Annotated in this window: 58 protein-coding genes and 3 pseudogenes; 16 read left to right on the top strand and 45 right to left on the bottom strand. The window is 39.8% G+C overall.

Translation table 11 applies throughout. The annotated features are described in order from the left end of the window. Positions 1 to 18: 18 nt before the first annotated feature. The 8 genes from F9856_RS05245 to F9856_RS05210 form a co-directional block, all read right to left on the bottom strand. On the bottom strand, positions 19 to 972 hold the full coding sequence (locus tag F9856_RS05245; protein WP_012775589.1) for an ABC transporter permease: 954 nt from the start codon (positions 970 to 972) through the stop codon (positions 19 to 21). Between the two features lies 1 nt (position 973). Continuing rightward, a complete protein-coding gene (locus F9856_RS05240; protein ID WP_024379615.1) occupies positions 974 to 2,035 on the bottom strand; it encodes an ABC transporter permease in 1,062 nt (353 codons plus the stop codon). Continuing rightward, on the bottom strand, positions 2,028 to 3,563 hold the full coding sequence (locus F9856_RS05235; protein ID WP_002935272.1) for an ABC transporter ATP-binding protein: 1,536 nt from the start codon (positions 3,561 to 3,563) through the stop codon (positions 2,028 to 2,030). The genes F9856_RS05240 and F9856_RS05235 overlap by 8 nt, the downstream gene beginning before the upstream one ends. A 194-nt stretch (positions 3,564 to 3,757) precedes the next feature. After that, on the bottom strand, positions 3,758 to 4,825 hold the full coding sequence (locus F9856_RS05230) for a BMP family lipoprotein (RefSeq protein ID WP_192370165.1): 1,068 nt from the start codon (positions 4,823 to 4,825) through the stop codon (positions 3,758 to 3,760). 80 nt (positions 4,826 to 4,905) lie between these two features. After that, the gene (locus F9856_RS05225) at positions 4,906 to 5,295 is read right to left on the bottom strand and encodes a cytidine deaminase (protein ID WP_002940839.1); all 390 of its coding nucleotides are present in this window, start codon (positions 5,293 to 5,295) and stop codon (positions 4,906 to 4,908) included. Further along, positions 5,282 to 5,944 (bottom strand): deoxyribose-phosphate aldolase, encoded by a 663-nt coding sequence (gene deoC / locus F9856_RS05220; protein ID WP_002935276.1) that lies wholly within the window; start codon positions 5,942 to 5,944, stop codon positions 5,282 to 5,284. Before deoC ends, F9856_RS05225 begins: the two co-directional genes overlap by 14 nt. A 15-nt stretch (positions 5,945 to 5,959) precedes the next feature. Continuing rightward, positions 5,960 to 7,237, bottom strand: coding sequence for a pyrimidine-nucleoside phosphorylase (locus tag F9856_RS05215; protein WP_002940851.1), 1,278 nt, complete (start codon positions 7,235 to 7,237; stop codon positions 5,960 to 5,962). Beyond that, positions 7,234 to 7,824, bottom strand: coding sequence for a class I SAM-dependent methyltransferase (locus tag F9856_RS05210; RefSeq protein WP_024377687.1), 591 nt, complete (start codon positions 7,822 to 7,824; stop codon positions 7,234 to 7,236). Before F9856_RS05210 ends, F9856_RS05215 begins: the two co-directional genes overlap by 4 nt. 108 nt (positions 7,825 to 7,932) lie before the next feature. On the opposite strand from F9856_RS05210, the gene coaA reads away from it, so the two are divergent. Together coaA and rpsT are read left to right on the top strand one after the other, a co-directional pair. Then, positions 7,933 to 8,853, top strand: coding sequence for a type I pantothenate kinase (gene coaA, locus F9856_RS05205; protein WP_002940857.1), 921 nt, complete (start codon positions 7,933 to 7,935; stop codon positions 8,851 to 8,853). Positions 8,854 to 8,911: 58 nt separating this feature from the next. Continuing rightward, positions 8,912 to 9,160 (top strand): 30S ribosomal protein S20, encoded by a 249-nt coding sequence (gene rpsT / locus F9856_RS05200; protein WP_012027069.1) that lies wholly within the window; start codon positions 8,912 to 8,914, stop codon positions 9,158 to 9,160. A 226-nt stretch (positions 9,161 to 9,386) separates the two neighbouring features. Here rpsT and F9856_RS05195 read toward each other — a convergent pair whose 3' ends face one another. The 23 genes and pseudogenes from F9856_RS05195 to F9856_RS05085 all read right to left on the bottom strand — a co-directional run bounded on the left by F9856_RS05195 (position 9,387) and on the right by F9856_RS05085 (position 29,576). Next, complete coding sequence (locus F9856_RS05195) at positions 9,387 to 10,616, bottom strand: transglutaminase domain-containing protein (protein ID WP_202105965.1); 1,230 nt, start codon at positions 10,614 to 10,616, stop codon at positions 9,387 to 9,389. Positions 10,617 to 10,716: 100 nt separating this feature from the next. Beyond that, positions 10,717 to 12,096, bottom strand: coding sequence for a sensor histidine kinase (locus F9856_RS05190; RefSeq protein ID WP_033875427.1), 1,380 nt, complete (start codon positions 12,094 to 12,096; stop codon positions 10,717 to 10,719). Beyond that, positions 12,089 to 12,760, bottom strand: coding sequence for a response regulator transcription factor (locus F9856_RS05185; protein ID WP_002940863.1), 672 nt, complete (start codon positions 12,758 to 12,760; stop codon positions 12,089 to 12,091). The genes F9856_RS05190 and F9856_RS05185 overlap by 8 nt, the downstream gene beginning before the upstream one ends. Positions 12,761 to 12,905: 145 nt before the next feature. Then, positions 12,906 to 13,460 carry a hypothetical protein gene (locus F9856_RS12150; protein WP_236659551.1) on the bottom strand — a complete coding sequence of 185 codons (555 nt, stop codon included), beginning with the start codon at positions 13,458 to 13,460 and terminating at the stop codon, positions 12,906 to 12,908. A gap of 149 nt (positions 13,461 to 13,609) precedes the next feature. Then, entirely contained in the window at positions 13,610 to 14,266 is a 657-nt protein-coding gene (gene phoU / locus F9856_RS05175; protein ID WP_002940865.1) for a phosphate signaling complex protein PhoU, read from the bottom strand. 28 nt (positions 14,267 to 14,294) lie between these two features. Further along, positions 14,295 to 15,053, bottom strand: a complete 759-nt coding sequence (pstB, locus tag F9856_RS05170) for a phosphate ABC transporter ATP-binding protein PstB (RefSeq protein ID WP_002937614.1) — start codon at positions 15,051 to 15,053, stop codon at positions 14,295 to 14,297. Between the two features lie 11 nt (positions 15,054 to 15,064). Beyond that, a complete protein-coding gene (pstB, locus tag F9856_RS05165; protein ID WP_002940866.1) occupies positions 15,065 to 15,868 on the bottom strand; it encodes a phosphate ABC transporter ATP-binding protein PstB in 804 nt (267 codons plus the stop codon). 24 nt (positions 15,869 to 15,892) lie between these two features. Further along, entirely contained in the window at positions 15,893 to 16,780 is an 888-nt protein-coding gene (gene pstA / locus F9856_RS05160) for a phosphate ABC transporter permease PstA (protein ID WP_202105964.1), read from the bottom strand. Beyond that, positions 16,770 to 17,687, bottom strand: a complete 918-nt coding sequence (pstC, locus tag F9856_RS05155; protein WP_002937619.1) for a phosphate ABC transporter permease subunit PstC — start codon at positions 17,685 to 17,687, stop codon at positions 16,770 to 16,772. The genes pstA and pstC overlap by 11 nt, the downstream gene beginning before the upstream one ends. Positions 17,688 to 17,689: 2 nt before the next feature. Then, positions 17,690 to 18,559, bottom strand: coding sequence for a phosphate ABC transporter substrate-binding protein PstS family protein (locus tag F9856_RS05150; RefSeq protein WP_202105963.1), 870 nt, complete (start codon positions 18,557 to 18,559; stop codon positions 17,690 to 17,692). Between the two features lie 137 nt (positions 18,560 to 18,696). Then, a complete protein-coding gene (locus F9856_RS05145; protein ID WP_202105962.1) occupies positions 18,697 to 19,998 on the bottom strand; it encodes an RsmF rRNA methyltransferase first C-terminal domain-containing protein in 1,302 nt (433 codons plus the stop codon). Next, positions 19,998 to 20,756 (bottom strand): inositol monophosphatase family protein, encoded by a 759-nt coding sequence (locus tag F9856_RS05140; RefSeq protein ID WP_002940870.1) that lies wholly within the window; start codon positions 20,754 to 20,756, stop codon positions 19,998 to 20,000. Before F9856_RS05140 ends, F9856_RS05145 begins: the two co-directional genes overlap by 1 nt. Next, positions 20,746 to 21,024, bottom strand: coding sequence for a UPF0223 family protein (locus tag F9856_RS05135; RefSeq protein ID WP_024379624.1), 279 nt, complete (start codon positions 21,022 to 21,024; stop codon positions 20,746 to 20,748). Before F9856_RS05135 ends, F9856_RS05140 begins: the two co-directional genes overlap by 11 nt. A gap of 14 nt (positions 21,025 to 21,038) precedes the next feature. Next, positions 21,039 to 21,440: a Spx/MgsR family RNA polymerase-binding regulatory protein gene (locus tag F9856_RS05130; RefSeq protein ID WP_009909989.1), complete on the bottom strand. Its 402-nt coding sequence runs from the start codon at positions 21,438 to 21,440 to the stop codon at positions 21,039 to 21,041. 73 nt (positions 21,441 to 21,513) lie between these two features. Further along, positions 21,514 to 22,252 (bottom strand): annotated as a pseudogene (locus tag F9856_RS12140) (potassium channel family protein). After that, positions 22,245 to 23,168: a bifunctional riboflavin kinase/FAD synthetase gene (locus F9856_RS05120; RefSeq protein WP_202105961.1), complete on the bottom strand. Its 924-nt coding sequence runs from the start codon at positions 23,166 to 23,168 to the stop codon at positions 22,245 to 22,247. The pseudogene F9856_RS12140 and the gene F9856_RS05120 overlap by 8 nt, the downstream one beginning before the upstream one ends. Before the next feature lie 19 nt (positions 23,169 to 23,187). Further along, positions 23,188 to 24,078 (bottom strand): tRNA pseudouridine(55) synthase TruB, encoded by an 891-nt coding sequence (gene truB / locus F9856_RS05115; protein ID WP_202105969.1) that lies wholly within the window; start codon positions 24,076 to 24,078, stop codon positions 23,188 to 23,190. A gap of 52 nt (positions 24,079 to 24,130) precedes the next feature. Beyond that, positions 24,131 to 24,451, bottom strand: a complete 321-nt coding sequence (locus F9856_RS05110) for a hypothetical protein (RefSeq protein WP_236659549.1) — start codon at positions 24,449 to 24,451, stop codon at positions 24,131 to 24,133. 21 nt (positions 24,452 to 24,472) lie between these two features. Next, a pseudogene (locus F9856_RS05105) lies at positions 24,473 to 24,796 on the bottom strand (PAS domain-containing protein); the annotation flags it as partial. 10 nt (positions 24,797 to 24,806) lie between these two features. Next, positions 24,807 to 27,539 carry an AAA domain-containing protein gene (locus F9856_RS05100; RefSeq protein WP_202105960.1) on the bottom strand — a complete coding sequence of 911 codons (2,733 nt, stop codon included), beginning with the start codon at positions 27,537 to 27,539 and terminating at the stop codon, positions 24,807 to 24,809. Between the two features lie 25 nt (positions 27,540 to 27,564). Continuing rightward, positions 27,565 to 28,824 (bottom strand): DUF2130 domain-containing protein, encoded by a 1,260-nt coding sequence (locus F9856_RS05095; RefSeq protein ID WP_202105959.1) that lies wholly within the window; start codon positions 28,822 to 28,824, stop codon positions 27,565 to 27,567. Between the two features lie 6 nt (positions 28,825 to 28,830). Then, complete coding sequence (locus tag F9856_RS05090; RefSeq protein ID WP_044777021.1) at positions 28,831 to 29,088, bottom strand: hypothetical protein; 258 nt, start codon at positions 29,086 to 29,088, stop codon at positions 28,831 to 28,833. A 17-nt stretch (positions 29,089 to 29,105) separates the two neighbouring features. Beyond that, positions 29,106 to 29,576, bottom strand: coding sequence for an SRPBCC domain-containing protein (locus F9856_RS05085; RefSeq protein ID WP_202105958.1), 471 nt, complete (start codon positions 29,574 to 29,576; stop codon positions 29,106 to 29,108). Between the two features lie 193 nt (positions 29,577 to 29,769). Here F9856_RS05085 and F9856_RS05080 point away from each other — a divergent pair, with 193 nt between their 5' ends. From F9856_RS05080 to F9856_RS05070, 3 genes are all read left to right on the top strand, one after another. Further along, complete coding sequence (locus tag F9856_RS05080; RefSeq protein ID WP_202105957.1) at positions 29,770 to 30,585, top strand: Cof-type HAD-IIB family hydrolase; 816 nt, start codon at positions 29,770 to 29,772, stop codon at positions 30,583 to 30,585. Positions 30,586 to 30,594: 9 nt separating this feature from the next. Next, positions 30,595 to 31,815: a peptidase T gene (gene pepT, locus F9856_RS05075; RefSeq protein WP_202105956.1), complete on the top strand. Its 1,221-nt coding sequence runs from the start codon at positions 30,595 to 30,597 to the stop codon at positions 31,813 to 31,815. A gap of 130 nt (positions 31,816 to 31,945) precedes the next feature. Then, the gene (locus F9856_RS05070) at positions 31,946 to 32,344 is read left to right on the top strand and encodes a DUF5684 domain-containing protein (protein ID WP_002940890.1); all 399 of its coding nucleotides are present in this window, start codon (positions 31,946 to 31,948) and stop codon (positions 32,342 to 32,344) included. Between the two features lie 35 nt (positions 32,345 to 32,379). Here the strand turns inward: F9856_RS05070 and F9856_RS05065 are convergent, their stop codons facing one another. After that, positions 32,380 to 33,294, bottom strand: coding sequence for an AEC family transporter (locus F9856_RS05065; RefSeq protein WP_172034414.1), 915 nt, complete (start codon positions 33,292 to 33,294; stop codon positions 32,380 to 32,382). A gap of 130 nt (positions 33,295 to 33,424) precedes the next feature. Here F9856_RS05065 and F9856_RS05060 point away from each other — a divergent pair, with 130 nt between their 5' ends. The 4 genes from F9856_RS05060 to F9856_RS05045 are packed head-to-tail and all read left to right on the top strand — an operon-like array spanning position 33,425 to position 36,282. Beyond that, a complete protein-coding gene (locus tag F9856_RS05060; RefSeq protein ID WP_044760760.1) occupies positions 33,425 to 33,742 on the top strand; it encodes a PadR family transcriptional regulator in 318 nt (105 codons plus the stop codon). Continuing rightward, entirely contained in the window at positions 33,739 to 34,851 is a 1,113-nt protein-coding gene (locus tag F9856_RS05055) for a DUF4097 family beta strand repeat-containing protein (RefSeq protein WP_202105955.1), read from the top strand. Before F9856_RS05060 ends, F9856_RS05055 begins: the two co-directional genes overlap by 4 nt. An 11-nt stretch (positions 34,852 to 34,862) precedes the next feature. Then, a complete protein-coding gene (locus F9856_RS05050; protein WP_099778433.1) occupies positions 34,863 to 35,441 on the top strand; it encodes a DUF1700 domain-containing protein in 579 nt (192 codons plus the stop codon). Further along, positions 35,428 to 36,282, top strand: coding sequence for a DUF4097 family beta strand repeat-containing protein (locus F9856_RS05045; protein WP_202105954.1), 855 nt, complete (start codon positions 35,428 to 35,430; stop codon positions 36,280 to 36,282). Before F9856_RS05050 ends, F9856_RS05045 begins: the two co-directional genes overlap by 14 nt. Before the next feature lie 35 nt (positions 36,283 to 36,317). Here the strand turns inward: F9856_RS05045 and F9856_RS05040 are convergent, their stop codons facing one another. Both F9856_RS05040 and F9856_RS05035 read right to left on the bottom strand, forming a co-directional pair. Then, positions 36,318 to 36,677: a DUF1304 domain-containing protein gene (locus tag F9856_RS05040; protein WP_202105953.1), complete on the bottom strand. Its 360-nt coding sequence runs from the start codon at positions 36,675 to 36,677 to the stop codon at positions 36,318 to 36,320. Between the two features lie 19 nt (positions 36,678 to 36,696). Continuing rightward, positions 36,697 to 37,122: a MarR family winged helix-turn-helix transcriptional regulator gene (locus tag F9856_RS05035; RefSeq protein ID WP_202105952.1), complete on the bottom strand. Its 426-nt coding sequence runs from the start codon at positions 37,120 to 37,122 to the stop codon at positions 36,697 to 36,699. Positions 37,123 to 37,283: 161 nt separating this feature from the next. On the opposite strand from F9856_RS05035, the gene F9856_RS05030 reads away from it, so the two are divergent. Genes F9856_RS05030 through F9856_RS05020 form a run of 3 tightly spaced genes read left to right on the top strand, consistent with a single transcriptional unit; the run spans position 37,284 to position 39,748 of the window. Then, positions 37,284 to 38,042, top strand: coding sequence for a threonine/serine exporter family protein (locus tag F9856_RS05030; protein ID WP_202105951.1), 759 nt, complete (start codon positions 37,284 to 37,286; stop codon positions 38,040 to 38,042). A 3-nt stretch (positions 38,043 to 38,045) separates the two neighbouring features. Further along, positions 38,046 to 38,498, top strand: a complete 453-nt coding sequence (locus F9856_RS05025) for a threonine/serine exporter family protein (protein WP_024400719.1) — start codon at positions 38,046 to 38,048, stop codon at positions 38,496 to 38,498. A 56-nt stretch (positions 38,499 to 38,554) separates the two neighbouring features. Then, a complete protein-coding gene (locus F9856_RS05020) occupies positions 38,555 to 39,748 on the top strand; it encodes a cation diffusion facilitator family transporter (RefSeq protein WP_202105950.1) in 1,194 nt (397 codons plus the stop codon). A 180-nt stretch (positions 39,749 to 39,928) separates the two neighbouring features. On the opposite strand, the gene F9856_RS05015 is transcribed toward F9856_RS05020, so the two are convergent. The 6 genes from F9856_RS05015 to F9856_RS04990 form a co-directional block, all read right to left on the bottom strand. Then, a complete protein-coding gene (locus tag F9856_RS05015) occupies positions 39,929 to 40,759 on the bottom strand; it encodes an amino acid ABC transporter substrate-binding protein (protein WP_202105967.1) in 831 nt (276 codons plus the stop codon). A 26-nt stretch (positions 40,760 to 40,785) separates the two neighbouring features. Next, positions 40,786 to 41,418 (bottom strand): amino acid ABC transporter ATP-binding protein, encoded by a 633-nt coding sequence (locus F9856_RS05010; RefSeq protein WP_009909533.1) that lies wholly within the window; start codon positions 41,416 to 41,418, stop codon positions 40,786 to 40,788. A gap of 9 nt (positions 41,419 to 41,427) precedes the next feature. After that, complete coding sequence (locus F9856_RS05005) at positions 41,428 to 42,069, bottom strand: amino acid ABC transporter permease (RefSeq protein ID WP_002940990.1); 642 nt, start codon at positions 42,067 to 42,069, stop codon at positions 41,428 to 41,430. 147 nt (positions 42,070 to 42,216) lie between these two features. Further along, entirely contained in the window at positions 42,217 to 44,028 is a 1,812-nt protein-coding gene (gene glmS / locus F9856_RS05000; RefSeq protein WP_202105949.1) for a glutamine--fructose-6-phosphate transaminase (isomerizing), read from the bottom strand. 294 nt (positions 44,029 to 44,322) lie between these two features. Then, positions 44,323 to 44,865 (bottom strand): signal peptidase I, encoded by a 543-nt coding sequence (lepB, locus tag F9856_RS04995; RefSeq protein ID WP_024401810.1) that lies wholly within the window; start codon positions 44,863 to 44,865, stop codon positions 44,323 to 44,325. Between the two features lie 42 nt (positions 44,866 to 44,907). Further along, positions 44,908 to 45,525, bottom strand: a complete 618-nt coding sequence (locus F9856_RS04990) for a GDSL-type esterase/lipase family protein (RefSeq protein WP_024387274.1) — start codon at positions 45,523 to 45,525, stop codon at positions 44,908 to 44,910. A gap of 84 nt (positions 45,526 to 45,609) precedes the next feature. Between F9856_RS04990 and F9856_RS04985 the strand changes: the two genes are divergently transcribed. Beyond that, positions 45,610 to 46,719, top strand: coding sequence for an NAD(P)/FAD-dependent oxidoreductase (locus F9856_RS04985; RefSeq protein WP_202105948.1), 1,110 nt, complete (start codon positions 45,610 to 45,612; stop codon positions 46,717 to 46,719). A 214-nt stretch (positions 46,720 to 46,933) separates the two neighbouring features. Here the strand turns inward: F9856_RS04985 and tnpA are convergent. The 4 genes and pseudogenes from tnpA to F9856_RS04965 form a co-directional block, all read right to left on the bottom strand. Beyond that, a pseudogene (gene tnpA / locus F9856_RS04980) lies at positions 46,934 to 47,465 on the bottom strand (IS200/IS605 family transposase). A 183-nt stretch (positions 47,466 to 47,648) separates the two neighbouring features. Continuing rightward, positions 47,649 to 49,154 carry a pyruvate kinase gene (gene pyk / locus F9856_RS04975; RefSeq protein WP_029185239.1) on the bottom strand — a complete coding sequence of 502 codons (1,506 nt, stop codon included), beginning with the start codon at positions 49,152 to 49,154 and terminating at the stop codon, positions 47,649 to 47,651. Positions 49,155 to 49,220: 66 nt separating this feature from the next. Then, on the bottom strand, positions 49,221 to 50,231 hold the full coding sequence (gene pfkA / locus F9856_RS04970) for a 6-phosphofructokinase (protein ID WP_002940961.1): 1,011 nt from the start codon (positions 50,229 to 50,231) through the stop codon (positions 49,221 to 49,223). 84 nt (positions 50,232 to 50,315) lie between these two features. After that, entirely contained in the window at positions 50,316 to 53,426 is a 3,111-nt protein-coding gene (locus tag F9856_RS04965) for a DNA polymerase III subunit alpha (protein ID WP_202105947.1), read from the bottom strand. Between the two features lie 153 nt (positions 53,427 to 53,579). Between F9856_RS04965 and F9856_RS04960 the strand changes: the two genes are divergently transcribed. Genes F9856_RS04960 through F9856_RS04950 form a run of 3 tightly spaced genes read left to right on the top strand, consistent with a single transcriptional unit; the run spans position 53,580 to position 55,453 of the window. Then, complete coding sequence (locus F9856_RS04960; protein ID WP_044767252.1) at positions 53,580 to 53,954, top strand: GntR family transcriptional regulator; 375 nt, start codon at positions 53,580 to 53,582, stop codon at positions 53,952 to 53,954. Then, the gene (locus F9856_RS04955) at positions 53,947 to 54,654 is read left to right on the top strand and encodes an ABC transporter ATP-binding protein (protein ID WP_202105946.1); all 708 of its coding nucleotides are present in this window, start codon (positions 53,947 to 53,949) and stop codon (positions 54,652 to 54,654) included. Before F9856_RS04960 ends, F9856_RS04955 begins: the two co-directional genes overlap by 8 nt. A gap of 16 nt (positions 54,655 to 54,670) precedes the next feature. Next, a complete protein-coding gene (locus F9856_RS04950; protein ID WP_172043206.1) occupies positions 54,671 to 55,453 on the top strand; it encodes an ABC transporter permease in 783 nt (260 codons plus the stop codon). Positions 55,454 to 55,500: 47 nt separating this feature from the next. On the opposite strand, the gene add is transcribed toward F9856_RS04950, so the two are convergent. Further along, positions 55,501 to 56,508 (bottom strand): adenosine deaminase, encoded by a 1,008-nt coding sequence (gene add, locus F9856_RS04945; protein ID WP_202105966.1) that lies wholly within the window; start codon positions 56,506 to 56,508, stop codon positions 55,501 to 55,503. Between the last annotated feature and the right edge of the window lie 120 nt (positions 56,509 to 56,628).

Raw genomic sequence — 56,628 nt, 5'->3', positions numbered from 1 at the left:
AAGGTCCACTGGACCTTTTTATTTAGATTTGATATAGTTGATACCGTCTGCTTTAGGAGCGACTGCTTTACCAAAGAAAGCAGACAGAGCAATAACAGTAATCAAATATGGTGCAATTTGAAGATAAACCGTTGGAATATCTTTCAATCCTGGTAATTGTCCACCCACTACTGCCAAACTTTGCGAAAGACCGAAGAATAGACTGGCGAGCATAGCGCCAATTGGATTCCACTTACCGAAAATTACAGCTGCTAGAGCGATGAAACCTGAACCTACGATTGTTGTTGCAGAGAAGTTGATATTCACTGATTGAGCACTTACAGCTCCACCAACACCACCAAGGAAACCAGCAATCAACACACCTGCATAACGCATAGCGTAGACATTGATTCCCAAAGTATCCGCTGCCTGCGGATGTTCACCTACTGAACGAAGGCGCAAACCGAACTTGGTTTTATAAAGGATGAACCAAGCAAGAAATGCTGTTGCAATAGCTACATAACCCATCAAGCTTGTATTTTTGAAGAAAATTTCACCAATGATTGGAATATCTGCCAAGATAGGGAATGAAAATTTACCAAATGATTCAGTAATACTATCAGTTTGACCCTTATTATAGATAACCTTGACTAGGAAAACTCCCAATGCTGGAGCCAAAAGGTTCAACACCGTACCTGATACAACGTGGTCTGCACGGAAATTAATCGTCGCCATCGCATGAATAGCTGCAAAGACAACACCAGCAAGACCTCCTACAATAACAGCTAATAATGGAGTAGCATTACCAAATGTCCCTGCAAATTCGATATTGAAAACAACACCAGCAAAGGCACCGATAACCATGATTCCTTCTAGACCAACGTTTACAATACCACCGCGTTCAGAGAAAACTCCTCCAAGACTGGTAAAGATTAAGGGTGCTGAATAAATCAACATTTGCGAAATGAGTAAGGCAAGAATTGAAACATTCATCTTATTTCGCTCCTTTCGCTTTATTTCTAGATTTTAATAATTGTTCAAAAATAAATTTCACACCGATAAAGAAAATGATTGATGCCGTAACAACGTTGATCAATTCAGGTGGAATCTGTGCACGTACCATACCTGGGGCACCGACAGAAAGAACACCGAATAGAAAGGCAGCCAATGGAATACCTAACGGTGAATTAGAAGCTAAAAGCGCTACTGACATACCATTAAAACCAATATCCAAGTTACCGCTTTGGATATAAACGTTTTGGAAAGTACCCAAACCTTGGATAGCTCCCCCAAGACCCGCAAGAGCACCTGAAATAACCATAGATAGAATAATCGTACGTTTCGCAGACATACCCGCATAATCCGATGCTGTTGGGTTAAGCCCCACTGAGCGAATCTCAAAACCAAGAGTCGTTTTGGTCAATAGGAACCAAATCACAAAAACTGCAATAATGGCAAAGAAAATACCAATATTCATACGTGAGTTATCTGTCAATGCACGGAGCCACTCTGTTTGGTAAGAGGCATTTGCTGACACGTTAACTGTCGAGTCTGTATTCTTCATCAAACTATCTGCAAATACATCACGAATGATATAGTTACATGAATAGAGTAAGATGTAGTTCATCATAATCGTAACGATAACTTCACTTGTTCCCAAATAGGCACGTAGAATACCTGGAATAGCTCCAGCAATACCGCCTGCCAACATGGCAATTAAGACTGTTCCCAAAATCAAAACTGGACGTGGTAAGTCAGGATTTGCCAAGGCAAACCATCCAGCAAAAACCCAACCAACATAGGCCTGACCAGATAAACCAACGTTGAAGAAACCTGCACGACTAGCTACTGCGAAACCGAGAGCAGTGAAAACAAGTGGTGCCATTGCACGGAAAATTTCACCAATTGATTTGATATTACCAAAAGCTGAATAGAATAACTCTTCATAGCCCCAAATTGGATCGTAGCCAAAAACAAGCATGACAATCGCTCCAAGTAGGATACCGCTGACCACAGCCATTAAGGGAAGGGCCAAATTCTTATATTTATTAAGCATGTTCTTCTCCCTTCTCAATATGTCCACCTGCCATCAAGACACCTAACTCTTGTTTATTGGTCTTAGCAGGTTCAACAATACCATGGATGACACCATCATGGATAACAGCAATTCTATCTGATACATCCAAAATTTCATCCAATTCGAAGCTGACAACAAGAACAGCCTTACCCTTATCACGTTCTGCAATGAGACGTTTACGAATATACTCAATAGCACCAACGTCCAAACCGCGTGTTGGTTGGCTAACAATGAAAAGGTCTGGGTTGCGATCGATTTCACGCGCGATGATAGCTTTTTGCTGGTTACCGCCTGAAAGAGCCTTGATTGGGACGAGTTCACTCGCCCCACGAACGTCAAATTCTTCCATTAACGCGCGTGCTTTTTCATTAATGATATTATAGTTCAAGATACCATTTTTTGAAATCGGTTCTTTATAGTAAGTTTGAAGCGCAAAGTTCTCAGCAACAGTCATCGGAAGAACGAGTCCATCGCGATGACGATCTTCGGGAACGTGGCTTACTTGCATTTCTGTAATTTTACGTGGAGTTTTACCAACTACTTCCTCACCTTTGATAGTGATTGAGCCAGATTTTACCTTACGTAAACCAGTGATTGCCTGAATCAACTCACTTTGACCGTTTCCGTCGATACCGGCAATACCAACAACCTCACCTGCTCGAACATCAAGCGATAAGCCCTTAACTGCTGGAATACCACGGTTTTCATTGACAACCAAATCCTTAATTGACAAAATGACTTCTTTAGGACTCGCTTCAACTTTCTCTGTTTTAAAGGAAACGGAACGTCCAACCATCCACTCAGCCAAATCTTGGTTTGTTGCTCCTTCAACGGCAACTGTTTCGATTGATTTACCTCGACGAATAACTGTTACACTATCGGCAACTGCACGAATTTCATCCAATTTGTGCGTAATCAAAATAATAGATTTACCTTCTTCAACCAAGGCTTTCATAATTTTCAAGAGCTCTGCAATTTCCGCAGGGGTCAATACAGCTGTCGGCTCATCAAAAATTAAAAGGTCTGCTCCACGGTAAAGTGTTTTAAGGATTTCTACACGTTGTTGTGCACCCACAGAAATATCTGCAACCTTTGCAGTTGGATCAACTTCAAGACCATATTTAGCAGAAAGTTCTTTAATTTCTGCGATAGCTTTTTTAAGGTCAATCACGCCACCTTTGGTGGTTTCAGAACCAAGAATGATGTTCTCAGCAACTGTGAAAGCATCAACCAACATAAAATGTTGGTGCACCATACCAATCCCCAATTGGGCTGCTTTGGATGGAGAGTCAATCTTCACGGATTGACCGTTGATAACAATTTCACCGCTTGTAGGTTCCAACAAGCCAGCAAGCATGTTCATCAGAGTAGATTTACCCGCACCATTCTCACCAAGAAGGGCATGGATTTCACCACGTCTGACATTCAAATTGATGTGGTCATTTGCTACAAATTCACCAAATATCTTAGTGATATTGCGCATTTCAATGACATAATCCTTAGTCATAATCTATTATCCTTTCTGACTATAGCCTTCTGAAAATTCTTCAGTACCACTTTAGTACCTTAAAATTCTTCATCAACTATACCATTTTTGTCAGTAAAACCTACCATAGCTGATAGGCTTTACTGAGAAAAATCTCAGCCCGAAAACGGCGACCCCGTCGGGTCGCCGAATCGGAATTGTCGAAAAGAAATTCATTAAGGTTTTTCAGGAACTTCTACTTTGCCATCCAAGATAGCTTGCTTAGCATCTGCAACTGCTTTAGAAGCATCTTCTGAAAGGTTAGTTTCTGCCAATTCAACACCTTTATCTTTCAATGAGAATCGAAGTACTTGACCACCAGGGAATTCACCTGCGACAGCTTTAGTTGCAATATCTTTAACTGAAGTACCAACTTGTTTCAAAGTTGAAGCCAATACAAAGTTAGAAGACTTACCATCTTTAGAAGTATATTCACCTTCTGCTGATTGGTCACGGTCAACACCGATTACCCAAACTTTATCTGCTTCATTACGAGTTTCATTTTCTGCTTTAGCAGCAGCAAATACACCGTTACCAGTACCACCAGAAGCGTGGAAGATAACATCTGCACCTGCAGCATATTGAGCAGCTGCAAGAGTTTGACCTTTAGCAGCATCACCAAATGAACCAGCATAGTCAACTGTAATCTTGATGTCTTTGTTTACAGACTTAGCACCCGCAACGAAACCAGCTTCAAAGCGATCGATGATAACACCTTCCATACCACCGATGAAACCTACGTGGTTTGTCTTAGTTGACTTAGCTGCAGCAACACCAGCAAGATATGATGCTTCATGGTCTGCGAAACCTACGCTGACTACGTTGTCTTGATCTGGAACAACACTATCCACGATTACATAGTGTGTGTCAGGATTATTTGGTGCAACCTCAGCAATCGCACTCTCCAAGGCAAAACCAATACCGAACACAAGATTGTAACCACCAGCAACAGCTGAATCAAGGTTTGTGATATAATCTGATTCACTAGCTGATTGGAAGTAATCGTAGCCATTACCTTTAGAAAGACCAGCTGCATTACCCCATTCTTGAAGACCTTCCCATGCAGATTGGTTGAATGAACGGTCATCAACACCACCAATGTCAGTAACGATAGCAGCTTTCACAGATGTGTCCGCTGATGAAGATGCTTCTGAGCTACTGCTTTTTGAAGCACGGTTACCACATGCAGCCAAAGATACAGCCGCAACAGCTGCTAGACCAAGTCCAACAAGTTTCTTGTTCATTTCTGAACCCTCCTAAAAATCTTTTTGCAACTATATTGTTGCAGAGTAATATTGCTACAGTCAAATGACTGTCATACAGACTAGGTTAAGTCTGTAAAGGAATATGGAAGTAATTCCCCGACTGTCATCTCGACTGTCGATTTATCTTTAGCGACCAAGGTCACTTTTAAATCCTTATCAAAAAATTCTGCCATAACTTGGCGACAAGCTCCACAAGGAGATATTGGCTTTTCTGTTTCGCCATAAATAATGATCTCAGAAAAATCTTTCACACCTTCAGAAATGGCCTTGAAAATAGCTGTCCTTTCAGCGCAATTGGTCAAACCAAAGCTTGCATTTTCAATGTTTACACCCGTAAATATTTCCCCTGTCTTAGCTACAAGAACTGCACTAACTGGAAATTTTGAGTACGGTACGTATGCTTTTTGACTGTTTTTTACAGCCAATTCAATTAAATCAATAGTCTCCATCCGCCTGTGCTCCATTCATGATTGCCACGCCTGATGACGCACCAATACGAGACGCTCCTGCTTCGATAAAGGCAATGGCATCTTCATACGAACGTGCACCACCTGAAGCCTTCACTCCCATGTCAGGACCTACTGTTTTTCTCATTAAGGCAACATCCGCTACTGTAGCACCGCCTGTAGAAAATCCTGTAGAGGTTTTAACATAGTCCGCACCAGCTTCTTGAGATAATTGACAAGCTTTCACTTTCTCATCATCAGTAAGGAGGCATGCTTCGATGATAACTTTGACTAGTTTATCACCACTTGCTGCTACAACAGCTTTAATATCCTCCAAAACCAAATCGTAATTTCCAGTTTTCAGAGCACCGATATTGATAACCATGTCAATCTCATCTGCTCCATTTGAAATTGCATCTTTTGTTTCGAATGCTTTTACAGCAGGTGTGTTTGCTCCGAGAGGGAAACCAATAACCGTACAAACTTTTACATCACTATCTTTCAAGCTTTCAGCTGCTAAAGCAACCCAAGTTGGGTTAACACAGACACTTGCAAAATCATATTCTTTTGCTTCTGCCAAAATCTTTTCAACCTGCTCTTGTGTTGTCTCAGGTTTCAAGATTGTATGGTCAATATATTTATTCAATTTCATAGTTTTCTCCGTATATTAAGAAATAATCTCTATGATTTCTTTCGTTTTTACACTTTCTTTATCTATTTTAACATTTTTTTGGAAATTTGTAAGCATGTTTTCCGAAATATTTTCATTGGCATAAATCGTTGCGATTTGTTCACCCTTAGAAACAGCTTCCCCTACTTTCTTATGGAAGACAATACCTGTTTCATAATCTAAATCGTCTGTCTTGACTGCGCGACCTGCACCAAGTTTCATTGCAAAGAGACCGAATTCCAACGCAGGAAGCCCTACAAGGTATCCATCCTCCTCCGCAAGAACTGGAACTTGCTGTGTAACCTGAACTGGACGATATAAATCTTCTAAGTCACCACCTTGAGCAAGGACCATCTCTTCAAATTTCTTCAAAGCTGCACCATTGTCAATATGTTGGCGTACTTCTTCAATGCTTTTCTCAACATTTGCAAGCCCCAACATAATTTGGGCTAGTTCACAGATAAATTCGGTAACATCTTCTCGACCTTTACCCTGTAAAATTTCAATAGCTTCTAAAATTTCCAAACGATTTCCAATCGAAGTTCCAACTGGTTGAGACATGTCAGTCAAAACAGCAACTGTCTTACGCCCAACCGCCTTGCCAAGATCCACCATGGTTTGAGCTAGAACCCGTGCTTCTTCAACGGTCTTCATGAAGGCACCTTCTCCCACTGTTACATCTAGAAGAATCGCATCCGCACCTGCGGCAATTTTCTTAGACATTACCGAGCTTGCAATCAGTGGAATAATGTCAACGGTTGCTGTCACATCTCGAAGGGCATAGAGCAATTTATCAGCTTTGACAAGATTGTCTGACTGTCCGATAACTGCAACACCAGTATCTTGAACTTGCTTGATGAAATCTTCTTGACTAACTTCAATCTGGTATCCTTTGATTGACTCTAACTTATCCAAGGTTCCGCCAGTATGACCAAGTCCACGACCGCTCATCTTTGCAACTGGAATATCAAAACTTGCTACCAATGGCGCTAAGATGAGTGTGACCTTATCTCCGACACCACCTGTAGAATGCTTATCTACTTTGATGCCTGGAATTGCAGACAAATCAATCTGTTCACCCGTTGCAACCATAGACATTGTCAAATCAGAAATCTCACGTGTTGACATCCCTTTGAAATAAATCGCCATCGCCAAGGCTGACATTTGATAATCCGGTACTGTCCCAGCTACATATCCATCAATCAACCATTTGATTTCTTCAGACGATAGTTCTAAGCCATCACGCTTTTTTTGAATTAAATCAACTGCTCTCATTCTCTCACACTTTCAAGGATGTAGTAACCCTTGTCTTTCTTTATTATCTGGCAGTTGCCGAACACCTCTTCCATCTTAGCCTTGGCACTCGGTGCACCTTGTTTCTTTTGAACGACAATGGTCAAGGTTCCGTTTGCCTCTAAGCGTTGAAAAGCGCCAGCAATTACTTCATGTACAACCGATTTTCCGGCCCGAATAGGTGGATTTGAAACAATATGATTGAATGTTTCGTCCACGTTTTCGTAGATATTGGATTGATAAATTTTAGCGGTAACACCATTCCTCTCAGCATTTTTTGTAGCTAAATCCAAAGCTCTGCTATTAATATCAATCAGTGTTGTCTTGGTGCTGAACACCTTAGCAAGTGTCAAACCAATTGGTCCATAACCACAACCAACATCCAACACCGATGCTCCTTTTTCAAAATGAAGGGTTTTTAAAAGCACTTGACTACCATAATCAACCATCTTCTTGCTAAAAACACCTGCATCTGTCATGAAAGACATTGGGGTGTCTAGTAAGTTTACGTGGATTTCATGAATATCATGTGCTACTGTAGGATTTTTTTCGTAATACATATTGGACATGTACTTATTATAACATTTCCTAAAAACGTTTTCAAGAGTTTTTCTTACATGAAAAATATGATAAAATGAAATCGATATTGAAACGCTTACCTATAGGAAGAATTATGTATGAAAAACGAATTTTTAAATTTTGAACAAATTGACCGAGCCACTTGGCAACAACTACACCGTAAGACTACCATTCCACTTAGTCAAAGCGAACTAAATTCTATTAAAAGTTTTAACGACCGCATTCAATTACATGAGGTTTCTGACATCTATCTTCCTTTGGTTAATCTTATCCATATCTATCGGAAAGCACGCAAAGACCTCAATTTTACGAAGAGTTTATTTCTACAAAAGACTATCAAGCCACAACCATTTATCATTGGTGTTTCTGGAAGTGTTGCTGTCGGCAAATCAACAACTAGTAGATTGTTGCAAATTCTTATTGCTCGGACTTTTAAACACGCCAAGGTTGAATTAGTGACAACAGATGGTTTTCTCCATCCAAATGCGGTCTTAGAAGAACGGCAACTGTTAAATAAAAAAGGTTTTCCTGAATCCTATGACATGGAGAAATTGATTGATTTCCTTGATAAGATAAAAAACGGCTACGACTGCCAAATTCCTGTCTATTCACATGAAATCTATGATATTGTCCCCAACAAAACTCAGGATATTAAGTCTCCAGATTTCTTGATTGTTGAAGGAATCAATGTATTTCAAAATCCACAAAACCAGCGCCTCTATGTCAGTGACTATTTTGACCTATCTATATACGTTGACGCTGATGTGGAGCATATTGAAACCTGGTACTTGGAGCGATTCCAAAAATTATTGACATTGGCAAAAAATGACCCTAACAACTATTACCATCGTTTTACCCAGATGACGTACCCTGAGATTCTATCTATTGCCCAGAATACTTGGAAAAATATTAATCTAGCTAACTTAGAAAAATTCATTGAACCAACCAGAAACCGTGCTGATATTATTCTTCATAAGGCCGAAAACCATGAGATTGATAAAATTTATCTAAAAAAATAAATTTCACTTGTCAAAAATACTCTTTTCAGATATAATGGTATAGTTAGTACAAGAAAGGGTGGAGGTGAAACCATTGGCAAACATTAAGTCAGCTATCAAACGCGCTGAATTGAACGTTAAACAAAACGAGAAAAACTCAGCACAAAAATCAGCTATGCGTACTGCAATCAAAGCATTTGAAGCTAACCCATCTGAAGAGCTTTTCCGTGCTGCTAGTTCAGCAATCGATAAAGCAGAAACTAAAGGTTTGATTCACAAAAACAAAGCAAGCCGCGATAAAGCACGTCTTGCATCAAAACTTGCTTAATTAAAAGAGAAACCTTTGGGTTTCCTTTTTTTTATTTTTCCCCTCGATGAGTAACATCCTTAACTCGTCAACCACAAAGCCCTCACTAAGATTATACACCTAGTGAGGGCTTTATGTTTGTTTTCATTATTCTGTGGGTGAGGGCGGAGCCACCATGGATGTCTTTCCCGCTCCCTATTTTTTATTATTAGGGAAGAACACGCTCCTAGAGATTCAAACTAATTCGTTAGAACCAATCTGCCAGTTCAAATGTATAGGTTTTGTCATTATAATAGTACTGATACTCTCCTACATCGCCCAAAGCCTGAAAAATAGCATTATTTTCAGTAGAGGCCAATGTAATCATTTGTTGCATTGCTTCTGCTGTTCCGAATTGCAAGACTACTTTATCCGTACCTTGTAGTCGCTGGTCAATGATGGACTGTAAAATTGCAGCTTCATCAAAGCTTGTGAAATAAACTCCCTTTTGAACATAGTAATTCAATGAATTATCTGTGCACTTTGGATAGGTCAATACTCTAGGTTCGTAATATTGTTCTTCTCCCCAGTAGTCGAGTAGGTCGCTATCAGCAATTCTACTTCTCTCTAATATTTCATCAGGGACACATAGATAATCGTATGAAATATCTGTATGCGCTTCTCCACTTATAGCTTGATCAAAAACTGGATCTCCCCAAGTCGTATCAACACCATAGTATTGTCCATTTATCTTGACTAGATTCCAAGCATGCCCAAACTCACCGTTTTGCCCATTTTTTGCAATCCCTGTAACATAGATACAATCAATGCCTGCTTTTTTACATAGATATTGGAAGGTGCGACTATAGCCAGCACAAACGGATTTCTTATCTAATAGCACACTGGTAATTCCTTGACTTCTCCACGTGACAGATTTGGTCTGCAGGGCTTCAAGGTCGTAATCCGTTTGCTTTATAATCACCTCGTAAAAATATTTAACCTTCTCATAGTCCGCCCCTTTTGGTGTCTGAGCAAGTATCTTATTCACTTCATCTTCTATTTTATTTTGTGTCGGAGATAAATCACTCGGATACACCGGCTCTTCTAAATCCAATATATCAATTCCACCAGCCATTGCTGCTTCATCTGTTAGCCAGTAAAATTCTGGATAATCATGGGCGACAGAAAAATATACGCGCGAATATATTTCATCATTAACAGAATCAATATCGATCACTTGCATCCGCTTGCTGAGTCCATTAACAAATTGGAGATAGACACGACGTTCCTTATCAGTATCCAATTGTTGGTAGTAGAAATTTCCTTGAACCTCTTCTTTTAATGCTGTTAATTCTGCTTCTAGTTGCTTTTTTTCTTTAGAAAATTCAATTTTAACTGCTTCCAAACGTTCACTCAGCTCTTGTCCTCCTCCTGAACAAGCAGAAAGGACTGTCGCCGATATTAATATGGTTAAAACGCCACGAGAAACTTTCCTCATATTTACCTCCATTCTTGTTTAAGTATAACATAATTAGGAGGCTTCTGACGAACTACACAAAAAAATTAGACTAGAATTTTCCTAGCCTAATAATATTGTTTTATTTAGGTAATCCTACCTCAAAAATAGTTCCTTTCGGTTGGTTATCTCTAACAGAAATTTTCCCACCTAGTGTCTTGATAATTTGCTGAGCCAGCGATAATCCTAGACCGAAACCACCTTTTTGACGCGTTCTAGCCTTATCAACTCGATAAAAGCGATCAAAGATTTTCTTCTTATCGGCATCGCTGATTCCCAAACCATTGTCGGCAACTGTGAAGTAGACAGATTTATCCTTGATATTAGCTGTAATTTGAATTCTGCCATCATCATCGGTATACTTCATGGCATTGTCAAATAAAATGGTAAGCAACTGTTTAATCAAGACCTTGTCTGTTCGAATCGGCTGATGAATCAAATTATTAACTGTTAGTGTTTTTCCATTTTCTTCGGCAATCATAAGGTAATTAGCAAAGATTTCATCAAAATAGTTGGGTTGGACATCGATCATATCAACTTTTAAGCCATCATCACGACGAGCCAAATTGAGCAGGTTCGTTGTCAATAATCGCATATTTCGAACTTCTTCCAAACTAGATCCGATGCTTTCACTACTCTCTAAAATCGTCGCTTCGGGATGGCGAAACAGGCTCTCCAAGCGATTTTGGAGAACAGCCAACGGCGTACGCAACTCATGACTAGCATTTTCAACAAAGTCTTTTTGCTTTTGATAGCTAATTAGAATCGGACGTATACTAAGATTTGATAGGTAAATACTGGCCAAGATAGAAATGAGCCAAGCTGATACCATAACAATAGCAACTGTCGATTCATAGGTCTCAATGGAGGATTTTATTTGGCTGACATTCACTAAAATTGTCGCATATTTTATATCATAGGACGAATAATAACCTAGTTCATCTGTAGCCAGCTCAATCGTCACATAGCGATAATCTTCAGACATACCGAAGCTTGATTCAACCGTTGCTTCCTTAATTCCGCCCAATTTTTCCTTATCTAACGGTAGGTCGGCCAAACCAGTAAAAGTATCTGGATTGACCATTTCTCCACTTTTACTATAGAGTAAGACATGAGTATTGATACCTAATTTCAGCTGTTCTACATCTCTAGTATTTTTTTGATTTTTAGGAACAGGCATGCTATCTGAGCTAGAGCTCGTCGTTTCTTCACTAGTTGGGCTATCTTGAAGTATAAAGACAGAGTTAGGCTCATAGGTTCTTGCGATTGCAAAACCAACAGCCATCGCTGGCTCTTCCTTAATCCGTTTCAAGGTATTATCTGAATTTTGATACATAGTTGAACGCATTAATTGAAAAATGATAGCTGTCATCAAACCAAAAATCAGGGTAAATACTGCAAAATAACGGATAAAGAAGGAAAATTTATCCGTGTACATTAATTTTTTTAATCGCTTAGGCATTTTTTAGAATGTATCCGACACTACGCAGGGTTTGAAGATTTTCCCCGAAGGTCGTTCCTTTCAACTTTTTCCTAATTTTAGAAACATATACTTCTACTACTGAAATAGTAGTGTCACTGTCAAATCCCCAAATACGGTCAAAAATTTGAGTTTTTGGCAAGATAACATTTTGATTTTGCAAGAAGTAGACTAGTAGATCGAATTCTTTTCCTAGCAATTCAACTTCTTCGCCATTTACAGTTGTAGAGTTTGTCGATAAGTCAACGGTCACGTCCCCATAAGTCAGTGTGTTTTCATTAAACTTGCCCGATCGTTTTAATAGAGCTTGAATTCGCATCTTCAATTCTTCTAAATAAAACGGTTTTGTCAAGTAGTCATCAGCTCCCAATTCAAAACCATGGCCTTTATCCTCTAGACTTTCCTTGGCTGTTGTAATCAGAACAGGTGTCGTAACACCTTTTTCACGTAACTCTTTCAAAACTTGGAAGCCGTCTTTTTCAGGTAACATTAAATCTAATAAAATTAAGTCGTACACACCAGTTTCCGCTTCATAGATTCCTTCTTCTCCATCAAAAACTTGCATAACATCCGCAAAATCATCTAGGAAGTCAAAAACTGAATTGGATAGGCTTAAATCGTCTTCTACTAACAAAATCTTAATCATGTCTATCTCCTTAACCTAATATCTAAAAGACAATTCAAAGACACAAGTAAAAACTTGGTCTTTGAACATATTTTTTCACTTTAATAAGTTGCCTCTGCATTTCTGTCAGAGTTTAATTCATTATACCACTTATCTCAAATTTTTCCTATTGGTTTGAAGTGCTAGAACTACCTGAAATTTGGGATTTTATTTCTTGATTCTTCTCTTTTAAAGCATTTACTTCATCAGAAGAAGTACTCGAGTTTGACTGAGTTGCTCCACTTGTTGCATCATGAGGGGAGGTACCTTGTCCAGGTGGCATGCCTTGGGTATTGCCATTTTGACCAGGTGGCATACCACGCATCTCACCGTTTCGACCAGATGGCATTCCTTGGGTTGTTTCGCCTGTTGCATCTGGTGGAGTCATACCTTGACTATTCCCATTCTGTCCTGGAGGCAGGCCTTGAGTGTCTCCATTTTGACCAGGTGGCATGCCTTGCATACCACCATTAGAGGCGGGCGGCATTTGATTACCTGCGATTGAATTAGCTTGTCCGTTCGTTGCTCCATTCTGAGCTAATGCAGCTTGGCTTTGTGTCGATACAGCTGTTGAAGATTTTGAAATGCTCATACCTCCAGCAAAACCTACAGTTGCTGCCGTAATAGCAACCGCTGCCAAAACTGTTTTCGACTGTGACTTTAATTGATTGATCATTGACATAAAATTCCTCTTTTCAATAAAATTTTATCATAGCGAGTCTTTACTCACCTGATGACACGAACAGTATAGAATGAGAAACTTAAACCAAGCTAAAGATTCATTGCATTTTCCTTAAAGCAAACTAAAAGAAGTCCTTTCGGACTTCCATCTTACAATTCGGTAATGTCGCCTGTTCGTAGGTAAACAACCCACTCACAGATATTTTTAGCATAGTCACCAACACGTTCCAAGTAAGTCAACACTTGGAAATAGTCACGACCAGCAACCAAGGATTCTGGATTCTTCTTGATTTCTTCTGTTGTTAATTCTTGGATGGCTGAATAAAAGTCATTGACGATTTCGTCACGAGCCGCTACTTCATAAGCGACCTCAACATCAGAGTTTGCTAGATATAGTTCGAGCGTTTCCTCAACAAGTTTGCGAACTTCTTTCCCCATTTTCTTGACTTCTTCCTCGACTACAGGAATGCGAACTTCGCCCTTCATCCGAATAGCAGCTTTTGCAATAGACACAGCATGATCCCCCATACGCTCCAAGTCGCTGGTTGCTTTTAAAACAGTGATAACACTCCGTAAATCTGTAGAAACTGGTTGTTGAAGGGCGATGATTTCAAGTGATTTTTTCTCCAATTTTACTTCGAAAGCATTAATTTTCTTGTCTGCTTCAATCACTTCTTTAGCCAACTCACGATCATGTGTTGTAAAGGCACGAACGGCATTGTTGATTTGTGCCAACACTTCGTTCCCCATGGCGTAAAATTGGTTATGAAGTTTTCCTAATTCCTCTTCAAATTGAGCTCTTAACATGTGAACCTCTTTCTTTTTCTTATAGGCCTTAGCCGAACTTACCTGTAATGTAGTCTTCTGTTTCTTTATTGGCAGGATTCAAGAACATTTCTTTTGTCAGATTGTATTCTATCAAATCGCCATCAAGGAAGAAACCTGTTCGATCTGAAATACGTGATGCCTGTTGCATAGAACGTGTTACTAGCACCATTGTATACTTATCTTTCAGACCATAAAGTGTGTCCTCAATTTTACCAGCTGAGATTGGGTCAAGGGCTGAAGTTGGCTCATCCAACAAAATAATTTTTGGGCTTGTTGCCAATACGCGGGCCACACATACACGTTGCTGCTGACCACCTGAAAGTCCAACTGCTGAGTCATGCAAGCGATCTTTGACCTCGTTCCAAATAGATGCACCAATCAAAGAACGCTCAACTGCTTCGTCCAAGACCTGCTTGTCCTTGATACCGTTAATACGTAAACCATAAACGACATTCTCATAGATAGACATCGGGAATGGGTTTGGTTGTTGGAATACCATACCGATTTCCTTACGAAGATCAACAGTATCCGTACGAGGACTGTATATGTTCTTTCCGTTGTAATCAATCGCACCTGTCAATGTTACCTCTGGGTTTAAATCTCCCATACGATTAATAGAACGCAAGAGGGTTGACTTACCAGAACCAGATGGTCCAATCAAAGCAGTAATTTCATTTGGATAGAAATCGATTGACACATTATTCAAGGCTTTTTTCTTGTTATAGTAAACAGACAAATCTTTTACTTGTAAAATAGGTGATGTCATTTGTTCCCTTTCTATCCAAAATGTCCTGAAACGTAGTCACTAGTTGACTTGAGTTTTGCATTCTGGAAGACGTTTGCTGTCTTATCATATTCAATCAAGTCACCCAGATAGAAGAAAGCTGTGTAATCACTTGCACGAGCTGCTTGTTGCATATTGTGCGTAACAATGATAATGGTGTAGTCCTTCTTCAATTCAAACATAGTTTCTTCTAACTGCATAGTCGCAATTGGATCCAAGGCTGATGCAGGCTCATCCATAAGCAAGATTTGTGGTTTTACAGAGATAGCTCGTGCAATACACAAACGCTGTTGCTGTCCACCTGATAAGGTAAAGGCTGACTTGTGCAAGTCATCTTTTACCTGATCCCAAAGGGCTGCTTGTTTCAGAGAAGTTTCAACAATCTCATCCAAAACCTGCTTATCTTTCACACCTGCACGTTCATGTGCGAATGTGATGTTGCGGTAAATCGATTTTGCAAATGGGTTGGGACGTTGGAATACCATTCCGATATGCTTACGAATTTCGTAAACGTTCATATCTGGTCTATTGATGTCGATTCCTTCATAAAGAATTTGACCGGTTACCTTAGCAATATCAATAGTATCATTCATACGATTAAGACTGCGAAGATAGGTTGATTTCCCACACCCTGATGGTCCAATCAAGGCTGTAATTTTATTTTTTTCGAACTGCATATCAATGCCCTTGATCGCTTCATTTTTACCATAGTAAACATGAACATCTTTTGTCGAAAGGGCGATATTCTCCTCTGGAAAAGTAATGATATGGCGTTCATTCCAGTTGTAATCTGCCATTTTTTCTCCTTATAAGTCAGACTTCTAGGCTGCTGAAGTCATTTTCGCATGAAGTTTCTTACCGATATATCGTGCAGAAAGGTTGAAAATCAAGATGAAGACCAAGAGGATGGCTGCTGAACCAGCAGAAACTTGGGTTGCATCTGGAATTGTACCTTCGCTGTTGACCTTCCAAATATGAACCGCGAGAGTTTCTGATTGACGGAAGATAGAAATCGGACTCGTAACACTCAATGGATTCCAGTTTGACCAGTCAAGAGCTGGTGCTGACTGACCAGCCGTGTAGATAAGAGCTGCTGCCTCACCGAAGATACGACCAGATGCCAAGACGATACCTGTAACAATACCAGGCAGTGCTTCTGGAATAACAACATGGAGAACAGTTTCCCAACGTGATAGACCAAGAGCCAATCCTGCTTCACGTTGTGTATGGTGAACGTGACGAAGGCTGTCCTCTACGTTACGTGTCATCTGTGGTAAGTTGAAGACTGTAAGAGCCAAGGCACCTGATAAGATAGAAAAACCGTACTCAAACTGAACAACGAAAATCAAGTAACCAAACAAACCAACGACAACGGATGGAAGAGATGACAAAATCTCAATACAGGTACGGATAAAGTTAGTCAATGGACCTTTTTTAGCATATTCAGCCAGATAAATACCTGCACCAGTTGACAAGGGAACAGAAATTAAGAGCGTTACAACCAATAGGAAGAATGAGTTGTAGAGCTGAATTCCAATACCACCGCCAGCTTTGTAAGATGAAGATTTACTTGTCAAAAAATCCCAGCTTACATGTGGCAGACAACGTAGCAAGATGTAAAGAATCAGTGACGTCAGGATAACGACAATCACACCAGCGATTGAGTAAAGAATTCCAGTCGCCAATTTATCAAATTTTTTAGCGTGCATAGTTTTTCTTACCCTCTCTTGTAATAAATTTCATAATCATGTTAAAGATAAGGCTCATCAAGAGCAAGACTAGGGCCAAGGACCATAGGACGTTGTTCTGAACAGTTCCCATAACCGTATTACCGATACCCATTGTCAAAACAGAAGTCAAAGTCGCTGCTGGCGTTGTCAAGGAAGTCGGGATAACCGCTGAGTTACCAACTACCATCTGAATCGCCAAGGCTTCACCAAAGGCACGCGCCATTCCGAAGATAACGGCCGTAAAAATACCTGGCTTAGCAGCATTCAAGATAACACGCCAAATCGTCTGCCAACGAGTGGCTCCCATAGCCAAACTTGCTTCGCGGTAGTGACGAGGTACTGCACGCAAACTATCTACCGTCATAAAGGTTACTGTTGGCAAAATCATGACAAAAAGTACAAATACACCCGACAAGATACCGAAACCTGTTCCACCGAAGATTGAACGTACAAATGGCACAACTACTTGCAAACCAATGAAACCATATACAACCGATGGAATACCAACCAAAAGTTCGATAACCGGTTGTAAGATTTTTGCACCACGTTTTGGTGATATTTCTGTCATAAAGACTGCTGCACCGATTGCGATAGGGGTCGCAACAACAGCTGACAGAATCGTAACAATGAAAGAACCTGAAATCATTGGCAGGGCACCAAATATTTTCGAGCTTGGTTCCCACTTGCTTCCAAATAAGAAATCAGTGATGCTCACACCGTCAACAAAGAAAGTCGATAATCCACGCTGTGCAACGAAAATCAAAATCATTGCAACAATAAAGACAATCAATGACAGACAAAGGAATGTAATTACCTTACCAAACTTCTCTAATCGAGAGTTTTTAGATGGAGACGATAACTCTTTTGCTAGTTGTTCGTTTTTCATGCTTACTCCTTCTCAGACACCGTGCCATCAGCACTTTTCACAACTTTCATATCGTTGATAGAAATGTATCCCATACTTTCAACGATACCATCTTGAACCTCATCTGACATCATGTAATCTAAAAATTCTTCTGTCAAATCAGTCGCATTTCCCATCGTATACATATGCTCATAGGACCAAATTGGCCAATCATTTGTTGCTACATTTTCAGCAGTTGGTTCAAAACCGTTTAACTTAATTGTTTTAACGGAATCATCTAGATAAGCAAATGATAGGTAGGAAATTGCACCTGATGTCTGAGCAACAATAGATTTTACCATACCGTTAGAATCTTGTTCTTGACTCTGAGTTGCGGTTTGTCCATCCATGATAACACTATCAAAGGTCGCACGTGAACCTGAACTAGCTGCACGGTTAATGATTGAAATTTCCAAATCCTTACCACCCAGTTCTTTCCAGTTGGTAATCTCACCAGTGAAAATCTTACGAAGATCTTCTGTGGTAATATTATCAACTGTGACTTTTTCATTGACAATCACAGCAAGACCTGCAACGGCAACTTGATGGTCTACCAATTTGCTGGCATCAATCCCTTCTTTTTCCTCAGCAAATACGTCAGAGTTACCAATCTGAACTGCTCCAGACTGAACTTGTGACAAGCCAGTACCTGACCCTCCACCCTGAACGTTGACGGATTTACCGATATTGACACTACCAAATTCATCTGCTGCTGCCTCAACAAGTGGTTGAAGCGCTGTCGAACCTACGGCTGTAATAGACTCTCCTCGATCGATCCAAGAAGAACAACCTGAAAGAGCCATACTACTCAAAAGAAACAAAGCTGCAATTCCAAGCTTCTGCTTTTTTTTCATTTCGTTTTTTCCTTTACATTTTTCAGTGGAATCTCCTAAAATTAACTCTGTATTTTACATAGAATTTACAAGTTATTTCCACTCATCCACTATATCATATAAAAAGACAAGTTGCAAAAAAAAATTGCTGATTTATTTTAAAATCTCAACCCTTTTGGAAAGCCGTTTTTAAGCGTTCCAGATACAATTTTTGCGAAACCAAGACCGTTCCCCTGAACTGCTACCTGATACCAGCCATTAGATAAATCCTTGGACACAGCTATTGTATGTCCAGCAGTATAGGACGAGAATTCTTCTGAGCTGATTTCCACTCGATTTTTAACCTCCGAACTATGGAGTGCTAGACCTAAAGCAAAACTTGGTTCAAATCTTTTTTTCTTAAACGTCCCCAAGTGAAGACCATTTCGAGCAATCTTTACTTTTGACAAATCAGGAAGGCCGTGTGGCAGTAGATAGAGATTGTCGCCAAAAACCTGCAGTAAACCATCCAATTGAACCCTTAAATGCTTCTGTTCAAATTCTTTCCAGAGAGCTTGTTGTTCTCTATTCAAATTGGATTTTCCTGGTTTTAATTTTTTCTGACTGACTTCCCCTAGAAATCTAAATTTGGCAACGAACTGACCTTCTCCTGCAAAATGGTGGGGATACATACGAGCAACTTCTGGATAACCGACTCCTTCTACCATTCCATTGATTTTAGGAATGTCTATTAGTTCCAAATCAAACTGTTCTAAGAGCCACGTCACTACTTCTTCATTTTCCTCTGGTGACCAAGTGCAAGTAGAATAAATCAATTGACCATCTGGAGCCAACATGTTCAAGGCCGATTCTAAAATTTCACGCTGTAAGCTGGCACATTGTGCTGGATAATGTTTGGACCAATATTGAATCGCATCGGGGTCTTTTCGAAACATCCCTTCACCTGAACAGGGAGCGTCTAGGACAATCATATCGAAATATCCTGGAAAGACCTTTTCCAAGCGGTCTGCTGATTCATTTGTAACAACAACATTCCTCGCTCCGAAACGCTCAATATTTTCAGCCAAAATTTTTGCACGTTTGTTAGAAATTTCATTACTAACCAAGAGCCCCGTATTTTCTAAGTATGAAAGCAAGTGAGTAGACTTTCCTCCTGGCGCTGCTGCCAAGTCCAATACTTTCATCCCTTTTTTCGGTGCTGCAATCTGACCGACAACCTGTGCAGCTGGCTCTTGTGAGTAGACTAAGCCAGTTACATGTTCTGGAGACTTTCCTGAGACCTTACCATAGTATGACCAAGTCATATTAGGGATTGGTTGCTCAAAGTCCAATTGGCTTTCTTTAAGAGGATTTGTGCGAAATCCTGAGATTGGCTCTTGTTCAAAACTCTCAAAAAATGCTTGGGCTTCACTACCAAGCAAATGATTATATTTATCTATAAAATCCTGTGGTAATTGCATTAGAATATATATCCCTTCACTTCCTCAAGATGGGATTCTGATACTAGCATGACAAACTCTCGCTTATCATAGGCCAGACTCGGACCATCAAAACTTAACATGACTAAGCCTAAAGAGGAACCAATAATACTGGCTGCTGCGTAGTCCCAGGGACACAGATAAGAAGCATAGGCAAATAATCTTCCTTCCAGAACGTGGGCGAAACCAATTCCAGCACTTCCTACAGATCTTGTTCCTAAACTTTGATTTGCTAATTCTGCCACTCCATGTGCATTGCCTGCGTACAACTTTGCATTGATTCCTATCAAACTCTGACGAAGAGGGCGCAGCTCTGGTTTCTTTAAGCGTTCTTGATTGCAATAAACAGGGAATGAATCTCCTCCATGGAAAAGTTTGTCTCGCATGACATCATAAATGATACCGAACTTTCCTACTCCATTTTCAAAATAGGCAATCATAATGGCAAAATCAGTTTTCTGAGCAATAAAATTTGTGGTGCCATCAATTGGATCAATAACCCAAACATTTCCCTCATGAATAGAAGAAACGTCCCCACCTTCCTCACCTAAAATCCCATCACCCTGATAGCGAGATTGAATCTGTTGAGTCAGCATTTCTTGCACTTGTTTATCAAGGTGTGTTACCAAGTCTGTAAAGTCACCCTTTTCTTCAATCTGAAGATCATCATGTAAATGCTGTCGGAGAAAATTTCCAGCTTCCAGGACAATCGTTTGGGCAAAGTGATACTTAGTTTCCAAAACGAATAACTCCTTTCCCTTTATCTCGAGCAGCCTTAACAACTCGATAGGTTGAATAACCAGAAACTGCTTCAAAGTCACGATCAATTTGACGTTCCTGTCCCTTACTTTTAACAACATCTTTGAAGCTTTTATAACTAGCTAATATAGCTACCGCATCTGCTCCTTTTTCATAAGCTGCCTCCACCTGATTCAAAAAAGAAAGCACGGAGGAAATCTCCTCTGTGCTCCACGAAAAATCAAGTGGATATGAATAATTTTTGTTCATATCTGTTATCTTTCTTATCCTATTTCTGCTCTCAATGTAGCATTTTTTAGTTCTTGTTTGCGATACTTCCGCGGAAGAAATGCACGAATTTCATCTTCGTTAAAACCAATCTGCATCCGTTTTTCGTCCAAAATAATCGGACGTCGTAAGAGACTCGGATAGGTTTCGATTAACCCAATAAGCTGCTTCACAGAAAGCTCATCAACATCAATATCTAGTTTCTGAAAAACTTTTGAACGGGTAGAAATCAAGTCATCTGTCCCATTTTCTGTCAATGCTAAAATGTTCTTCAATTCCTCAGCAGTTAGAGGGCTAGTCATAATATTGTGCTCAATAAAAGGGACTTCGTGACTTGTCAGCCAAGCACGAGCTTTACGACAACTGGTACAACTCGGTGACAAAAATAAAGTAATCATGTCTTCCATCCCCTCTAAAAACATTTTTCTTCTTATAGTATACTCTAACTTAAAAGAGTTTTCAATAGTAAATCTAATCTCTTCCCTGTAATTTTTCCAAAGATTCTATTTTTTTCTCTAAGCGTAGCAATATTTCGTTTTGTTCATCTATTTTTGCCATCAAGGTATCCAACTTCGTTTCACGCTCTGTTTCAGAGAAAAAACGAGTTATTGTAGAGGTAACCATACCAAAAGTACAAATACCAACCAACATCAAGAGGATGGCTATAATTTTAGAAATCGTATCTTGGGGGGACAATATCTCCGTACCCTACAGTTGTCATCGTTACAATGGACCACCAAAGTGCATCAAAGAATGATTTCCCTTCAATCACTGATAATAAGACACTTGCAACTAGAACCGCTGAGATATTTAACATCAACACTTTGGATAAACTGTTGGTATGCAATAGCTTGTTGATTGTATCCCAAAATCGATTAGACAGGGCAAATATTCTCGTTACTTTGACTAATCTGAAAAGTCGTGCAAGTCTTCCCAAGCGAAGAAAACTGAAGAATAAATCGAATGGAATAATAGCAATTAATTCTAAGATATGGCCCTGTACATATTCAAGTATGTCATCCGCATAATAAAGCTGAGCAAAATAATCGCAGACAAAAACAAACCATAAGAGCAAGTCTAGTACCCGATACCCACTAGAATTAGCAATATTAGCATCCATCAATGCAAGTACGATAAGAAATACATAGACTACAGCTATGTAGGTCATAGCCTTCTCATAAAAAGGATGACGAATCAATCGTTTAAGCATATTTCTCCCATTGCAAGGCAAATTCCTCATCAGATTTCATCTGCTCCATCAAACCTTCAATCCCATCAAATTTAACCATATCTCGAATTTTTTCCAACCAATAAATTGTGATTTTTTCTCCGTAGATAAAGCGATCAAATCCAAAAATATGGGCTTCAATCCGCATCTCCGTTCCATCAAAGGTCACATTTTTCCCAACGCTTGTCATAGCTCGATAGCGTTTTCCATCTACTTCGACATCAGCGACGTAGACTCCCTCTGCCGGCAAATGTACTCGGTCAAATGGTGCCAGATTTGCTGTAGGATAGCCAATAGTGCGCCCTCTGGCATCTCCATGCACCACAATTCCCTCCGTCATAAATGGATAACCTAAAAGTTGATTAGCTAGAGAGACATCCCCTGACTGGATAGCCTGACGAATGCGAGTTGAAGAAACTTTCTCTCCGCCCAGGCTCACTTCACTTACAATTTCTACCTGACCATCAAATAACTCTGTCAAATCTTTGACATCTGCTCTGCAATTGCCGAAATGATAATCAAAACCCGCCACCAAGACCTGGGCATTAAGACCACTTATGTAGCGGTCCAAAAACTGCTGTGGAGTATTGCTGGCAAATTCACTGGTAAAGTTGGTCAAAACCAGCTGGTCCACACCGTATGTTTCTAGGAGGCGGTAGCGTTCATCTTGACTGGTCAAATGGAGCAAGAGCTCGGGAGCAAAACGGGCAAAGGCCAAGCGAGGGGACTCTGGAAAGGTCAGTACGGACACTGACAATTCTTTTTCATCTGCAACTTGTCTAGCACGGTCTAAAAGGGCCTTATGCCCCAAATGAATCCCATCAAAATAGCCCAATACCAAAACTGTCGGCTCTTCCTGATGGAGTTCTTGATAATTTTTTATCGTTCTAATCTTCATATTGTTTATTTTATCACAACTAGGCTAAAACTTCTTCTAGAAAAACCTTACGAGGCTTGTAAACTTGGTCACGTTTTTCCAGGATAGCCACCAGTTTCTCCCTATGAAAACCTGCCAACAATTCCGCCTGACTATCTAAGGCTATAAAACGACCATATCTAGCTTCAATCACTTGCTCAATCGTCAAATCTACAATCGGCAAGTCACCAATTCCCTGCTCAATAGGGCGGAGGAAAGAATAATCATTTTGAGCAACCTTTTCAGCAATCTCTTCGATTGTCAGGGCATCAGCCAGGCTCATACCAGCTGAACCTGTACGCTCCAGCTTAGACATGTGACTGGCGTAGCCTAACTTAGCCCCTAAGTCAACAGACAGGGTACGGACATAGGTGCCCTTGCCACAGCGAACTCGGAAGGTAAAACGTGCACAATCATCTGTCAATTCAATAGGACTAGTCCGTTCAAAACTATATATGTCAATTTGGCGTTGGGGACGTTCGACTTCTTCACCCGCCCGTGCGTATTCGTAGAGTTTGCGGCCATTTACTTTGACGGCGGAATACATGGGTGGAATCTGGGTAATAGTACCGACAAAACTAGCCATAGCCTCATCAACTGCCTGCTCTGCTATGTCCAAAACCGGTGTCTGCTCAACAATCTCACCAGAAGCATCCTCTGTCGTGGTCGAATAGCCAATGGTAATCTCCCCCTCGTAGATTTTCCCCTCATCCTGCATGTACTCAATCATGCGCGTGGCCTTGCCGACTGCAATGGGCAGAACACCTGTCACATCTGGGTCCAAGGTCCCCCCGTGACCAATCTTCTTCTCCTGCAAAATCTTGCGGAGCTTAAAAACAACATCGTGCGAGGTCATACCCGCCTCTTTTTTTACATTAATAATTCCTGAAATCATTCTTCCATTATAACACAAAGGACCGCTCTTGTGGGCGGTCCAATATCAATCACTCATCATAAAAACGGTAGCTACCAAAGGTTGTACCTATCAAATTCTCAAGTTCCTTGTGAATACGTCGCATGGTTCCAGAAGGTGCCACTTCATATGTAACAGCCTCTTCAATCCCGACCTCTTCCTCCTCATCATAGCCCCAAGAAAATATCAATGGAGCATCATAATAGCCTTTGTCACCAAATTTTATTGTTGACCACTCCAATAGCTTGATTTCTTTCAAAAATTCTCTAAATTTTTTCACCTTGCTTTTACGAATGGGAGTAAAATCTACCGTATCTTCAACTAGGCCATCTATACCTATTTTTCTCTTCATTGATGATAAAAACTAGATATACTAAATATCCCGATGAAAATCGCTATCAATCTCAAAAAATGGTTGGATATCCTGAACATACTCCAAAACGCCTTGAAACTCTCCTTGGTCATCACGCACTGCCTTATAGACCACATAGACAAACTTGCCCATGCTCTCGGACTTGAACCACATGGTGACCTGGTCTTTTTGCCCTGTGCGGAGCAAGTCAAAAATCTTCTTGACCTTGTCCACTATTTTGGGAGGATGGCAGAGCTCCACATGGCGTCCAATCTGGCTTGACGTTCGTTTGAAAATCATGTCTTCAACAGGGTGGCTGTCATTATAATATTGGAAAATGTCATCATGTTCATTGCTATCTTCCTAGTAATCCATCCAATATTTCGATCAATTTTTCTTTTTCCTGACTCTCATTTGTTTTAAACCTGATTAGAGGGAGGTCGCATTTTTTCAAAATGTTATCCTTCATAATATCACGTTCAAACTGCTTAGAATTACCTTTGTGGAATGCATATCCATCTACTTCTACAGCAAGTACAGGGGCTTTGGTAAGTCTATTAATTATCAAAAAATCAAGGTGCGTATTTCCATGCCTTGCATACTTGGCTTCCACTTCTGTTAGTCGAGTAAAATCCTTCACAAGATTATGCAGTTTATAGTCATGTATAACATCTAAACTATTATATTTTTCATCGCTCACAAACACTTCCCTAATCCGATGATACATTAAATTCTCAGAATCATATCGCGATATCCGTTTTCGTTTTCTAAAATATTCCTCCTTTTCTTGCTCATACTGTTTGTATAAGTAATCGAAGATGGAATATATAGGGCTCTCTCTTACTTCAAAATTATTATATTGTATATATCCCAATAAATCACTAATATTTTTATCTAATGATTGCTCATTCCCAGTCATGACAAGAAATAATTTATTTTTAGCTCTTGATATCGCCACATTTAGTAAGTACGGATCATCCGTAAAACGTGTTATGCTATTATCAACCGTGGAGATGATTATCGTATCTTTTTCTTTTCCCTGAAACTTATGGACTGTATCGCTTTCCAAATCATCAATTTGCTCTTGCAACTTCTCTTTCTGCTTTCGATAAGGCGTGACAACTCCCGTCCGCTCCCGATAGATTTCATAATTTGGAATAACATCTTTCAGAATTATATCAATCTCTCTCTGACTATAGTGATCACGAGCGTGATTTCCCTTAGGTGTTCTAATAGCCTGAAGAACATCTTTTTCCCCTTTATCACCTGTCATAATCACTAAGTCACCATTATAAAACTTTTGATTGCAGAAATTGATAATTTTGGGATGACATCTATAATGCTCTCGTAATAGCGTTTCTGGAATATTCGGAATCACTTTTAGTACCGATTGAAGAAAACTGTTTGTGTATTCATAACCACTATGAACACCATATTTATGGAAAAGCTGAGCACTACTTTCTTTGACATCTTTTGTGACAATATGCGGTAGCTGTTTACTATCTCCAACAACTACAACATTTTTAGCACAGGATAATGCTAGTGCCCCAGTTGTAATATCCACTTGTGAGGCTTCATCTATGATTAAATAATCATAGGTAATATTCTTTCCTAAACTTGTTGTTGATGAAAATGTTGTACTAAGAACAATGGGATATTCTAGAAGAACTCGTCTCGATTGTTTCCGTAAATCTTCCTTTGTAAACTGTACTCTTTTTCTTCCATTCCCATACTTACTAACTAGAAAATTTTTGAAAATCTTTAATGAATCACTGGTCAAATTGTTTAAAACTTCCGTACCATTTAAGTGAACCAATTCTTCTTGAAGAGTTTCTAATTTATTCCTTATTTCTGTTTGTTTATGCTGATAAAATAGGTTCTGAAATTGTATTGTCAAATCAGATAATTCTTGTTTATAAAGTTCCCAGTTTTTAACACCATATAATAAAAAGTTTTTTATCTTAAAAATTAAACCTAACCTTCTATTCTTTTTATAGAATTCCTCAAATTCATTCCAAAGCTTAAATAACTTCTTAGAAGAATACAGTTTTAATTCTATAGGCGATATATTTATGTGCTCAAAAAAATCTTTGAAATGGCGAAATTCCGTTTCTAATTCTGAAAGTTCTTGTCTCAGATTAGCCACTTCTTCCTGAATTTCAAAAATACGAGGAAGCCTACGAATCTTTTCATTTAGTTCCTTATCAAGGCTTTCCATACCATTATCTTTTAATCTCCAAGAAGAAAAATCAGGGTACATACTATACTGATTGAGAATAAAATTATTTTTATTTTTTTCACTTCCAAGATAAGCCACGGGAAAGTCAAGACCATAGTTCTTTAGTTTTTCGTAAATATTATCAATGGCTGCATTATTATTAGAAACAATTAGAACCGTCTTATTCCGTATCACTATATTAGCTATAATATTCAGAATCGTTTGTGTCTTACCAGTTCCAGGAGGTCCTTGAATGACACTAAATTGATTTATTAAGGCATTTTTTGTTGCTTTATATTGACTATTATTACAACCAAAAGGGAAAATCAGTTCCCCATGAAACGGCAAGGTATTCTTCTTACTGGGACTTAGATAGCTCGCTAAAGCAACTGTTTTGTCTACGTAATCCAATTCCTCATACCTTTTTAACAAGAGCAATTGATCAGTCCCAGAGTTTCTCAGAGGATTCAGCTTAGATAGTTCCGTCAAATAACTAAAAATATGACGACTATTCGAATGTGTCAACTCATTTTGCCGTATTTCTAGGTCTCTCCCCATATATAATTTTCCAGTGCCATTTTTGTAGCGGATGATATAAGCCCGTGAGTGCGTTCCATTGAATTCAAACATTGACTCAATATTATTTAATAAAACCCCATCTTGCCTTCTATAAACTCCTATCTCTGAAGGATTCAACTGTTTGGAAAACTTCAGCACCTCAACTCTCTGCACATTGTAGCGATAAGGTTGGACATTATTTTTAAAATAAATTTCAAAGTAGAGCTTCCCTTTGTAACGAATCGATTGAAGCGACTCGATATTTTCTGACTTGTCCTCTCCATCAATCAAAATTATTTTTCTATCTTTCACTATATCTCCACTCTCACTTTCAATCTTAATCTTCCTCCTCCCTCAACGCCTCAAACTTGGCTTTCATGGTTGGGTTATTGCGAGTGAGTTTTTTGACGGAGACGTCGTCTAGCTTATTATTGGCTAGGCGAAGCTGGTTTTCGCTGGTGGTCAGGGCTGCCTTGACAGCTTCCATCCGCTTAATAGCCTTGTCGATTTCATCAATAGCTTTTTGGAAATTGTTGCTGGCCGATTGATAGTTTTTGGCAAAAGCATTCTTGAAAATTTCCAAATCTTCTTCAAAATGAGTAATATCGATATTTTGCTCCTTAACCAAGGCTAACTCCTGCTGGTATTGCAGACTATTGAGCGCAGCATTTCGTAAAATTCCGATTAATTGGATAAAGAACTGTGGTCGAATAACATACATCTTCTCATATTCATGACTAACATCCACAATCCCTGTATTGTAATAGTCATTGTCCGCCTCTAGCATGCTGACTAATACAGCATATTCACACTTTTTCTCCCGACGATCCTTATCCAACTCCTTAAAGAAATCAGCGTTTTTATGCTTGGTCTTGGTCGTATCTGCCTCATTTTTCATTTCGAACATGATGGAAATAAATTCCAAGCCCGACTCGTCAAAATCACGGAAGATGAAATCTCCTTTTGAACCGGACGCTGATACTTCGTTGTCCTTCGCAAATTTGGCACGTGGAAAAGCATAGGAACGAACCTTGTTAAACTCCGCCTCAGCAAATTGCTCCAAGCTCTCTCCAATTGCTTTAGTAGACTGCTGGGCCTTGAAATTTTTGTAAAATTCCACCTGCTCATCCGCCGCCTTGAGCCGTACTTCGTACTCCTGACGAGTGGTCGCCAGGGCTAACTCTTGCTTTTGTTCCTGCAAAACCAAAGCATTTTGTGCCGCATCCCGCTCTTTTTCCACCTGAGCTACCGCCTGCTGCAACTCCAAGTCCTTGGCGAGACCGATTTGCCCCAACTGAGCCTTAAGCTCTTGGATTTCTTGGTCTTTTTGGGAAATAGCAGAGCTGATTTCCAGTTCCGTCTGACTAGCAAATTTATCAAGTTTTGCGGTCAGTTCCAGAATCTCCTTATCCTTATCACTCAATCTAGCCTGCAAATCATTTTCAGCCTTCTGGCTTAATAATTCTCGTTCCCGCTCCAATCGTTCATGGATTTCCTTGTCAAACTCCACACCACGCACCTGGGCTAAAAGCTGACTATATTCTGTTTCATTGACCTGAAAGGCCGTCCCACAATGGGGGCAAGTAATTTGATGCATATGCTCTCACTTTCTTCTTTTAAAATAAGATATTAATTTATGTAAAACCGTAGCTACTCCCAACGCCAATAAAAAATAAAAGAAACGAACCGCATTTCTAGCATCTGGAAGTGATAGAGCCCAAAGGACAAAAATCGTTACAGCAGTCGGCCATCTCCAGCCCCAGGTCATCTTCCGTTTGATAAACCATTCCATCCAATCTTCATTAGAATCAAACCGTGTTTCATAATATTCTTCTTTCAGTTGTTCCCACCACTTTTTCATAACAGCCTCCTTTCAGATCACAGACCTTCTAATTCAAGATCCAGAAAAGTCTTCCACTTTTCCTGCAAGGGTTGACGTACAGGCGGCTCCTTACCTTCTAAGACTTTTTTGATACATTCATTTTGCACCAACCAGCCTGTCATGTCTTTTTGAGCATTCGCAAATTCATTACCAAAATCTTCTGGAATTCGTTCTTCAAAAGTAATCAAGGTCTGATTTTCTAGCTGAGACAGTGTAAATGAAACTGTTGCTGAATCCCACGTGTAGGCAATTTTCTCATTTTTTCGATATTCCAGTAAATCCATGCTTTCTCGGAAGTCTTCCATTTCAAATATCAACTTGTCACCTTCAACCCTCAACTGTGGAAACCAGCGAGCAAAACCACTATCTGTCGCCAACAAGTCCCAAGCTTCTGTCAAACTAGCCGACACAGAATAGCAAATGCTGAGCAGGTAGTGCCCCGCCTCTTTCTTCACACTAATCTTCATATCATACTCCTATTCTATCCTTCTATTATACCAAAAAACACCGGTCTATAACCAATGTTCCATATATATTTATAATTTTTGACCATCAGTAAGCAGCCCATTCTCAATTTTTATACCGTATTTCTTCTAGTATTTCAATCATTCCTTTCTCATTTTATGCTATACTAGATGTATTGAAAACAAGGAGGTTTATATGATTAAACTAATCGCTCTTGATATGGACGGAACGCTCTTGAATGAGCAAAAAGAGTTGAAACAGCCACAGATTGATGCCATTCATCAGGCTGTTGAAGCGGGCGTCAAGATTGTTCTTTGTACTGGTCGGCCCTTGGCTGGTGTTAAACCTTTCGTAGAGCAGCTCGGCTTTGACACCGAGGAAGAATTTATCATTGTCAATAACGGCTGTTCAACCCATTCGACAGAGGATTGGAGCCTGATTGACTGGGAAGAACTATCTATCTCTGATATTGATTATCTTTCCACTTTTATTGAAAATGATGATGTGCAAATCTCTCTTTTTGATGAGGAAGACTACTTCGTTCTTGCAGAAAAAGCCAATGCACGCGTTAATTTAGACGCAGGTTTAGTAGGAATGACTCCTCAACCAATTGATTTAAAAGAAGCCAAGTCAGGTCAGCATCGCTTCTTTGAAGCCATGTTCGTCGGTGAAAAAGAGCACATTGATGCCTTTGAAAATCAACACAATCCTGTACTCAGCCAAAGCTATTCCACCGTTCGTTCACAGGAGTATCTCTTGGAAATTTTGCCAAACGGTGCAAGCAAAGCCACCGGTTTGAAAAAATTGGCAGACCACCTCGGTATCCTTCCAGAAGAAATCATGGCTATGGGAGATGCCAACAACGACCTGGAAATGATTGAATTTGCTGGTTTAGGAATTGCCATGGGCAACGCCAATGAGCAGGTCAAGGCTATCGCCCAGGACATCACAGACACCAATGAAAACAATGGCGTTGCCAAAGCCATTGAAAAACATATTTTGAACAAATAAGGAGATACTATGAAATACCCAACACTTTTAGACCGCTTTTTAGTCTATGTCAAAGAAAACACTCGCTCAGATGAAAATTCGACAACTACACCTTCTACCCAAAACCAAGTCGAGTTTGCACAGAATATCCTCTTGCCTGAAATGAAACGCATCGGCTTACAGAATGTCCACTACCTGCCAAACGGCTTTGCTGTGGGAACACTGCCTGCCAACGACCCAAGTTTGACACGTAAGATTGGCTTCATCGCCCACATGGATACGGCTGATTTCAACGCTGAAGGTGTCAATCCGCAAATCATCGAAAACTACGACGGCAACCCAATCGCTTTGGGAACTTCTGGCTATGAATTGCATCCAAAAGACTTCCCACAACTTGCCAACTACCACGGTCAAACCCTGATTACCACAGACGGTACTACCTTGCTGGGCTCTGATGACAAGTCAGGAATTGCAGAAATCATGACAGCTATTGAATTCCTAGTCCAAAACCCCGACATCAAACACTGTGAAATCCGTGTCGGCTTTGGTCCTGACGAAGAAATCGGTGTCGGGGCAGACAAGTTTGATGTAGAAGACTTCGATGTCGATTTCGCCTACACCATAGACGGTGGACCGCTGGGCGAACTCCAGTACGAAACCTTCTCAGCAGCAGGTGCCAAGATTGATTTCCTTGGACGCAATGTCCACCCAGGATCTGCCAAGGATCAGATGATCAATGCCTTCCAACTAGCTATCGACTTCCACAATACCCTTCCAGAAGCAGACCGCCCTGAGAAAACAGAAGGCTATGAAGGTTTCTTCCATTTGATGAATATGGAAGGTAGTGTCGATACTGCTTCTACCACCTACATCATCCGTGACTTCGAGGAAGCAGATTTCCAAGCCCGCAAACAGCTCATGCTGGACATTGCTGAGAAAATGAATGCCAAGTTTGACACACCACGTGTCATTGTCAACCTACATGACCAGTACTACAACATGAAGAAAATCATCGAAAAAGATATGACTCCAATTAACATTGCTAAGGACGTTATGGAAAATCTAGGCATCAAGCCACTGATTGAGCCTGTTCGCGGAGGAACAGATGGCTCTAAGATTTCCTTCATGGGCATTCCAACGCCAAATATCTTCGCAGGTGGTGAAAATATGCACGGCCGCTTCGAGTTCGTCAGCTTGGAAACCATGGAAAAAGCTGTTGATGTGATTTTAGGTATTGTAGCATATAAATAAACAATTTGTTCAGACTTTCAATTGAAGGTCTGATTTTTTCTGAAAATCTTTCAAAATTTTTGAAAAACCACTTGTATTATTGAACTAATACTGTTATAATAGAACCATCAAAAAGAAATGGAGTTTTATTATGACAGAAGAAACATTAGCACAGGGAATTCTCATTGGCATTTGGGGTACAACACTACTATTTTCATTTATTTGGTATATTCTTGTTGCTATTTCCAACTACATCCTCTTCAAAAAAGCAGGCTACGCTGGTTGGAAATCATTGATTCCAATCTACAATCTCTATATCCAACAATGCATCGCCTTTGGCTATGAAAAAAGATGGTTCATTCTATTCTTACTGATTCCACTAGCAGGACCATTATATGGCATCTATCTCGTTTACAATTTTGGTCGTAGCTTTGGTTTATCAGCTGTACAAGCTATCTTCTATGTTCTTCTTACACCTATCTTTAACCTCTACATCGCCTTTAATGATGGAAGTCGTTACCAAGGTCCACAAGAATTCTTTATTGATTAATATACAATCAAGCCCCCGCACACGCGGAGGCTTTTTTAAACGAATAGAAAAATAAGAAGAACCATCATGACTAGGCTGACCAAAATAGATAAGGAGTTAATATTGGCAGGTTCAGCTGAGCGACTACCTAACTTTAATGCATAAATTGGGGACATGACTGAAATCGGAGAGACTAGACAGACCAGCAACATGATTTTCATCGTTTTATCAATAGGTAGAAGAAAATAAATGACTCCTGCTATTAGAATATTCGCACCCAGCCTCAAAGAGAGAAGATAGACCAATCGACTAATTTCTTGCCAATTCAATTTTAAATCAAGCAAGATTCCCAACATGAGCATGGCTAAAAAAGGATTGGCGTTACTGGCTATCGTCAGCGCAGAGATAAGTTCGCGTGGAAGTTTGATAGAGCAGACTGCTAACGATAGGCTAACTAGATAGACTACTAGTGGAACTGAGCGTGAAAGATTCTTTATAAAAGTTGCAACGGTCATTCTTTCCTGCTCTTCATCCACACCAGCTGCGATACTGTAATTCCCGCCTAGAACCATGATTGCATTCCCCGCATCAAATACGATGACGCTTAGTAGACTAGATAGCGGAAAAAAAGCTTGCACAAATGGGAGTGTAAAGGTTCCGATATTATAGCCTGATAACTGCATAAGACCGACGGAAGTCTGTTGACCAGACTTCTTCGCTTCCCAGTATCCCACCATATCCAAAAAAAGATTACAAAGAATTCCTAATATGAAGGGAACGTATAAATCTATAGATACTTGGGCTGTCGCTGAAGCTACAAGGAGAGAAGCTGGTAGCGTAACATTCATCACTAAGCTAGAAAAGATCCTTGCATCTTCCCTTCGAACAATCCCTTTGACTTTTAATGTATAACCTAAACCGATAACAAAGATAAAACCGAGAGCACGGGCTAATAATTCAAGTTCATTCATGAAACTAGTATAGCATATAGAAAAGAATTTTGATGATATATAAAAATTTTATATAATCGCTTGATTTTGCTAAACAATAGGTATATAATTTATATATAAAATAATTACATAAAGATAAAGAGGTGAGTTTATGTACTACCCCGTATCCTCTATCTTGATTGAATTTCTGATCTTGGCCATCGTAGAGAAACAAGATTCTTATGGCTATGAAATCAGTCAAACCATCAAGATAGTTGCTGATATAAAGGAATCCACGCTCTACCCTATTTTGAAAAAATTGGAAAAGGCTGGCTATGTCACCACCTACACCCAAGAATTTCAAGGGAGAAAGCGGAAATACTATACCATTACTCCTGCTGGACGTGAGCACATCCCCTTCCTGCAGGGTGAATGGAATAGCTACAAAGACCATATTGACGGAATTATAGAAGGGAGCTTACGAAAATGACACGCGCAGATTATTTGAACCAACTGGAACAAGCATTATTTCAACTTCATCCAAGTGCCAGACAGGAGGCTTTAGACTACTTCAATGAGTATTTTGACGAAAAGGATAACGACGAGGAAGCTATTATAGAGCTAGGAACACCTGATGAAGCAGCAAAAGAAATCATTGCCAATCTACCTGAAGATGCCCTAATCACCGAGAAAGACCAAGCAAGTCCACATTCATCTAAACCATTTGATTTCAACTTTGATTTTGATTTTCAATTTGACTGGGAGAATTTTTTCAACAATTTTAAACATTCAGCCTATCAAGCTAGGGCAAGAATTAAATTGACGTCGAAAATCGAAGAATTACCTGAGTTTTCAAATCTACAGATTTCGCTCGAAGATCAGGCCCTTAGTGTTCAAAGTTATGAAGGAGAAGCTGTCTTATTGCACAATCCTGTTTCAGAAGATGGCAGCTACCAGGCTTTTGACTATCAACTGGTTCAGGATAGTTTGTACCTAACAAGCAAGCCTGCCCCTAATCACCTCTACTTCTCAAACAATCAAACCAGCTCTGCTATTCTCAAAATCCCTAAAAAACTACTGCCCCTTACTAGTCTCAATCTGAAAACGACAGATAGCAGTCTAACAATAGTGGACATGCAAGTATGCGAACAGCTAGTCATCAATGCAGAAGATAGCAGTATCAGCATGACGAAAGTGAGCTGCCCAAGCTCTGCTCTACGGTTAGAAGACTCTACATTAACTATCTCAGAGGGACAGCTGAGCGAGTTAAAATTGGAAGCCAGCGATGCTGTTATCACTCTGACAAGCCTTAACCTAGCAAATGCAAACATACGCTTAGAAGACTGCATCTGGAATCTCAAAGAATGTGACTTGAACGGCAAGCTCAGTTGTCAGGCTGAAGATTCTGTCTTAACCTATAAACCAAGTACGGACATCAGTTTGGACATATGGGAGGAAGATTCTAGCCTTAAACTTCCAAAGGATAAGGCGTTTACAATGATGAAAGAGGGTGACATCACTCATCTCAGCTACAAGCAAGAAAATAGCCCTGCACAGCTTGTTATCCATTGTCAAGACTGCCAGCTTAGCATAGGATAAAGGAGGTTCCCATGAATCGCAAGGAATATTTACAGAAACTCGAAAAATATCTCAAAAACCTACCAAAAGATGATTTTCAAGATACCTTAGACTATTTCAATGAATATTTTGACGAAAAGGAAAACGATGAGCAAGCTATTCAAGAGCTAGGCAGTCCAAAAGATGCAGCCCGTGAAATTCTAGCCAATCTCTATGATAAAGAGAAGATTGAGGATAAGCCAAATACCCGCAATATGGTCTGGCTGACCATCCTCTCTATCCTTGCCGCACCAATCGGCATCCCCCTAGCAATCACCTTGGTCGCCCTCTTCATCACCCTTCTCCTAATCATCTTTAGCCTCTTTCTGCTCCTTATCTCACTCTGGATCGTCCTCCTCAGCCTGGCGATAGCCCAGCTACTCCTCGCCTTTGACCTCTTCACACTATCATGGTCTACCTCCCTGCTCTTCACAGGCCTGGCCCTCATCTGCTTGGCCCTCACTCTATTGGGTAGTAAATTCACTCTAGACCTTGGAAGCAAAACCTTCTTGCTTGTTTTACATTGGATACAAAGAAAGATTCGCAAAGGAGGCTATTATGAAACAGCTTAAACCATTTACGAAAATCAGTCTGAGCCTGTTAACCATGGGGACCATTCTCAGCCTCATCGGCTACCTTGCTGGTGGTTGGACAAATATGAAAAACATTGGCGAAAATTATTTTCAGCCCCAAACGGCAAGTTTTACGGATATTCGTTCTATAGAGGTCAATGAAAGACTGTCCATTATGCCCTCGCCTGACAACCAATTCCACCTCCACTACTATCGAAATCAGCATAAAAACATCGACCTACCCAGCCACCAAGTTCAAGATGGAAAATTAACTATTTCTAGTGCTTTTCAAGGCATCGTTTCCTATGATGGTTTACTCGAGCCCATCTTACATCTTGTCAATGACCAGAATATTGCCTACTACCAACCTGTCTTACAGGTCCCTAAAAATAGCACAATCGAATCACTCACAGGGAACCTCGCGGGAGATCTATATCTGGATAAAGTAACCATTCAAGATTTTGATCTCACTGTAGAAGATGGGGATATGTTGATTGAAAACAGTCAAATCAGCCTAAGTCGTCTATTACACATCAATGGAGAAGTAGCAATCAATCATTCCACATTAACAAGTCCGAAAGACATTTCCGATACTGTCGGGAGTATTCTAACTGTTGAGGATGGGGATTTTAAAGCTGAAAACCTAAAACTAGAGGGAAGGCATGACATCAGTAATTACGATGGCTCTATCGACATTTCTCTTCATTCACAAACCAAAACAGACATCTACATAGATGCCAGTCAAAATAATAGCAGAATAGAGCTGCCAGCCTATTCCAATACCCAAGCCAATAATTACCTCTTCATCTCTACACTAGATGGGGAATTGACTATTCGGTAATTGCAAAAAGCCCTCCTCACGGAAGGCTTTTTAACTTATTTAAACAACAAAACAGAGATCAGTGCCAAGATGGCTGGTCCACCTTGGGTCAAGATAATTTTTGGACTAGATGTCACAGCTCCATAACCTGCTGCTCCAATAACAAACAAGACAAAAATAGTTGTAATTTCAAGGTTTCCTGTGAAAATTCCATATAAGAGAAAGACAGCCAACAAACCATTGTAAATACCTTGGTTTTTGAAAAGTGTCGTCACAGACTTACGTTGCAATTCATCCTTTGTCATATTAAAGACACGACTAGTAGAATCTGAATGGGTCGCAAAGGTTTCCAAATACATGATATATAGGTGCTCAATAGCTACGATACTAGCTAGAATAGTGGTAAAAATAGACATAATGTCTCCTCTCAAAAAATTATATAGGTAGATTTTGCAAGCCAATCAACAGTTTATCAAGAGTAGCTAGGAATTGCTCGCTCTCCTCAACAGTTAGAATCTGATTCATCGAAGCTTTAATAGCTAGGTGGTGAGCAGAAGGACTCGTGATTAGCGCTTCCCTAGCCTGCTCAGTTGGCCAGACAAGTACTTCTCTCTGATTGTCAGGATTTCGCTTGCGAATGATATAGCCGCTCTCTTCCAACAATTTGAGATGACGTGTAACCGCTGCGCGGTCTATCTGAAGCCTCCCCTGCAAAGCCAACTGATGCAGGGGTGCATCTTTTAATAATGCTTGCAATATTGAATAGCGTGTCAAACTGATTCCCAACTGCTTTTCAAAAAGATTGGAAATCGTCTCATCTGCCACTTTCAGTCTGTATAACAAATCTTCCATTTCTTGCATTATCTACCTCTTTTGATTGATTAATCAATCATTGATAAGTCAATTATACTACAATCCGAACAATTTTCAACTATTTTGCCTAACTATTAAAAAAATATGTTGCCTACACCTATATTTTGTTATAATTAAGAAAATAACTAGTAGAGGGATGGGACTTACTTATGGAAAACACTCCTAGACTAAACTTGGTCATAGATGTGCTCATGCTCGCTGGTGCCATTTTGGCACAAAGCGGTGCAGAAATTCACCGAGTTGAAGATACCATGATTCGGATTGCACATTCACAAGGAATTGAACAGGCCAATGTCCTTGCCATCCCTGCTGCTATCTTTTTCTCCATCGACCATACGAATATTTCGCGTATGAAACGCATCGTAAATTCAAATTACGACATGCAGAAAGTTTGTGACGTCAACCAAATCTCCCGTTCCCTAGCCAATGAAGAAATCAGCCTAGAAGACGCTTGGAGCCAATTAAATGCAATCAAACAACAAAAGCCACCTTATAACAATATCCAAATAACCTTAGCTGCCGTAGTAGCCGCACCATTTTTTACCATTATGTTCGGAGGTTCTCTTTTAGATGCAGCAGGTGCTGTCCTCGCAACGGCTTTGGCTTTCCCTATCTCACTGATTGTCGAGCGCTACGTTGGAATTGATTTTGTTACCACCTTCGTTGGCGCCTTTATCTTCTCACTTACCTCTTACTTATTAAGCACAACCACTACTCTCCCCATTAATCCCAACTTAATTAACGCAGGGGCAGTCATGCCTTTTGTACCAGGGATTGCTTTTACAAATGCTGTAAGAGACCTTATGACCAATCATATCAATACAGGGATGACCAAATTTTTCCAAACTGCGCTTATTATCTTATCGCTCGGTGCAGGTACAACTGTGGCCTTTATGCTTGTGAGGTAATCTATGACACCAGTTAACTTCTTATTACAGGCACTCGCCTCTTATATCGCTATCGCAGCCTTCTTAATTGTTCTCAATGTTCAAAGAAAAATGCTAGTCCCTGGTGGACTCCTAGGCATGCTAGTCTGGCTCATCTATCTTTCATTATTAGGACCAACTAATGTACTGATTGCAACCTTCCTTGCAGCAATTATCGGATCTTGCATTAGTCAAATCATGAGTATTTTGCTTAAAACACCATCTGTTATTTTTTCACTTGCTATCCTAGCACCGCTTGTTCCAGGCTATCGAGCCTACATGACCACGACTTATTTCGTTTCTGGTGACCACGCTCAAGCCCTAACCAATATCACTACCGTCTTAACTTTAGCCTTAGTCATTCCCATCGGTATGGCCAGCGGAACAATATTATTACGCCTTTATAAGGTTCTTCGAACAGGCAAAAAAACAGCCTAACCCCTTGAAAATAAGGGGCCTTTTTGTTAAAATGAAAACTTATCAAAGGAGAGGCTATGAACCAAAACGTAACCAATCTAAAACTTGCTGAACGTGGTGCCTTGCTATCTATCGGTGCCTATATTATCTTATCAGGTATCAAACTCGTTGCAGGACAGCTCTTTCATTCAGATGCCTTACGAGCTGATGCCTTCAATAATATTTCTGATATTATCGGTAATATCGCTGTGCTTATTGGACTAAAAATGGCACAGAAACCAGCTGATACCGATCATAAATTTGGACACTGGAAAATGGAAGATTTAGCAAGCTTGATTACATCCTTCATCATGTTTGTCGTTGGTTTCCAAGTACTCTATGATACCCTCCAAAAACTAATCAGCAATTCTTCTGTCGAAGTAGACATTATGGGGGCCATTGTCGGAATCTTTTCTGCACTAGTTATGTTAGCTGTTTATTTATATAATAACCGCTTGGCAAAAAAAGTACGTTCCAAGGCCTTAGAAGCAGCTGCCAAGGATAATCTATCCGATGCAGTCACTTCCATAGGAACTTCTATCGCAATCTTTGCTGCGGCTTTCAACTTCCCTATTGTCGATAAAATTGCAGCCATCATCATTACCTTCTTTATCCTAAAAACAGCCTACGATATTTTTATGGAAAGCTTCTTTACCCTATCTGATGGATTTGATGAAAATTTATTGAAAAAGTACGAGGAAGATATTCTCAAACTCCCAAAAATCGTTTCTGTCAAATCACAACGTGGTCGGACTTATGGAGCCAATATCTATCTTGATGTTGTTTTAGAAATGAACCCAGACTTATCCGTTTATGAAAGTCATGAAGTGACTGAGCAGGTTGAGCAACTCCTAACACTCAAACATGGAGTTTTTGATGTGGATATTCACGTAGAACCATCTGAAATTCCACACGATGAGATGTATGAGCATGTGTACGATAAACTCTTCCGTTTTGAAACAGAGATACAAGCGCATGCTAATGGATATGAAGAATTGATTGACGACCAGTATCTCTTAATTGATGTCAAAGGCCGCTATCGAAATAAAACTCAGATGCTTGCCGACCACCCCATCCAAACGACGTATTTATCCAATTACCAAATGACCTCCATAAGCCAAAAATCAAAATTAGTTACGTTTGAAATTGGTGATTATGTTCATACGTCACTTTGGCGCCGTCATGAAAATTGGACTGTTATTTTCCACCAGATTTCAAAAAAACAAGCCTAGTCGAATGACTGGCTTTTCCTTTACCTTAAATTTTGGTTTTATACTCAATGAAAATCAAAAGTAGCCTAGGAAACGAAGCCGAAGATAGAACTGGAGTTCATCAAGGCAAGGTGACAACGGATAATTTTGATTTTCGAAGAGTATTAAAAAAAGAGCGCATGGCTCTTTTTCTTTATATTATTAGTTTTTTACTGCATCGGTTGCAACATCTTCACCAAACCATTTTTGTGAAATTTCTTGGAAGGTTCCATCATTATACAATTCTGTAAAGGCTTTGTTAATGTTTTCAACAAGAGTCGTATCTGACTTACGAGCACCTACTGCAAAAGCTTCGTTTTCATAGCCAGCATCAATGATGTTATAGTCTGCGATGATTCCCTCTTGTTGCAAGTAGTAGTTGGCATACACTCGGTCAATTAAGAGACCATCGATACGGTTATTTTTCAAGTCAATCAAAGCTTCATTAAACGTTGCATATTGACTTGCGTCATTGTTTTGCACAATATCTTTCAAAATGGCTGGTTGTGATTCAAAGACTGAGTAACCTGAAGAACCAGCTTGTGCCCCCAAAATCTTATCTTTCATATCAGACACTTGACTGATATTAGAAGATTTTTTTGTTACCAAGACTTGTTGATTATCCATGTAGGGATTTGTGAAGAGAACTTTTTCCTTACGCTCATCTGTAATAGAATAACCATTCCAAATTAAATCAATGTTGCCATTGTTCAATTCAGTTTCTTTCAAATCCCAGTCAATTGGCTGCCACTCAACAGTAATACCATATTTTTCAAATACCGCTGTTGCCAAATCAATATCAAATCCAGTATAGCTACCGTCTGTTTCTTCAAATCCCATTGGGACAAAGGTCTTATCAAAACCAATTGTGATGGACTTTTCAGATTCGTAAGTTGACCAATTATCTGACTTGGTCGTTGACTCACTTGATCCACATGCAGCAAGTGCAAAACTAGTTACAAGAGCCGCAGCTCCAAGCATCATTTTCTTCATATTCATCATCATATTTGTTCCTTTTCTTAATGTTTCGGTTCAATTTTGATGATTTCATCTGCGATATTCTCAGCAAACTGCATATCATGGGTGACCACAATTTGCGTGATTCCAGTAGCCCTATTTTCAAGAATCAGTTTCTCAACTTCTTTTCTTAATTCAGGGTCTAGGGCCGAAGTTGGTTCATCATAGCCGATAATCTCAGGATCAATCATCATTGCACGCGCCAAGGCCACACGTTGTTTCTGTCCACCCGATAATGAAAATGGGTAGGCAGTTGCGTGGTTAGCAAGTCCAAGAGTATCCAAGAGTTTAAGGGCCTTGTCTTCCGCCTCTGAACGCGACATATTTTGCGTTTTCATAGGAGAGAGAACCAAGTTTTCCAATACGGATAGGTGCGGGAAAAGCTGGAAGTCCTGGAAGACAAAGCCCAGCAAATGTCGTTTTCCCAACTCCTCTAATGGCAGTTCTTGACCATTATACATCAAAGTTCCTGAATCAATAGTCTCTAAACCAGCCAACATCCGTAAAAGAGTTGTCTTACCACCGCCAGATTGACCAACAATGGCAACAATTTTCCCTTCTGGAATGACCAAATCATAGTTGGAGAAAATCTGTTTATCTTCAAAGCGTTTTGACAAATTGCGTAACTCTAACATGACTTCCTCCTATCTATAATAATCAAATTTCTTTTCTACTTGTTTAGAAATCAGTGTTACCGCACCGATCATCAATAGGTAGATTGCACCTGCGATAAACATAGGTGCCAAGCTGGCATCACGATTGGCAGCAGTACGACTAGCCAACAACAAATCGCTAACCCCAAGTGCATAGACCAAAGAAGTATCCTTTACCAAAGTCATGACTTCATTGAAAACACTTGGCAGAACAATTTTCACAACCTGCGGTAAGACAATGTAGCGAATGGTCTGAACAGGGGTAAATTTCAATACCTTAGCAGCTTCGTACTGACCTTTTGGAATAGCTTCAATACCACCACGGAAAATTTCAGAGAAATAGGCCGCATAGTTGAGCGTAAAGGCCAGAATCACAGCAGGCATTCGGTCAAATGTAATACCCACACTTGGTAAAACGTAATAAACAAAAATTAATTGTAAAAGCAAGGGGGTTCCTCGCATAATTAATACATAGAAATGCAATAACCATTGTAAGGGTTTAAATTTAATCTGCATTAAAAAAGCGAAAACAGCTCCTAACGGCAAGGATAATATCAATACTAGAAAAAATACTTGCAAGGAGACTGCAGCACCATTTAGTAGACTGGGCAGAACTTCCAAAACATAATCCATAGAATTCTCCTAAAAGAGTGATTAGGTAATAGTATATCAGAAAACTTTATCTATTTCAAAGGATTTTTCAGAATTTTTATAAAATTTAATGCAATTTCCGTATATTTTTCTGAAAAAACGGATTTGGCTACCCAAATCCGTTCATATTTATTCAACTGTTACAGATTTCGCCAAGTTACGAGGCTTATCAACATCCAAACCACGTTGCAAGGTTGCATAGTAAGCGATCAACTGTGTCGGAACCACCATAGCAATCGCTGACAAGAATGGATGAACAGTTGTAACAGTGATGTCATCTTCTTCCTTAGCTACTGCTTCATCTACAATTGTCAAGACATTGGCACCACGCGCCACCACTTCCTGAATATTGCCTCGAGTATGGCTTGCAAGGTGTGGATGATTTGAAATCAAGGCCAAAACAGGAACACCGTCTTCGATCAATGAAATGGTACCGTGTTTCAATTCACCTGCCGCAAAGCCTTCACATTGGATGTAGGAAATTTCTTTCAATTTCAAGCTGGCTTCCATAGAAACGTAGTAGTCACTACCACGACCGATGTAGAATGCGTTGCGAGTGGTTGATAAGAGTTTTTCAACTTTTTCAGCAATCACATCTTTTTCTGACAAGCTGGCCTCGATAGATTGAGCAACGATGGACAATTCATGCACTAAGTCAAATTCTTTTGCGTAGGCATTGCCATTGGCATCACCGACAGCCTTAGCCAAGATTGCCAAAGTCGCAATCTGTGCAGTGTAGGCTTTGGTAGAAGCTACCGCAATTTCTGGTCCTGCATGGAGCAACATGGTGTAAGTTGCCTCACGTGACAGGGTCGAACCAGGAACGTTGGTTACAGTCAAACTTGGAATGCCCATTTCATTAGCTTTCACCAATACCTGACGGCTATCAGCAGTTTCACCTGACTGGCTAATCATGACAAAGAGTGGCTTTTTGCTCAAAAGCGGCATATTGTAGCCCCACTCTGATGAAATTCCCAACTCTACTGGTGTATCTGTCAATTTTTCCAAGAAATCTTTTGAGGCAAATCCTGCGTGATAGGAAGTTCCAGCAGCCAAGATATAGATACGGTCAGCTTCTTGTACCGCCTTAATAATATCCGCGTCAACTGTTACCTGACCAGCTTCATTTGTATAGGCGCTAATCAATTTACGCATAACAGTTGGCTGCTCATCAATTTCCTTGAGCATGTAGTATGGATAAGTTCCCTTACCAATATCTGACAAATCAAGCTCAGCTGTATAGCTACCACGTTCAATCTCATTTCCATCATAGTCCATGACTTCAACACTATCTTTTTTCACGATAACCAATTCCTTATCGTGAATTTCCATGTATTCACTTGTCTCACGAATCATAGCCATGGCATCTGAGCAGACCATGTTATAGCCATCACCAAGACCAATCAAAAGTGGAGATTTATTTTTGGCAACATAGATTGTATCTGCATCCGTAGCATCAATCAAAGCAAAGGCATATGAACCTTGAATAATCTTCAATGCTTTTTTGAAGGCTTCTAGAGTTGACAAACCTTCTTCTGCAAATTGACCAATCAAGTGTACAGCAATTTCTGTATCTGTCTGCCCTTTCAAGTCATGACCTGCAAGATACTCTTCATTGATTTCTGCGTAGTTTTCAATCACACCGTTGTGAACTAGGATATGTCCAGCAGTTTGAGAAGTGTGAGGGTGAGCGTTGTTCTCAGTTGGCTTACCATGAGTCGCCCAACGAGTATGACCGATCCCTGTTGTTCCCTCGGTCTTATCACCTACTTTGGCAGACAGCTCTGCTATGCGTCCAACAGCCTTAACCAAGTGTGACTTCTCACCACCTGTTACGAAAATACCCGCTGAATCATAACCACGGTATTCTAATTTTTCAAGTCCTTGAATCAAAATATCAGTTGCGTTTGTATTTCCTACAACACCAACGATTCCACACATACATATCACCTACGATGTTTCTAAACATCGGCTTTCATTTCTTTAAAAATTGGTCTAGTCTAATTTATATCTAAAAAGACCAGTGAAATCAGTATATAACAAGATTTCATCCTTGTCAACATTTTAATTGGTCTAGTCTAATTTCAAAATACAGATCCAGTCATCTCATACTCAATGAAAATCAAAAGTAGCCTAGGAAACGAAGCCGAAGATAGAACTGGAGTTCATCAAGGCAAGTTGACAACGGATAATTTTGATTTTCGAAGAGTATCAACACAATAAAAAAAGCTGATTCTACTGAACCAGCCCTGTCTTAATAAAACCAAATTCTGAAAGTGGACTAATCCGAAAAGTCAGTCTACCAACAATATCCTCACTAGAAATCAAACCAAAACTACGACTATCCTGTTGATTCGTTCGTACATCATTCAACACCAAATAGTGCCCCTCTGGAATGACGTTGTACTTTCCATTTGTCAAGGTTTCCAATGTAAAGTCATCTGTATAACTTTCTTGTGAATGAGGCGTTTTTAAATAGTTCTCTGTAACAATAATATCATTACGATAGAGAACATCGTCCATATAGGTAACCGTCTCATTTTCCAATGCAATCACACGACTCACATACTCTTTTCCCTCATGGTTATACAAAATAAAATCTCCATGAATCGGGCGGACATTTCGCACTGTCATGATAAAGTCGTTTTCCTTCAAATAACTATTTGCCATCTCAGGGGTAATCGTGACTGGCTCAAGTAACCAAAATCGTAGGCCAATGATTCCAAAAATCAATAAGACCAATAAACTGATTTGTTTTATTAAATCTCTTTTTACCATAATCTCTCCATTTCACTAGTATTATACCACAATTTAGAGCTATTAGTGTCTGAGATGCTGGTAAATCTCTTCGGCAATAACTTGATTTCCTAGCGGTGTCAAATGAAGACCGTCGCTATAGTATTCAAGATGTCCCTCCGTCACAGTGTAAAGGTTAATAACTGGTAAACCAAGTTCATTTCCGATAGCTGGGATAATCTTTTGTAATTCATCTTCAATAATTTGATTATTCAATCCAAAACGACTGGTTGGTACGTAAGGCGGGATGACTAAATAAACATCCGGCTGGCTTGGTAAAACCATATACTGCTCGGCCATTTCCCTATACTCTCGAATAAATCTCTCCCTGTTCCAATATGGTCCTCGGCTGTCGTTACTACCAATCATGATGATGACAATATCTGCTTCACTCTCAAGTGAAAGTTGGGCATTCTTTTCTTTAAAGTAAGGAAAATCTGCAGTTGACTGAAGTGAACGCCCACTCAATCCGTAATTTGAAACTTGATAGTGATGCCCAAGTTTCTCAGCTAGAATACAAGGATAGGCATCTTTTTCACGATTCTCCAAGCCATATCCATAAGTCAAACTATCTCCGACTGTTGCAACTTTTACGGCCCCACTTCCAACGGTTAGGACCTCAGGATACATTATATCTGACACACGAACTCCTCAATTTTTCTTATTTTCTATTGTATCATGTTGAAAAAAATAAATAAACTTCTGAATTTGTGATATAATTAACTTATGAAAAAACAAGTTATTATTATAGGCGGAGGAATTGTTGGCTCTACTGCAGCCTTTTATCTCTCCCAAGAAGAACACGTCAATCTTACTCTCATTGATTCAGGTATTGGAACAGCCACACGAGCTGCCGCAGGTATCATCTGCCCATGGATGGCTCAGAAAAAAAATAAAGACTGGTACAAGCTGACTTCCGATGGTGCTGTTTTCTACCGTCAATTGGTAGCCGATTTGGAAAAATCGGGTGCTACTGAAATTCCATTCAAACAGACTGGAACCATCGGCCTAAAAAGTAAGCCTGAACTACTTGATAAAATCCAAAAAATTGCCGAGGAACGTCGCGTAGATACTCCGACTATTGGCGAAATTATTCCGCTTGTAGGCTCGGAAATTAACCATTACTTGCCGCTACTTAAACCAGACTATTTTGGTATCCATTTAGAAGGTGGCGGTCGTATTGATGGTGGGCGTTTGATTGATATTCTTCAGGAACAATTTTTGAAAAATGGTGGTACACGTATCTACGGACAAGCAAAACTGCTCGACAACCATACTGTCGAAGTAGATAATCAAGTGCTTACTGCTGACCATATTATCTTAGCCACAGGGGCCTGGTTGCCACATATTCTTGAACCTCTTGGTTATCAAGTGGATGTTCGACCACAAAAAGGACAATTGTTCGAATTAGATACAGAATTCGATACCGACAATTGGCCAGTTTGTATGCCTTACGGAGAGATTGACATCCTACCATTTGAAAATGGAAAAATCATTATTGGTGCAACTCATGAAGATGATATGGGCTATGATTTAGAACTAGACCCTGAAAAAATCCAAGCCATGCATGATAAAATAGCCGAATTCATGCCTGATTTGGCAAATTATCCTGTAGCCAGAACTCGCATTGGAACGCGCGCCTATACTTCAACTTATTCACCATTCTACGGAAATATTGAGGATATGCCTAATGTCTGGGTAGCTAGTGGTCTAGGCTCTACCGGCCTGACAAATGGCCCAATTATCGGTTGGCAAATTGCTAAAGAAATTCTCAATCAAGAAACAAACTTTGACCGTACACCATATTCTCCAAATAGATATATTCTCAAAAAATAAGATACAATAAGTTTAGATTCTACTAATCCTTTAAATGTAGATACTAAGACTAGTTTGTTATCTAAGCAATAAATCATGACCACCCGTCAAACGGGTGGTTTGAACAAGGGCTATAAGCCCACATCACCAGCCAGCGCCTAAAGACGCTGGCTTTCACTTTGTTCAAGCCTCACTGCTTTTGACTCGTCACTAGCCTCTTAAAGAGGCATTCGTACTACTTGCCATTATCCCTAAAGGGATCTTCATACTCTTTTACACTTAACTTATCAAGTGCTATATCATGTTTAACTCGCTTTCTAGATTTTAAGCTCGTGAAGAAATCATCCACTGGATAATTTCCTTATTCTTGTATATATTTCTTAATTGTGGCTTCATTTAGTCCAACTTACACTCTTCAACAATTCCCCAAATTGTTGAAGCTCTCTGCCCAGAAATAACGATTACCAAATTTATAGAGAGATTGGCGTGTTTATCAAACATCATAAGAGCACTCTTGCCTTTTGAATAGCCCATAAAACTTGATACACTTAACCTTGGAGGAATACTGACTAACATGTGAACATGGTCTGGCATCAGATGACCTTCGATAATTTCAACACCTTTATAACTACACAATCGTCGAAATATCTCTCCAAGACTACTTCGATATTGATTATAGATAATTTTTCGTCTATACTTAGGGGTGAAGACAATGTGGTAGAACACAGCCACTTTGTATGTGATAAACTATGTGCCTTTTGCGCCATATTTTTCTCCTTTCGCTTTACAATAGGCTTGAACACCTTTATTGTATCGCGTTTGGAGTTTTTTTGGTATAACCTTCGTCGCGCACCCGCATAGCGGGTGGTTTATTTGTCACGCACCTTACGGAGCATGACGGACTAAAAGTCACATAATCACGACAAAAAGGTCCAAAAGGACCTTTTTGATTATTTTACTGTACGAACACGCATAGTGTTTGTTGAACCTGCAACACCTACAGGCACACCAGCAACGATAACAATATCATCTCCTGCTTCAACAAGACCTTGTTCTTTGGCAATGCGTTCAGCCAAATCAAACATATCGTCAGTTGAATCTGGACGGTTTGTTACAACCGGGATAACACCCCAGTTAAGCATCAATGATTTTTGTACTTTCTCAGTAAATGTTACTGCCAAGATGTCAGCATCTGGACGGTATTTAGAGATTGAACGAGCTGAGTAACCAGTTTCAGTAACTGTTACAACCAACTTGATGTTCATTGAGTGACAAGCATCTTTTACTGCAGATGCAATAACTTCTGTTTTAGATGCACGGTTAAAGTGATCAGAGTTCAAACGACCGTATTCGTTAAGAAGAGTTTGTGCGTTTTTAGCAATAGTTGCCATTGTACGAACTGATTCAACTGGATATTTACCGTTTGCAGACTCACCTGAAAGCATTGTTGCGTCAGTACCGTCGATAACTGCGTTGAATACGTCAGATACTTCAGAACGAGTTGCACGTGGTTTTTCAGTCATTGTTTCCAACATGTTTGTTGCTGTGATAACTGCTTTACCAGCTGCATTCACTTTTGTGATAATCATTTTTTGGTAAACTGGAACCATTTCGAATGGTACTTCGATACCCATGTCACCACGAGCAATCATGATACCATCTGAAGCTTCAATGATTTCATCAATATTGTCGATACCTTGTTGGTTTTCGATTTTTGAGAACAATTGAACGTGCTCATTACCAGTTTCTTTAAGAATGTTACGAACTTCTTCAACATCTTTTGCTGAACGAACGAATGAAATTGCGATGAAGTTCAAACCTTGTTCCAAACCGAAACGGATATCAGCGTTGTCGCGGTCAGCAAGAGCTGGGAAAGGAATTTTAGTATAAGGAATGTTTACACCTTTTTGTTTAGCGATAACACCGTCGTTTTCAACTTCAACAACAAATTCACGTTTTTCAGCATCTTTTTCGATTACTTTAAGACCTAGTTTACCATCGTCAACAAGAACTTGTTTACCAACTTCAACATCGTCAAATACATCCAAACCACCAGCAACGTTCAATGCAATCACTTCGCGAGTTGACTTAATGCCTTGTTTAGTTGCTACGCGGATTTTTTCACCAGTTGTGTATGAAAACTCTTTTGCATCGCCTTCAAACAATTCTGTACGGATTTCTGGACCTTTTGTATCCAACAAGAAACCAACTTTTTTACCAGCAATTTCTTCCGCACGGCGTACAGTTGCCATACGCTCACCTTGTTCTTGGTGGTCACCGTGTGAGAAGTTGAAACGGAATACGTTTGCACCTTCGGTAATCAATTGAGCAATTTTCTGTGCTGACGCTTCTACATCAAGGCTTTCACCCCAGTAACCATCATCACCGAATTTTTTTCCACCACGGATTTCTACCGCAGGACCAAGGGTTGCAACGATTTTTACACGTTTATTCATCTTAACAAAACTCCTTTTTATTTAATGGTCTTATGACCCTTAATAACACTTTAATGAAATGTCAAATTAGATTGACAAGTTACGGTTCAATTCAGCCAGATCCAAATCTGCTTTATGTGGATTGTTCACGACAATCTTACCTTCTGCAGTCAAGCTGAACAATGCTCCTTCTTCCGCAGTACCAAGAATTGGATTTTCAACCATTTGCTCGTTACGGATACCTACTGCAAGACCTCCACGTCCTTCTTTAAGCAATTTAACGGCATGAGCACCCATACGAGAAGCGAGTACACGATCACGCGCTGTTGGAGAACCACCACGTTGGATATGACCAAGTTCTGTCACACGAAGATCACTTGTATCGCCTGCTGCTTTCAATTCTTCAGCAAACTGTGCAGCTGGCATAACACCTTCAGCTAAAACAATGATGCTATGTTTCTTACCATTGTCGTAGCCCGCTTTAATACGGTCAACAATATCGTTGATATTGAAGTCTTCTTCTGGAACAACGATAACATCTGCACCAGAAGCAATACCAGCCCAAAGAGCGATGTCTCCCGCATGACGTCCCATTACTTCAACAACGAAAGTACGACGGTGACTTGATGAAGTATCGCGGATTTTATCAATCGCATCCATAGCAGTTGTTACAGCTGTATCAAAACCGATTGTAAAATCTGTACCCACAATGTCGTTATCAATTGTACCAGGTACACCAATAGCTGGGAAACCATGCTCCGTCAAGCGCATTGCTCCGTGGTAAGAACCATCGCCACCGATAACAACTACACCTTCGATACCATGTTTTTTCAATTGCTCAATCCCTTTAAGTTGCCCTTCTAATTTGGCAAATTCTGGATAACGAGCTGAACCAAGGAATGTTCCGCCACGTGAAATAATATCACCTACAGAACGTGCAGACAATTCATGGATATCACCCGCAACCATACCTGCGTAACCTTCGTTGATTCCATAAACTTCCATTCCTTCTGAAATTGCTTGGCGAACAACTGCACGAATAGCAGCGTTCATACCAGGGGCATCACCACCACTGGTCAAAACAGCAATACGTTTCATTCGTTAATGCTCCTTTAACTTTTCATTTTAACTGCCCTATTATAACATACTTAGCCTAAACTTGCTTGACTTTTTGCTATTTTTTTATCGAAAAATCGTTTTCATAACAAATTCACTTAACTCTTCTTCTAATTGAGGCGTTTTCATAACCATGTGGTGCTCAGCCTGAATTGTCTGATTACTATCTTGATAATGAAGTACTACTGGAATGCTTCCTCTATATTTATCCAAAATACGAGCAACAGCATAATCGTGTTCTCGATTTTCCAAAAGAATCCAAAATTTCTCAAAACTGACAGGCTCTAATTTTTCTAGAACTAATTGCAACTGTCCATCGCGCTCTTGCACTCTACCTGTGATGTACCCCATTCCCCCTTCTTCCAAAATAGAAGCGTATTGGCGATAAGATTCTGGAAAAAGAGTCACGTCAAGCGTCCTTTTGGTATCTGTCACTCGAAGAAATGCCATCTGCTCCCCAGTCTTTTTGGTACGAATCAATCGAATAGCTTGAATCTGCACAAGAACGGTTGCTCGATTGCCAACCGCTAAATCAGCCAAATCTGTAAAACTACGCTTAGACTCTCGACAAATATTGACTAAAGGATGCGGACTAATACCAACACCTAGCAATTCTTGCTCTAGCATAAATTTTTCGCTGTCGCTGTAGTCTTCTACATCTGTCCAACTATAACTCTCCTCTGCAAAAAATGTACCAATTGCCTCTGCAAAGACAAAGAGATTGTCTAGATTTTCAATAATCTTTTTACGATTGGCGTCAAAATCATCAAATAAACCAATCTGAATAAGAGGGATTAGTAAATCTTTTTTCTTGAAATTATCTGGCAAGCGCAAAATAAAATCTTCTACAGACTTATAGGGACGATGATCCAATATCCATAAAGCTAAATCTTTAGGCAAACCTTTCAGTGTTTTTAATCCTAGGTAAACCTTACTTTTATCAAACTTATCGTGATAAGGAATATTGTTAATCGTTAGTCGGGCTACCTCAAAGTCAAACTGCATCGCATCTTCAATATAGGCACTGCTAGAATGATTGAGCATGACATCAAAAAAGACATCCGTATAGTGACTCTTGAAATAGGCCATTTGAAAGGCTAAGGCTGAATAAGCATAGGCGTGGCTACGGTTAAAACCATAACCAGCGAACTTAGCCATCATGCCAAATATTTCCCTTGCATTCTCTTCAGCATGTCCGTTTTTCAGTGCTCCCTGTAAAAATTCCGCTTCCATTGCCTGCATTTCCTGGGCATTCTTTTTAGACATCGCCCTGCGGAGTAAATCCGCCTTGCCAAGCGTAAATCCTGCATAGACCTGTGCAATCTGCATGACCTGTTCCTGATAAAGCATGATACCATAAGTCGGTTGTAAAATAGGAGCAATGGTTGGGTCCAACAAATCAACTGTCTCTTGTCCATGTTTGCGTTTTACAAAGTTATCCGAATAATCACTAGCCCCCGGTCTATTCAAACTCGTTGTTGCAACTATATCTTCAAATCGACCAGGTTTGACCCTTCGAAGCAGGCTAATCGCACCAGGCTGTTCAAATTGAAAAATTCCCTTAGTCCGACCAGCAGCAAAAAGTTCCAAGGTTTTCTTGTCTTCTAAATCTATCTTGGCAATATCAATTTCCTGCTGATAACGTTCACGTACTCCTTCTGCCATTTTTTGCACAAAGGTCAGATTTCGTAAGCCAAGGAAATCCATTTTCAACAGACCATTCGCCTCAACAGCATGTGCATCATATTGGGTTACCAGCATGTCATCCCCTATTTTAAGAGGGATGGTATCTGTCAAGTCCTCATCACTCATCACTATCCCTGCTGCATGGATAGAAGTCTGTCGGGGTTGCCCTTCAATTTGTTGAGCAATCGCAAAAGCTTTTTGGTACTCTATCTTACTATTGATAATCTGACGAAAAGCGGCATTTCGCTGATAGGCAGAAGTAAGACTATCCCTAAATGAAATTTTCTTGGTAATATTACTTAACTCATATTCAGGTGTTCCGAAACGCTTAAATACATCACGAATGGCCTGCTTAGCTCCAAAAGTCGAGTAGGTTACAATTTGCGCAGCATGGGTTGAACCATAACGATCTCGTACATAACGAATAAAATCTGCTCGATGAATATCTGGAATATCAATATCAATATCGGGCATTGAATAACGTTCAGCATTGAGAAAGCGTTCAAAGAGAAGATTATGCTTAACAGGATCAATACCTGTGATATTTAAGGCGTAGGCAACTAGGCTTCCAACAGCTGAACCGCGCCCCATTCCCATGTAATACCCTTGGCTACGTCCAAAACGAAGGAGGTCCCATACAATCAAGAAATAATCATCAAATCCCATTTGATGAATAATGGATAATTCCTTTTCCAAACGTTCTTTATATAGTGAATTAGCCAAGCCCTTCTCTTCTAATCCTTGATAGGAGCGCTCGTATAATTCTTCCACTGCAGGTCTGTCACGATTAAAACGCGGCAATTTTAAATCTGTATTTAATTGATAAGAAATCCCTGCAACCAAGTCACGTAAATTATCAACTGCTTGCGGAAACCGATTAGAAAATAGATTGGTTAAGCTATCAGCCGATAAAAGCTTTTGTCGACTATCTATATCTGCAACTTGATTAAGTGGAATATTATCTCGAATAGCATGGAGAACCTGTAGACTTTCCAATTGTTCCTCTTCAAAAAAACGAACCGTATGAATTGGGAGTATTGCTTGCTTAAAGTCTTGAACTGGTGTATCAACCGTCACTCCGATATAATAGTTAACACCTAACTCAAGGTGCTCAATGCCAGAAAAATAAGGAACAACCACTGCTATGTCGACTAAATATTGACGAATAGTTTCAAAATCATCTTGCCCTGTCATCTTAGCAGTCGAAATTTTCAATAGATTGCGATAACCTCTGGTTGTCAGAGCAATCAATTGAGTAGTGATATCCTGCTCCTCTCCCTGTAATTTCCAGTCCAGTTCACAACCAATAATTGGTTGAAGCCCCATTTTGTTACAGGATTCCATAAAACTATAGGCTGCATAAAGACTGTTTTTATCCATTATCCCCAATGCGTGGTAACCAAGCTTTTTAGCCTTGCCTACATAATTTTCTATCGTCACCATGCTATCCATAAAGGTATAAACTGTCTTTGTATCTAATTGTGCCAGCATGGTATTCTCCTTTTCATGTTTCTTCTATTATATCAAATATTTATCCAAAAATATTTTTTAAAAATTCAAAACATTTTTCTTGCTAATTTATATAGTTTGTTGTATTATTAAGATAAGACATAAACACGGTGTCATCCTAGAAAGGAAATGATTATGGTTTGGAAATTTGATAATAACATCCCCATCTATATTCAAATCAGCAATACTATTAAATTGCAGATTGTGACTAATCAATTAAAATCTGGAGATAAACTTCCCACTGTTCGTGACTTAGCCGAAATTGCTGGCGTCAATCCAAATACCGTTCAGCGCGCTTTGTCTGATTTAGAAACGGAAGGCTTTGTTTACTCGGTTCGCACAACAGGTCGTTTTGTAACAGATAATCAAGAATTGATTACACAAACTCGCCTACATTTAGCACAAAAAGAACTCGAGAATTTTGTGAACAATATGTTAGATTTGGGTTTCAAACACGACGACCTCACTGGCCAGTTAGATGATTATTTGAAAGGAGTCACTTATGAATAACGCATATACTTTGGTTGAGCTACAACAAGTTTCAAAATCTTATGGTGGAGCTGTCGCCCTAAACAATGTCAATTTGAAGTTGACTGCTGGAAAAATCATAGGACTTTTGGGACCAAATGGTTCGGGTAAAACGACCATGATTAAATTGATCAACGGTCTGTTGCAACCTGAGTATGGTCAAGTCCTTATCAACGGTCGCACTCCTTCACCTGAAACCAAGGCAATCGTATCCTATTTGCCAGATACGACCTATCTTGATGAAAGCATGAAGGTTTCTGATGCTATCACCTTCTTTACAGACTTCTATGCTGACTTTGATAAAGAGCGTGCTGTCCATCTTTTACAAGATTTGGGCATTGATTTAAACAGTCGTATGAAACATCTCTCTAAGGGGAATAAGGAAAAAGTCCAACTCATTCTGGTGATGAGCCGCCAAGCGCAGCTGTATGTTTTAGATGAGCCAATTGGTGGTGTTGACCCTGCCGCCCGAGACTACATTTTAAAAACCATCGTCAACAACTACTCTCCGACTGCCTCTGTTATTATCTCTACTCACTTAATTTCAGATGTCGAGCAAATTTTGGATGAGGTTATTTTCCTTCAATATGGTAGCGTTATTCGCCATGAAAACGTGGATGATCTCCGTATTGAAAGTGGCGAGTCCATTGACGAACTCTTCCGCCAAGATTTTAAGGCTTAGTTAGAAGGAGATTGCTATGTTTAAAAAATTATTGAAATACGAATTTCAATCCGTTGGAAAATGGTATGTAGGAATTTATGCAGGGGCATTGGTCCTATCTGCCATACTTGGATTCTGGTTACAAGCTTTGACAATCCGAACACAAGCTGGAACCACAGAACCTAGCGGTGCTGAAATGGTTCTTTTCGCTACATCCTTCATGACCATCGGTATCCTGATTGCTGCCCTCGGTTTATCCACCTTTTTCATGGTTATTAACCGATTTAGAAAAAATGTCTATGGTCGTCAGGGCTATTTGACCATGACCTTGCCAGTTTCAAGCCACCATATTATTCTAAGTAAACTCTTGGCATCTTTGGTTTGGTACTTTTTAGCAGGAGTTAACATTGTTCTTTCAATCGGGATTATTTTAGCAGTCCTCATGCTCGGAAGTGGAGAATTTGTTATCCCTGAACTCCAAACCCTCATTCAAGAATTAGACTGGTCGGTAGTTTTTGCTCATTTATTTTATTCACTTATCGAGTCAACAATGGGAATCTTGCTGATCTACTTCTCCATCTCTGTTGGTCAACTGTTTAAAGACCACCGTCTTCTGTTTGCCATTTTGACCTATATTGGCATTTCAATTGTAGTTGGTGTGTTTGGAACTCTCGTTTTTACCAATTATCTAGAGAACCTTTATTATGCCGCGCTACCATTATACCCAAGTCCTATCTTGGCCTTGATCAATATCATTCTGGCCTTTGCCTACTATTTTGGTACACACTTTATCATGACCAAGAAATTAAATTTGCAATAAGAAAAAGCTCTTTGCCGGTCGTTCTGACATGGCCTAGAGCTTTCTTTTTACAAATTATACTTTTGAGCTAGGACATCAAGTAAGTTTGCCTTTTCTTCTTCACTGGCAAAACTTGCTTGAATAGCATTTCTGTTGAATAGATAAAATTCTTCCTTGCTAGTCCCAAAATATTCTACAAATAACTGATATTCTCTATTAAGTGTAGTATTAGAAACAGTACGATTATCTGTGTTGATTGTGATGTTTGCTCCTGCCTCAACTAGCTCATGATATGGAAAATATTCAATCGAATCAGCTGCACCAGTTTGAAGATTCGATGTTAGACACATCTCAAGCGTTGCTCCGCTATTGACAAAAGCCTGGATAGCTTCAGGATTGCGAGTAAGTGCCGTGCCATGACCAATCCTTCTAATCCCAAGTTCAAGAGCTTGAATCACATTGGTCACACATCCACATTCTCCGGCATGGAAAGTCATGGGATAACCTAAAGACTGAGTAAATTGAATAATATCCCGAAGTTCTTCCGTAGGATAGTCTGCTTCATTTCCTGCGAAATCAAATCCCACAAGTCCTTTTGGTGCCAAATCAGCAATAGCCGAAAAGAGTTCCTTCGTTTGATTCGTATTCGTTTGCTTTAAACCACAAACCAGAAGTTTAGCAACCACTCCAAAATCTTCCTGTCCCCTGTTTAGTCCAACTAAAACTGCTGAGACTGCTTCTAAAATAGTCAAGTCTTGATCCGTCGACAGTTCAGGTGCAAAACGAACTTCAATGTAAATGACCTTATCACTTGCAGCTTGTCGTACAAGATCATAGGCTGCCAATTCTAAAGCTGTTGCAGTTTGTAAGAGTGGGCGAACAAAATCAAATAACTTTAAATAAGCCATTAAACTATCAACTTTTCCATGAACACTAACTAATTTTCTTAATGCTTCATCTTCTGCAGGAATAGTAATCTTAGCCATCTGTGCCAATTGTCGAATGACTCCGAGGGACAATGAGCCATCCAAATGACAATGCAACTCTGTTTTGACCAATTCATTTACATTCAACACTGTTAACACAACCTCCGTCTGATATATTGTTAACTATCATATCATATTTTTGAAGAAAAACAAGAATTTTACCATAAAACCTGAACTTTCATTTGTTTTCAGTTGTATCATTCACAGACA

This window comes from Streptococcus suis (assembly GCF_016743335.1).
Lineage (GTDB): Bacteria > Bacillota > Bacilli > Lactobacillales > Streptococcaceae > Streptococcus > Streptococcus suis_Y.
The sequence above is the reverse complement of the archived record's forward strand: the minus strand, read 5'-3'. Positions and strand labels throughout refer to the sequence as shown.

Coding starts and splice junctions, on each gene's coding strand:
- F9856_RS05245 (WP_012775589.1), bottom strand. CDS start 972: ATGAATGTTTCAATTCTTGCCTTACTCATTTCGCAAATGTTGATTTAT.
- F9856_RS05240 (WP_024379615.1), bottom strand. CDS start 2,035: ATGCTTAATAAATATAAGAATTTGGCCCTTCCCTTAATGGCTGTGGTC.
- F9856_RS05235 (WP_002935272.1), bottom strand. CDS start 3,563: ATGACTAAGGATTATGTCATTGAAATGCGCAATATCACTAAGATATTT.
- F9856_RS05230 (WP_192370165.1), bottom strand. CDS start 4,825: ATGAACAAGAAACTTGTTGGACTTGGTCTAGCAGCTGTTGCGGCTGTA.
- F9856_RS05225 (WP_002940839.1), bottom strand. CDS start 5,295: ATGGAGACTATTGATTTAATTGAATTGGCTGTAAAAAACAGTCAAAAA.
- deoC (WP_002935276.1), bottom strand. CDS start 5,944: ATGAAATTGAATAAATATATTGACCATACAATCTTGAAACCTGAGACA.
- F9856_RS05215 (WP_002940851.1), bottom strand. CDS start 7,237: ATGAGAGCAGTTGATTTAATTCAAAAAAAGCGTGATGGCTTAGAACTA.
- F9856_RS05210 (WP_024377687.1), bottom strand. CDS start 7,824: ATGTCCAATATGTATTACGAAAAAAATCCTACAGTAGCACATGATATT.
- coaA (WP_002940857.1), top strand. CDS start 7,933: ATGAAAAACGAATTTTTAAATTTTGAACAAATTGACCGAGCCACTTGG.
- F9856_RS05195 (WP_202105965.1), bottom strand. CDS start 10,616: ATGAGGAAAGTTTCTCGTGGCGTTTTAACCATATTAATATCGGCGACA.
- F9856_RS05190 (WP_033875427.1), bottom strand. CDS start 12,096: ATGCCTAAGCGATTAAAAAAATTAATGTACACGGATAAATTTTCCTTC.
- F9856_RS05185 (WP_002940863.1), bottom strand. CDS start 12,760: ATGATTAAGATTTTGTTAGTAGAAGACGATTTAAGCCTATCCAATTCA.
- F9856_RS12150 (WP_236659551.1), bottom strand. CDS start 13,460: ATGTCAATGATCAATCAATTAAAGTCACAGTCGAAAACAGTTTTGGCA.
- phoU (WP_002940865.1), bottom strand. CDS start 14,266: ATGTTAAGAGCTCAATTTGAAGAGGAATTAGGAAAACTTCATAACCAA.
- pstB (WP_002937614.1), bottom strand. CDS start 15,053: ATGACATCACCTATTTTACAAGTAAAAGATTTGTCTGTTTACTATAAC.
- pstB (WP_002940866.1), bottom strand. CDS start 15,868: ATGGCAGATTACAACTGGAATGAACGCCATATCATTACTTTTCCAGAG.
- pstA (WP_202105964.1), bottom strand. CDS start 16,780: ATGCACGCTAAAAAATTTGATAAATTGGCGACTGGAATTCTTTACTCA.
- pstC (WP_002937619.1), bottom strand. CDS start 17,687: ATGAAAAACGAACAACTAGCAAAAGAGTTATCGTCTCCATCTAAAAAC.
- F9856_RS05150 (WP_202105963.1), bottom strand. CDS start 18,559: ATGAAAAAAAAGCAGAAGCTTGGAATTGCAGCTTTGTTTCTTTTGAGT.
- F9856_RS05145 (WP_202105962.1), bottom strand. CDS start 19,998: ATGCAATTACCACAGGATTTTATAGATAAATATAATCATTTGCTTGGT.
- F9856_RS05135 (WP_024379624.1), bottom strand. CDS start 21,024: ATGAACAAAAATTATTCATATCCACTTGATTTTTCGTGGAGCACAGAG.
- F9856_RS05130 (WP_009909989.1), bottom strand. CDS start 21,440: ATGATTACTTTATTTTTGTCACCGAGTTGTACCAGTTGTCGTAAAGCT.
- F9856_RS05120 (WP_202105961.1), bottom strand. CDS start 23,168: ATGAAGATTAGAACGATAAAAAATTATCAAGAACTCCATCAGGAAGAG.
- F9856_RS05110 (WP_236659549.1), bottom strand. CDS start 24,451: ATGAAGAGAAAAATAGGTATAGATGGCCTAGTTGAAGATACGGTAGAT.
- F9856_RS05095 (WP_202105959.1), bottom strand. CDS start 28,824: ATGCATCAAATTACTTGCCCCCATTGTGGGACGGCCTTTCAGGTCAAT.
- F9856_RS05090 (WP_044777021.1), bottom strand. CDS start 29,088: ATGAAAAAGTGGTGGGAACAACTGAAAGAAGAATATTATGAAACACGG.
- F9856_RS05085 (WP_202105958.1), bottom strand. CDS start 29,576: ATGAAGATTAGTGTGAAGAAAGAGGCGGGGCACTACCTGCTCAGCATT.
- F9856_RS05080 (WP_202105957.1), top strand. CDS start 29,770: ATGATTAAACTAATCGCTCTTGATATGGACGGAACGCTCTTGAATGAG.
- pepT (WP_202105956.1), top strand. CDS start 30,595: ATGAAATACCCAACACTTTTAGACCGCTTTTTAGTCTATGTCAAAGAA.
- F9856_RS05070 (WP_002940890.1), top strand. CDS start 31,946: ATGACAGAAGAAACATTAGCACAGGGAATTCTCATTGGCATTTGGGGT.
- F9856_RS05065 (WP_172034414.1), bottom strand. CDS start 33,294: ATGAATGAACTTGAATTATTAGCCCGTGCTCTCGGTTTTATCTTTGTT.
- F9856_RS05060 (WP_044760760.1), top strand. CDS start 33,425: ATGTACTACCCCGTATCCTCTATCTTGATTGAATTTCTGATCTTGGCC.
- F9856_RS05055 (WP_202105955.1), top strand. CDS start 33,739: ATGACACGCGCAGATTATTTGAACCAACTGGAACAAGCATTATTTCAA.
- F9856_RS05050 (WP_099778433.1), top strand. CDS start 34,863: ATGAATCGCAAGGAATATTTACAGAAACTCGAAAAATATCTCAAAAAC.
- F9856_RS05045 (WP_202105954.1), top strand. CDS start 35,428: ATGAAACAGCTTAAACCATTTACGAAAATCAGTCTGAGCCTGTTAACC.
- F9856_RS05040 (WP_202105953.1), bottom strand. CDS start 36,677: ATGTCTATTTTTACCACTATTCTAGCTAGTATCGTAGCTATTGAGCAC.
- F9856_RS05035 (WP_202105952.1), bottom strand. CDS start 37,122: ATGCAAGAAATGGAAGATTTGTTATACAGACTGAAAGTGGCAGATGAG.
- F9856_RS05030 (WP_202105951.1), top strand. CDS start 37,284: ATGGAAAACACTCCTAGACTAAACTTGGTCATAGATGTGCTCATGCTC.
- F9856_RS05025 (WP_024400719.1), top strand. CDS start 38,046: ATGACACCAGTTAACTTCTTATTACAGGCACTCGCCTCTTATATCGCT.
- F9856_RS05020 (WP_202105950.1), top strand. CDS start 38,555: ATGAACCAAAACGTAACCAATCTAAAACTTGCTGAACGTGGTGCCTTG.
- F9856_RS05015 (WP_202105967.1), bottom strand. CDS start 40,759: ATGAAGAAAATGATGCTTGGAGCTGCGGCTCTTGTAACTAGTTTTGCA.
- F9856_RS05010 (WP_009909533.1), bottom strand. CDS start 41,418: ATGTTAGAGTTACGCAATTTGTCAAAACGCTTTGAAGATAAACAGATT.
- F9856_RS05005 (WP_002940990.1), bottom strand. CDS start 42,069: ATGGATTATGTTTTGGAAGTTCTGCCCAGTCTACTAAATGGTGCTGCA.
- glmS (WP_202105949.1), bottom strand. CDS start 44,028: ATGTGTGGAATCGTTGGTGTTGTAGGAAATACAAACGCAACTGATATT.
- lepB (WP_024401810.1), bottom strand. CDS start 44,865: ATGGTAAAAAGAGATTTAATAAAACAAATCAGTTTATTGGTCTTATTG.
- F9856_RS04985 (WP_202105948.1), top strand. CDS start 45,610: ATGAAAAAACAAGTTATTATTATAGGCGGAGGAATTGTTGGCTCTACT.
- pyk (WP_029185239.1), bottom strand. CDS start 49,154: ATGAATAAACGTGTAAAAATCGTTGCAACCCTTGGTCCTGCGGTAGAA.
- pfkA (WP_002940961.1), bottom strand. CDS start 50,231: ATGAAACGTATTGCTGTTTTGACCAGTGGTGGTGATGCCCCTGGTATG.
- F9856_RS04965 (WP_202105947.1), bottom strand. CDS start 53,426: ATGCTGGCACAATTAGATACAAAGACAGTTTATACCTTTATGGATAGC.
- F9856_RS04960 (WP_044767252.1), top strand. CDS start 53,580: ATGGTTTGGAAATTTGATAATAACATCCCCATCTATATTCAAATCAGC.
- F9856_RS04955 (WP_202105946.1), top strand. CDS start 53,947: ATGAATAACGCATATACTTTGGTTGAGCTACAACAAGTTTCAAAATCT.
- F9856_RS04950 (WP_172043206.1), top strand. CDS start 54,671: ATGTTTAAAAAATTATTGAAATACGAATTTCAATCCGTTGGAAAATGG.